The sequence below is a fragment of the Metasolibacillus sp. genome (genome assembly GCF_025291715.1).
Classification (GTDB): Bacteria; Bacillota; Bacilli; order Bacillales_A; family Planococcaceae; genus Metasolibacillus; species Metasolibacillus louembei.
In genome coordinates, this window is record NZ_JAMBIZ010000007.1 from 57,672 (window position 1) to 115,342 (window position 57,671).

General features: G+C 38.6%; 55 protein-coding genes, 2 pseudogenes and 1 riboswitch (2 of these 58 cut by a window edge). Of the genes and pseudogenes, 8 read left to right on the top strand and 49 right to left on the bottom strand.

The features are described from left to right. Positions 1-861 carry the 5' portion of a sporulation protein YhbH gene (gene yhbH, locus M3Z76_RS06870; protein WP_483310148.1) on the bottom strand. 303 nt of this gene lie to the left of the window's left edge, so 861 of the gene's 1,164 nt are visible here — the first part of the coding sequence; its start codon is at positions 859-861; its stop codon lies beyond the left edge, outside the window. Between the two features lie 111 nt (positions 862-972). Here yhbH and M3Z76_RS06875 point away from each other — a divergent pair, with 111 nt between their 5' ends. Then, positions 973-1,809, top strand: a complete 837-nt coding sequence (locus M3Z76_RS06875) for an alpha/beta fold hydrolase (protein ID WP_293923783.1) — start codon at positions 973-975, stop codon at positions 1,807-1,809. 66 nt (positions 1,810-1,875) lie between these two features. On the opposite strand, the gene M3Z76_RS06880 is transcribed toward M3Z76_RS06875, so the two are convergent. The 4 genes from M3Z76_RS06880 to M3Z76_RS06895 form a co-directional block, all read right to left on the bottom strand. Beyond that, complete coding sequence (locus tag M3Z76_RS06880) at positions 1,876-2,130, bottom strand: hypothetical protein (protein ID WP_293923785.1); 255 nt, start codon at positions 2,128-2,130, stop codon at positions 1,876-1,878. Positions 2,131-2,237: 107 nt separating this feature from the next. Beyond that, the gene (locus M3Z76_RS06885; RefSeq protein ID WP_293923944.1) at positions 2,238-4,133 is read right to left on the bottom strand and encodes a PrkA family serine protein kinase; all 1,896 of its coding nucleotides are present in this window, start codon (positions 4,131-4,133) and stop codon (positions 2,238-2,240) included. Positions 4,134-4,201: 68 nt separating this feature from the next. Beyond that, the gene (locus M3Z76_RS06890) at positions 4,202-5,302 is read right to left on the bottom strand and encodes a GGDEF domain-containing protein (protein ID WP_295655770.1); all 1,101 of its coding nucleotides are present in this window, start codon (positions 5,300-5,302) and stop codon (positions 4,202-4,204) included. 12 nt (positions 5,303-5,314) lie between these two features. After that, positions 5,315-5,914 (bottom strand): restriction endonuclease subunit S domain-containing protein, encoded by a 600-nt coding sequence (locus M3Z76_RS06895; protein WP_293923789.1) that lies wholly within the window; start codon positions 5,912-5,914, stop codon positions 5,315-5,317. A gap of 185 nt (positions 5,915-6,099) precedes the next feature. On the opposite strand from M3Z76_RS06895, the gene M3Z76_RS06900 reads away from it, so the two are divergent. After that, complete coding sequence (locus tag M3Z76_RS06900; RefSeq protein WP_293923790.1) at positions 6,100-6,483, top strand: helix-turn-helix domain-containing protein; 384 nt, start codon at positions 6,100-6,102, stop codon at positions 6,481-6,483. A gap of 19 nt (positions 6,484-6,502) precedes the next feature. Here M3Z76_RS06900 and M3Z76_RS06905 read toward each other — a convergent pair whose 3' ends face one another. From M3Z76_RS06905 to M3Z76_RS06935, 7 genes are all read right to left on the bottom strand, one after another. Next, positions 6,503-7,000 (bottom strand): YehS family protein, encoded by a 498-nt coding sequence (locus M3Z76_RS06905; protein ID WP_293923793.1) that lies wholly within the window; start codon positions 6,998-7,000, stop codon positions 6,503-6,505. Between the two features lie 97 nt (positions 7,001-7,097). Then, positions 7,098-7,961 carry a sensor histidine kinase gene (locus M3Z76_RS06910; protein ID WP_293923796.1) on the bottom strand — a complete coding sequence of 288 codons (864 nt, stop codon included), beginning with the start codon at positions 7,959-7,961 and terminating at the stop codon, positions 7,098-7,100. A 70-nt stretch (positions 7,962-8,031) separates the two neighbouring features. Then, positions 8,032-8,775, bottom strand: coding sequence for an ABC transporter permease (locus M3Z76_RS06915; protein ID WP_293923798.1), 744 nt, complete (start codon positions 8,773-8,775; stop codon positions 8,032-8,034). Then, the gene (locus M3Z76_RS06920) at positions 8,768-9,688 is read right to left on the bottom strand and encodes an ABC transporter ATP-binding protein (RefSeq protein WP_293923800.1); all 921 of its coding nucleotides are present in this window, start codon (positions 9,686-9,688) and stop codon (positions 8,768-8,770) included. Before M3Z76_RS06920 ends, M3Z76_RS06915 begins: the two co-directional genes overlap by 8 nt. A gap of 95 nt (positions 9,689-9,783) precedes the next feature. After that, positions 9,784-10,473 (bottom strand): response regulator transcription factor, encoded by a 690-nt coding sequence (locus tag M3Z76_RS06925; protein ID WP_293923801.1) that lies wholly within the window; start codon positions 10,471-10,473, stop codon positions 9,784-9,786. Between the two features lie 196 nt (positions 10,474-10,669). After that, the gene (locus M3Z76_RS06930; protein WP_293923803.1) at positions 10,670-11,785 is read right to left on the bottom strand and encodes a serine hydrolase; all 1,116 of its coding nucleotides are present in this window, start codon (positions 11,783-11,785) and stop codon (positions 10,670-10,672) included. A 150-nt stretch (positions 11,786-11,935) separates the two neighbouring features. Further along, positions 11,936-12,640 carry a metal-binding protein ZinT gene (locus M3Z76_RS06935; RefSeq protein ID WP_293923805.1) on the bottom strand — a complete coding sequence of 235 codons (705 nt, stop codon included), beginning with the start codon at positions 12,638-12,640 and terminating at the stop codon, positions 11,936-11,938. A gap of 181 nt (positions 12,641-12,821) precedes the next feature. On the opposite strand from M3Z76_RS06935, the pseudogene M3Z76_RS06940 reads away from it, so the two are divergent. After that, a pseudogene (locus tag M3Z76_RS06940) lies at positions 12,822-13,159 on the top strand (CobW family GTP-binding protein); the annotation flags it as partial. Positions 13,160-13,654: 495 nt separating this feature from the next. Here the strand turns inward: M3Z76_RS06940 and M3Z76_RS06945 are convergent. The 11 genes and pseudogenes from M3Z76_RS06945 to rlmD all read right to left on the bottom strand — a co-directional run bounded on the left by M3Z76_RS06945 (position 13,655) and on the right by rlmD (position 24,266). After that, a complete protein-coding gene (locus M3Z76_RS06945; protein ID WP_293923808.1) occupies positions 13,655-14,659 on the bottom strand; it encodes an ABC transporter substrate-binding protein in 1,005 nt (334 codons plus the stop codon). Then, positions 14,659-15,399 carry an ABC transporter permease gene (locus M3Z76_RS06950; protein WP_293923810.1) on the bottom strand — a complete coding sequence of 247 codons (741 nt, stop codon included), beginning with the start codon at positions 15,397-15,399 and terminating at the stop codon, positions 14,659-14,661. The genes M3Z76_RS06945 and M3Z76_RS06950 overlap by 1 nt, the downstream gene beginning before the upstream one ends. Beyond that, positions 15,399-16,160, bottom strand: coding sequence for an ABC transporter ATP-binding protein (locus M3Z76_RS06955; RefSeq protein WP_293923813.1), 762 nt, complete (start codon positions 16,158-16,160; stop codon positions 15,399-15,401). The genes M3Z76_RS06950 and M3Z76_RS06955 overlap by 1 nt, the downstream gene beginning before the upstream one ends. Before the next feature lie 52 nt (positions 16,161-16,212). After that, complete coding sequence (locus M3Z76_RS06960; protein ID WP_293923816.1) at positions 16,213-17,496, bottom strand: acetylornithine deacetylase; 1,284 nt, start codon at positions 17,494-17,496, stop codon at positions 16,213-16,215. Between the two features lie 160 nt (positions 17,497-17,656). Then, positions 17,657-18,343, bottom strand: coding sequence for a thiaminase II (gene tenA / locus M3Z76_RS06965; protein WP_293923820.1), 687 nt, complete (start codon positions 18,341-18,343; stop codon positions 17,657-17,659). A gap of 92 nt (positions 18,344-18,435) precedes the next feature. Next, positions 18,436-18,536, bottom strand: a riboswitch (TPP riboswitch). A 130-nt stretch (positions 18,537-18,666) separates the two neighbouring features. Beyond that, a pseudogene (locus M3Z76_RS06970) lies at positions 18,667-19,386 on the bottom strand (IS4 family transposase); the annotation flags it as partial. Positions 19,387-19,410: 24 nt separating this feature from the next. After that, on the bottom strand, positions 19,411-19,794 hold the full coding sequence (locus M3Z76_RS06975; RefSeq protein WP_293923823.1) for a transposase: 384 nt from the start codon (positions 19,792-19,794) through the stop codon (positions 19,411-19,413). Between the two features lie 118 nt (positions 19,795-19,912). Next, positions 19,913-20,455 carry a DoxX family protein gene (locus M3Z76_RS06980; protein ID WP_293923826.1) on the bottom strand — a complete coding sequence of 181 codons (543 nt, stop codon included), beginning with the start codon at positions 20,453-20,455 and terminating at the stop codon, positions 19,913-19,915. 700 nt (positions 20,456-21,155) lie between these two features. Beyond that, positions 21,156-22,109 (bottom strand): hypothetical protein, encoded by a 954-nt coding sequence (locus M3Z76_RS06985; protein ID WP_293923829.1) that lies wholly within the window; start codon positions 22,107-22,109, stop codon positions 21,156-21,158. Positions 22,110-22,147: 38 nt separating this feature from the next. Beyond that, the gene (locus M3Z76_RS06990) at positions 22,148-22,711 is read right to left on the bottom strand and encodes a hypothetical protein (protein WP_293923832.1); all 564 of its coding nucleotides are present in this window, start codon (positions 22,709-22,711) and stop codon (positions 22,148-22,150) included. A 178-nt stretch (positions 22,712-22,889) separates the two neighbouring features. After that, a complete protein-coding gene (gene rlmD, locus M3Z76_RS06995; RefSeq protein WP_293923835.1) occupies positions 22,890-24,266 on the bottom strand; it encodes a 23S rRNA (uracil(1939)-C(5))-methyltransferase RlmD in 1,377 nt (458 codons plus the stop codon). 155 nt (positions 24,267-24,421) lie between these two features. Here rlmD and M3Z76_RS07000 point away from each other — a divergent pair, with 155 nt between their 5' ends. From M3Z76_RS07000 to M3Z76_RS07015, 4 genes are read left to right on the top strand one after another with little or no spacing between them, the layout of a single operon-like run. Then, positions 24,422-25,543 carry a SpoIIE family protein phosphatase gene (locus M3Z76_RS07000; RefSeq protein WP_293923838.1) on the top strand — a complete coding sequence of 374 codons (1,122 nt, stop codon included), beginning with the start codon at positions 24,422-24,424 and terminating at the stop codon, positions 25,541-25,543. A 14-nt stretch (positions 25,544-25,557) separates the two neighbouring features. After that, entirely contained in the window at positions 25,558-25,971 is a 414-nt protein-coding gene (locus tag M3Z76_RS07005; protein ID WP_293923840.1) for an ATP-binding protein, read from the top strand. 14 nt (positions 25,972-25,985) lie between these two features. After that, positions 25,986-27,680, top strand: a complete 1,695-nt coding sequence (locus M3Z76_RS07010) for a methyl-accepting chemotaxis protein (RefSeq protein ID WP_293923843.1) — start codon at positions 25,986-25,988, stop codon at positions 27,678-27,680. A gap of 14 nt (positions 27,681-27,694) precedes the next feature. After that, positions 27,695-28,081 (top strand): STAS domain-containing protein, encoded by a 387-nt coding sequence (locus M3Z76_RS07015; protein WP_293923846.1) that lies wholly within the window; start codon positions 27,695-27,697, stop codon positions 28,079-28,081. A 50-nt stretch (positions 28,082-28,131) separates the two neighbouring features. On the opposite strand, the gene M3Z76_RS07020 is transcribed toward M3Z76_RS07015, so the two are convergent. From M3Z76_RS07020 to M3Z76_RS07100, 17 genes are all read right to left on the bottom strand, one after another. Continuing rightward, positions 28,132-28,896: a TPM domain-containing protein gene (locus M3Z76_RS07020; protein ID WP_293923849.1), complete on the bottom strand. Its 765-nt coding sequence runs from the start codon at positions 28,894-28,896 to the stop codon at positions 28,132-28,134. Further along, positions 28,893-29,921 (bottom strand): TFIIB-type zinc ribbon-containing protein, encoded by a 1,029-nt coding sequence (locus M3Z76_RS07025; protein ID WP_293923852.1) that lies wholly within the window; start codon positions 29,919-29,921, stop codon positions 28,893-28,895. The genes M3Z76_RS07020 and M3Z76_RS07025 overlap by 4 nt, the downstream gene beginning before the upstream one ends. A gap of 125 nt (positions 29,922-30,046) precedes the next feature. Continuing rightward, positions 30,047-30,961 carry a diacylglycerol kinase gene (locus M3Z76_RS07030; RefSeq protein WP_293923855.1) on the bottom strand — a complete coding sequence of 305 codons (915 nt, stop codon included), beginning with the start codon at positions 30,959-30,961 and terminating at the stop codon, positions 30,047-30,049. 71 nt (positions 30,962-31,032) lie between these two features. Then, on the bottom strand, positions 31,033-31,587 hold the full coding sequence (locus M3Z76_RS07035) for a thioredoxin family protein (protein ID WP_293923858.1): 555 nt from the start codon (positions 31,585-31,587) through the stop codon (positions 31,033-31,035). Between the two features lie 128 nt (positions 31,588-31,715). Then, the gene (gene gatB, locus M3Z76_RS07040; RefSeq protein ID WP_293923861.1) at positions 31,716-33,143 is read right to left on the bottom strand and encodes an Asp-tRNA(Asn)/Glu-tRNA(Gln) amidotransferase subunit GatB; all 1,428 of its coding nucleotides are present in this window, start codon (positions 33,141-33,143) and stop codon (positions 31,716-31,718) included. A gap of 1 nt (position 33,144) precedes the next feature. After that, entirely contained in the window at positions 33,145-34,608 is a 1,464-nt protein-coding gene (gene gatA / locus M3Z76_RS07045; RefSeq protein ID WP_293923864.1) for an Asp-tRNA(Asn)/Glu-tRNA(Gln) amidotransferase subunit GatA, read from the bottom strand. Between the two features lie 39 nt (positions 34,609-34,647). Continuing rightward, a complete protein-coding gene (gene gatC / locus M3Z76_RS07050; RefSeq protein WP_293923867.1) occupies positions 34,648-34,938 on the bottom strand; it encodes an Asp-tRNA(Asn)/Glu-tRNA(Gln) amidotransferase subunit GatC in 291 nt (96 codons plus the stop codon). Positions 34,939-35,164: 226 nt separating this feature from the next. After that, positions 35,165-36,337 carry a CamS family sex pheromone protein gene (locus M3Z76_RS07055; protein ID WP_293923870.1) on the bottom strand — a complete coding sequence of 391 codons (1,173 nt, stop codon included), beginning with the start codon at positions 36,335-36,337 and terminating at the stop codon, positions 35,165-35,167. 16 nt (positions 36,338-36,353) lie between these two features. Continuing rightward, entirely contained in the window at positions 36,354-38,351 is a 1,998-nt protein-coding gene (ligA, locus tag M3Z76_RS07060; protein WP_293923872.1) for an NAD-dependent DNA ligase LigA, read from the bottom strand. Between the two features lie 11 nt (positions 38,352-38,362). Next, the gene (pcrA, locus tag M3Z76_RS07065) at positions 38,363-40,609 is read right to left on the bottom strand and encodes a DNA helicase PcrA (RefSeq protein ID WP_293923874.1); all 2,247 of its coding nucleotides are present in this window, start codon (positions 40,607-40,609) and stop codon (positions 38,363-38,365) included. A gap of 31 nt (positions 40,610-40,640) precedes the next feature. Continuing rightward, a complete protein-coding gene (gene pcrB, locus M3Z76_RS07070) occupies positions 40,641-41,333 on the bottom strand; it encodes a heptaprenylglyceryl phosphate synthase (protein WP_293923876.1) in 693 nt (230 codons plus the stop codon). 146 nt (positions 41,334-41,479) lie between these two features. After that, complete coding sequence (locus M3Z76_RS07075; protein WP_293923879.1) at positions 41,480-42,628, bottom strand: MGDG synthase family glycosyltransferase; 1,149 nt, start codon at positions 42,626-42,628, stop codon at positions 41,480-41,482. Positions 42,629-42,641: 13 nt separating this feature from the next. Continuing rightward, positions 42,642-43,226, bottom strand: coding sequence for a DedA family protein (locus M3Z76_RS07080; RefSeq protein ID WP_293923881.1), 585 nt, complete (start codon positions 43,224-43,226; stop codon positions 42,642-42,644). Positions 43,227-43,234: 8 nt separating this feature from the next. Then, positions 43,235-43,918, bottom strand: coding sequence for a polysaccharide deacetylase family protein (locus M3Z76_RS07085; protein ID WP_293923883.1), 684 nt, complete (start codon positions 43,916-43,918; stop codon positions 43,235-43,237). Positions 43,919-44,195: 277 nt separating this feature from the next. After that, positions 44,196-44,510 carry a YerC/YecD family TrpR-related protein gene (locus M3Z76_RS07090; protein WP_293923885.1) on the bottom strand — a complete coding sequence of 105 codons (315 nt, stop codon included), beginning with the start codon at positions 44,508-44,510 and terminating at the stop codon, positions 44,196-44,198. A gap of 18 nt (positions 44,511-44,528) precedes the next feature. Then, positions 44,529-45,587 carry a DUF3048 domain-containing protein gene (locus M3Z76_RS07095; protein ID WP_293923888.1) on the bottom strand — a complete coding sequence of 353 codons (1,059 nt, stop codon included), beginning with the start codon at positions 45,585-45,587 and terminating at the stop codon, positions 44,529-44,531. Positions 45,588-45,598: 11 nt separating this feature from the next. Next, the gene (locus tag M3Z76_RS07100) at positions 45,599-47,314 is read right to left on the bottom strand and encodes an adenine deaminase C-terminal domain-containing protein (RefSeq protein WP_293923891.1); all 1,716 of its coding nucleotides are present in this window, start codon (positions 47,312-47,314) and stop codon (positions 45,599-45,601) included. Between the two features lie 145 nt (positions 47,315-47,459). Here M3Z76_RS07100 and M3Z76_RS07105 point away from each other — a divergent pair, with 145 nt between their 5' ends. Continuing rightward, positions 47,460-47,813, top strand: coding sequence for a YgaP family membrane protein (locus M3Z76_RS07105; protein WP_293923894.1), 354 nt, complete (start codon positions 47,460-47,462; stop codon positions 47,811-47,813). A gap of 60 nt (positions 47,814-47,873) precedes the next feature. Here M3Z76_RS07105 and purD read toward each other — a convergent pair whose 3' ends face one another. From purD to purC, 9 genes are all read right to left on the bottom strand, one after another. Then, a complete protein-coding gene (purD, locus tag M3Z76_RS07110) occupies positions 47,874-49,130 on the bottom strand; it encodes a phosphoribosylamine--glycine ligase (protein WP_293923896.1) in 1,257 nt (418 codons plus the stop codon). Positions 49,131-49,471: 341 nt separating this feature from the next. Continuing rightward, positions 49,472-50,998: a bifunctional phosphoribosylaminoimidazolecarboxamide formyltransferase/IMP cyclohydrolase gene (gene purH / locus M3Z76_RS07115; protein ID WP_293923898.1), complete on the bottom strand. Its 1,527-nt coding sequence runs from the start codon at positions 50,996-50,998 to the stop codon at positions 49,472-49,474. A gap of 144 nt (positions 50,999-51,142) precedes the next feature. Further along, positions 51,143-51,700 carry a phosphoribosylglycinamide formyltransferase gene (gene purN, locus M3Z76_RS07120; RefSeq protein ID WP_293923900.1) on the bottom strand — a complete coding sequence of 186 codons (558 nt, stop codon included), beginning with the start codon at positions 51,698-51,700 and terminating at the stop codon, positions 51,143-51,145. After that, complete coding sequence (purM, locus tag M3Z76_RS07125; protein WP_293923903.1) at positions 51,700-52,755, bottom strand: phosphoribosylformylglycinamidine cyclo-ligase; 1,056 nt, start codon at positions 52,753-52,755, stop codon at positions 51,700-51,702. Before purM ends, purN begins: the two co-directional genes overlap by 1 nt. 171 nt (positions 52,756-52,926) lie before the next feature. After that, positions 52,927-54,351 (bottom strand): amidophosphoribosyltransferase, encoded by a 1,425-nt coding sequence (gene purF / locus M3Z76_RS07130; protein ID WP_293923904.1) that lies wholly within the window; start codon positions 54,349-54,351, stop codon positions 52,927-52,929. After that, positions 54,327-56,561 (bottom strand): phosphoribosylformylglycinamidine synthase subunit PurL, encoded by a 2,235-nt coding sequence (gene purL / locus M3Z76_RS07135; protein WP_293923907.1) that lies wholly within the window; start codon positions 56,559-56,561, stop codon positions 54,327-54,329. The genes purF and purL overlap by 25 nt, the downstream gene beginning before the upstream one ends. Continuing rightward, the gene (gene purQ / locus M3Z76_RS07140; protein WP_293923909.1) at positions 56,548-57,231 is read right to left on the bottom strand and encodes a phosphoribosylformylglycinamidine synthase subunit PurQ; all 684 of its coding nucleotides are present in this window, start codon (positions 57,229-57,231) and stop codon (positions 56,548-56,550) included. Before purQ ends, purL begins: the two co-directional genes overlap by 14 nt. Before the next feature lie 3 nt (positions 57,232-57,234). Further along, positions 57,235-57,480, bottom strand: a complete 246-nt coding sequence (gene purS, locus M3Z76_RS07145; protein ID WP_293923911.1) for a phosphoribosylformylglycinamidine synthase subunit PurS — start codon at positions 57,478-57,480, stop codon at positions 57,235-57,237. Positions 57,481-57,482: 2 nt separating this feature from the next. Continuing rightward, on the bottom strand, positions 57,483-57,671 hold the end of the coding sequence (purC, locus tag M3Z76_RS07150) for a phosphoribosylaminoimidazolesuccinocarboxamide synthase (protein ID WP_293923913.1). 522 nt of this gene lie beyond the right edge of the window; only the last 189 of its 711 coding nucleotides appear in the window; its start codon lies off the right edge, out of view; its stop codon occupies positions 57,483-57,485.

The following is a 57,671-nucleotide window of genomic DNA, read 5'->3' on the forward strand; positions in this document are numbered from 1 at the left end:
TGCGTAAGCAGAGGAACAAATCGTCCCACCGCTCTCACCCTTTGTAAAAAACGCCTCCTCTGTTACAACCTTTGCTTCTGTATGATGTGCGATAAATTCAATATCAACAGCGCTATATTTCGTGCGTAAAAAACGTGCCATCCAAAAGAAAAAGTTACGTGCACAGGTCTTTTCGAAAATGCCCATTGAGCCACTCGTATCCATCATTGCAAGTACAACTGCACGCGATTCAGGCTTTACAACCTCATCCCATGTTTTAAAGCGCAAATCGTCCTGATGAATTGGATTAATCGTTGCCTCACCCTTGATGGCATTGCGCTTAATTGCTGTTAAAATTGTACGCTTTTTATCGATATTACCCATTAAACCTTTTTTGCGAATATCGTTAAATTCAATTTTATTTGTTGCAATATTGGCCACTTCTTTTTGCTGTAAGTTTGGCAATGCAAGCTGTTGGAACAAGATTTCTTCCACATCCTCCAGCCGTACTTCTGCCTCATAATAATCCTTCCCTGCTTCCTTACCAGCTTCTCTTCCTTGCCCTTGCTGCGGCTTGCCATCTCGTGCAACGACATCACCTACTTGGCTATCGCCCTGCCCTTGCCCGACATGCTTTGACTTATCTGTGTTGTAACGAATTTTATATTCATCTAAAGAACGAATCGGGATTTTAATAACCTCTCGACCATTTGATAAAATAATGCTTTCCTCACTAATTAACTCTGGTAAATTATTTTTAATCGCCTCATCAATTTTTTGACGATGGCGCTCTTGGTCCTGATATCCTTTACGATGGAGGGACCAATTTTCCTTTGAGATAATGAACTGTTGCTGTTTGTCACTCACTTTATCCACACCCATCTGCAAATTCGCTTTTTTTATCTTATGCACATCTAGCAAAATCTTGAACTTCACTCGCTAAATAATTTCGGTATAATGAAAATAAACAATATTCAGAAAGAGGGTTTAAAGATGTGGGAGCAACATTTAGTTGAAACAGCACGCGGGATTTTTGAAGTATTTAAAAAAGGAAATGGTCAGCCTGTCTGTATTACACATTTATATAGCGAATTTAATGAGAATGGCAATTTATTTGCAAATACATTTACAGCACATGCAACTGTATATTTAGTAAATTTGCGAGGCTGTGGCAATTCAACAGATGACCTTTCTACATTCAATTACAGTATGGCGCATACGGTCGCTGATTTAGAGGCAATTCGCCAAGTGCTTGGTTTTGAAAAATGGATATTTGCAGGGCATTCAACAGGCGGTATGCTGGCACTAAAATACGCTATTATGCATCCACATAGCCTTATACATATCGTTGCTGGAGGGTTGTGCGCTTCCTCAGAGTATATGCATCACCCAGATAGCATTTATTGCATAGATAACCCAAATAATCGGCGCATTCAAGAAATTTTAACAATGCTAGGTAATCCTCAATCATCTCTCGAAGAAAGACGTGCTGGTAGCAAAGAATGGTCGCTGATGTCCTTATATCATGAATCATCTTATGACAAGATGATTAGTCGCCCTAATAGTGGAAAAACAATATCAAAACGCCTTGATTATTTTTCCTATGAGGAGCTACCTACATATGATTTGCGCCCTGAATTGCCTCATGTCACAACAACTGCTTATATATACTGCGGCCTTCATGATGCACAATGCCCACATATATTTTCTGCTGAAGCAGCTGAGCTTATGTCAAACGCCACATTGAAAACTTTTGATGAGAGCAATCATTTCCCTAACATTGAGGAAGAAGAGGCTTTTTATCAATTTATAGCTGATACATTTAGTTAAAAAAAGCGGTGTGCAGAAATTCGCTTCCAAACACCGCTCTTCACAAAGTTTATTCTACGTTCTCCGTTAAATCAGCTGCTTCACAAACCAATCAATCATTCGTCCATATACAAACCATAGGAAAAAGTGGACAAGAAAGCCTGGAAATAAAAGTTGGTATTGATCACTATCATAGCCAATATCACCCATCATTCGTAAACTGCGTTGTAGCAAAGGGTCTGTCAATAAAATATCTTTGATTGGATTGACAGTTAATTCAAAAACATAGTTAAGACAAGCTAATAATGGTAGCCAAAAAGCAAAGCGTTTCAACTGCGACAACTTGTCCACCTCCAATAGGATACTATTTCCATCATAACATGCAAAATATAAAAAGCAGGAAAAGGCCATGTAAAAAGATATTATCTTTTTACATAGCCTCCTTTTGATTATCGATTCAGTAAACTACCTACATAGCGCAACAGCTCGTTTGCTGATGTTGTGTTGTAGCCATGTTCATCGACTAACGTTGCAACAACCTCGTTGATTTTTTTCAGTTGTGCCTCGTCCGGTGTTTGCGAAGATGTTGTAATTTTTACGACATCCTTCAAATCAGCAAATAGCTTTTTCTGAATAGCTTCACGCAGGCGGTCATGCGAATGGTAATCGAAGCGTTTACCCTTTCTTGCAAAGGCGGACAAACGAATTAAAATTTCCTCACGAAATGCCTTTTTTGCATTTTCAGATACACCAATTTGCTCTTCGATTGAGCGCATTAGCTTTTCATCCGGACTCATTTCCTCGCCAGTGAGCGGGTCGCGTAGCTTATTTTTATTGCAAAATGCCTCAACATTATCAAGATAGTTATTCAATAATGTTTTCGCTGATTCCTCGTAGGAGTATACAAATGCCTTCTGTACTTCCTTCTTAGCAATTTCATCATATTCGCGGCGAGCAACCGCAATATAGTTCATAAATTTTTTGCGGTCTTCCTCTGAAATCGAGGCATGCTGGTCTAAACCATCCTTTAAGGCACGCAGTACATCTAAGGCATTAATCGACGGCACTTCCTTGCGAATAATGGCTGATGAAATGCGATTGATGACGTAACGTGGGTCAATGCCCTGCATCCCTTCATTTGGATATTCCTTTTTCAGCTCTTCAATATCAACCTCATTGTAGCCTTCTATGCTTTCGCCATTGTACAGGCGCATTTTTTTAACAACGTCAACCCCTTGCTTTTTCGGGATTTCTAGTCTTGTTAAAACCGAGAAAATCGCAGCCACTTTGAGCGCATGTGGTGCGATATGTACATGTGCCATATCGCTGTCATGAATCATTTTTTCATAAATGCGCTCCTCTTGGCTCACCTTTAAATTATACGGAATTGGCATGACGATAATACGCGAATGCAATGCCTCATTCTTTTTATTGGCAATAAATGTGCGATATTCTGTTTCATTGGTATGTGCAACAATCAATTCATCTGCACTAATTAAGGCAAAACGCCCTGCTTTAAAATTGCCCTCCTGTGTTAATGACAGCAAATGCCATAAAAACTTTTCATCAAGCTTCAGCATTTCTTGAAACTCCATCATGCCACGATTCGCCTTATTTAGCTCGCCATCGAAGCGGTATGCGCGCGGGTCAGATTCCGAGCCGTACTGCGCAATTGTTGAAAAGTCGATGCTCCCTGTTAAATCCGCAATATCCTGTGATTTTGGATCAGAAGGAGTAAATGTCCCAATACCTACTCGGCGGTCCTCCGAGAAGAAAATACGCTCAATTCGCACATCCTCAATACGCCCATCATACTCCTGCTCAAGGCGCATCGTATTTAAAGGGGACAGGCTTCCTTCGATGCGAATGCCATACTCCTCATAAAAGGTGTCGCGCAAATGATGTGGAATTAAATGCAATGGGTCCTCATGCATTGGGCAGCCCTTAATGGCATACACCGCTCCGCTATCTGTACGCGAATAGCGCTCTAAGCCACGCTTTAGCAACGTTACAATTGTTGACTTCCCACCACTGACAGGTCCCATTAACAATAAAATTCGCTTGCGCACATCAAGCCTTTTTGCTGCTGGATGGAAATATTCCTCAACTAATCGTTCAAGCGCTGTTTCTAAGCCGAAAATTTCCTCTCCAAAAAAGTGATACATTTTCTGTCCATCTCGCTCTTCAACACCTGCACTTTTCAGCATGTTATAGACGCGCGAATGGGCTGTTTGTGCAACTTCTGGCCGCTCTTTTACGATTTCTAAATAATCGGCAAAGCTACCTTCCCACTTTAGGCGATTTTCTTCTTCTCTGTAATTTTTAATTTTATTTAAAATACTAATCGTGATTCCTCCATTCAAACCTTTATTGTACATCGTATGAATGGAGCCTGATGTTGATACCAATTATTTTATATCGTTAGCTCTGCACGATTACGCCCAGCCCGTTTAGCACTGTATAATGCTGCATCTGCATTTTGAAATAATTGTTGTAAATTCTGTATAGTGCAGCAAGGGTCTGTTGCGACCCCAATGCTAACTGTCACGTATGGTAAAAAAGGAGAAGCTTGATGTGGAATGCGTCGTTGCTCAACAGCTTTGCATATATTATTTGCAAAATGCAATGCCTCACTATGCTCCATATCAAAAATTAGGTAAATAAATTCTTCCCCACCAAAGCGCCCTACAAAACAACGATTACTCGCTAGTGCCCTCAAAATAACTGCAATTTCTTTCAGCACTTTATCTCCCTCTAAATGACCATAGTAATCATTAAATTGTTTAAAGGCATCAATATCTAAAATCATTGCTGTTACATGGCGTGGGATATCTCTCATATTCGCCTGCACATAATCATATAAACCTCGGCGATTTGGCATTTCTGTTAATTCATCATAAGTAGCTAGCAACTGTAAATCTCCGTTCATCTGCACTAATTGGCTATTTAGCTGCTCCTGTGCTAGCATCTTATACTGACCGTAATAAAGGAAACGCGAGCCGATTGCGCTAATTACAATAAATAGCACTATATTAACCAAATGTGTTAAAGCCCTTTCGCTATCTTGCTGCATAAGCATTAAACCACTCATTAAATAAACAGTTGGAAAGCTTTGAAGCAAAATGAATTTTCGTAAACGTACATGATATAGCATAGTAACTGCTAATAAACTAATTAAATAGGCTGTCACTTGTCCATATGAGCGTTGATCTAATAATGCAATAGATACGCCCCACATTAAAACAAACCAATAATAGCCCCATACGGCTGTTTTAATATAGCGATATTTAAAAAACCTTTTCTCTATAACGCTCACTAAAATTAAAAATAATATCGAAAGTACAAGGAGCATTATATAAAGTAAAAAATAACCATCCCCAATTGTCTTCGTTCGAGCAATATGCACTATTGCCAATAACACTTCAAGTATAATAATTGTTGCTGCACAATATTTAGCACGCTGCAAATTGTGCATTGTAAATTTCACATCAATTTGTTGCGCATCCAATTCCACTATCCACTCCTTTTATTTGAGGTGCTTGATATTATGTAATAATATCTTGTGTAGACTATTCATCCACTCCATTTTTTCTATTAACTCATCTTGAATTTTTAACAAATCCGTATTTTCTGTCTGTAAATACGCTTCTAATTGTAGTAATGCTATTAATATATTTTGCACTTGATCTGACACAGCATGTACTTGTGCCATATGGGCAATTAGTTGCTGCTGTATGGAAATTCTAGGCAGATAGATTTTTTGCTCTATAGCCTTTTCAATTTTCAATGACTGTGCTTGTAAATAATAAAATAAATATTTACTTAAAATAATGGACTGACATGGAATCATCGCCATAATATTTTCTCCAATGTAATACTCTTGCTGACAAACATAATATGCGTTTTTACTTGGGTAGATTAAAACTGCTCCTGTTGGAACTTTTGTTAAATCACTTTCATGCTGTAGCGAGGATGGTATTTTAGGTAATAGCTGCAGATTATTTTTCAATAAATCCCAATAATCACAACTAACAAACGGTATACCTTCACTTACAAAATAATGTGTAGGCTGTCTAGCAACACCTTTTACAATTGTTACAATATCCCCCAATTTATATTGTCTCATCAAAGTATTCCCCCCTACTTTATCAGCTTATATTTTTAAGCCGATAATTTCTCCTTGCTATGAAATAAAACATATATACTATATCGTTTGTACCATTATAATATAACTTTTGTAAAATGTACTATTTTAAAGGTATCTCCATTTAAAAAGTTTTTCACTAGCCTCTATCTTAGAGGTGAAATGCTATGTCAGATTTTTTAAAGCTAGTAGGAGAACAGCTTCGAACAATTCGTGTTGCAAAGGGATTAAGTCAGGAGGAAGTTGCAGAAAAAACGGGGAAAATGGGCTATAGTAAAGGGCGCATTTCCAATATTGAAAATGGTCAATCCAATATTACGTTAAAAACGCTTGAAAGCTTAATGCAGGCATTGGACATTGCACCTGAAGAGCTTTTTAATTTCCAAAACCTCTCAAGCGTTACAGATATCGAGGAAAAAAATTTAATGCTGAGCATTCATCACTCACTATTAAAAGAACGCAACTTAGATGAAGTGAAATACGTCGTTCGTATCACCAAGGATTTTTTAAAGACAATGGATTCTCAAGCCAAAAAGAACAGCCCTGATTAAACGAATCAGAGCTGTTTTTTTATACGCGATATTTATTTGTAAGGCCTCGTAAAAAATAACGAGCAAAGCTATCGCCACATTCTTTATAGTTTTTATGGCTTGGGTTGCGTAAAATCGCGCCCATTTCGCCCTTTGATACTTTAATGCCACCGCCATCATCAATGAAATCAATAACATCTTCAGTCGTCAAAGCCAGAGCAATTTTCACTTTTTTAAATAGCATATTATTTGGACTTTCTTGACCCGTTGCCTTCGGTGGTGCTACAGGCTCTCCTGTTGCGGATAGCTGTGGGCCACGCTTAAAGGTAATAAAGCCGTTGAGAAAAGCCTCCAGCATTTTATTATTGCATTTTTTATAATTTGCCGGCTCCTCCTCATCTTCCTTTACTTTCATAAGCATATTCATTACATCGTCTTTCGTCACATCTATGCCACCAAGCTTAAAAATTTCTACCATATCTATATTTTTAATATCGAACGCGTAGCGCAAACGAATCAATATATCATTATTTGTCATGAGCTAACTCCTTTCTTTGATATAGTGCCAGGCACACACACAATTTACACACAATTCTTATTGTACATCTTACTAAAAAAATTGGCTAATGTGTTTATTATTTTTTGTTGACTATGCCAAGCACTTGTGAATACGAATTATCCCAGCGCCATTCACAGATAATAGTTAATCTATTATTTTGTAACTCAGCAGAAAGCTGTCCGTTCATTTTCTGCATTAAGCTTTTGGCAATTGCTAGCCCTAAACCTGTGCCATTTTCTGCCCTTGTTTTATCCCCCTTATAAAAGCGTTGGAATAGATGATTCACATCCTTCTCTGATAAATTAGTGACCTCGTTACTAATCATAAGCCTCACTATATGCCCTTCCTGCTCTAAGCGAATAAGAACATTGCTATGTGCATGCTTAATCGTGTTCAACACTAAGTTTTCGATGACACGCTTTACAGCTGAGGAGTCTGCAATCATTGTCAGCTCCTGTGTTGGCATATCTATAGTCGGCTGCAAATTCGCTTGATGAAACTGATCATAAAAGCCTACTAGCACCTCTGATAAAAGCTGGTTCATTTTAATGTGCTCAGGCTTTAACAAATAATCAGTTGATTCAATTAGCGATAATTCAAAGAAGTCCTCTAGCAAATCCTTTAAGCGCAAAGCGCCTCGTTTAATAATGGCAGTATATTGACTACGGTTGTCCTGCTCTAAAAATTGAATATAGCCTAATATCGAGGTCAGTGGTGTGCGAATATCATGAGAAATGTTAGCAATCGCCTGCTTCAATTCATTTTCCTGCTGGCGTTTTTCTGCTGTTGCCTGCTTTGTTAAATCAATTTGTGCATTAATGGTCTCTGCCAGCTTTTGCAAGTCTTTATCCCAAAATTGTAAATCTAGCTTTTTCTCGGTTTCTTTACGATTTACAGCGTTTAGCTGACGATATGCTCTTTTGACCTCACGTTTCAACAAATAAAAGCGCAGTGCAAAAAATAGAGCAATCGCTATACATATGAAAATAATATCCGCTCACCACCTTCTATTATTTAATTTCTTTTTGCTTAAATATGATGCTACCAATAACCGCAAATAAAGCAAATGTCATAAGCGGCACAATGAGCATTGAGAATGTGTAACTTTCCTTCGATATATCTAGAAATAATTTAAACACCGAATGATTAAATAGCCATTCAAACAGTGTGAACTCTTGGCTTAGCATATACAAAATGCTATCAATTAAAATGAAAAAGATAATGGAAAAACCAATTGTTTTACCGCTATCTGTAAAAATAATCGCCACTACAGCCATCATGGAGGCGAATGCAGCAGCATACAAAATTGTTAGACCTAGCGTTTTAGCCACATAAATGAAAGTTGGCATGCCATAAAAGCCTGACAGCAAGCTACTTGAAAATAGGAGCGCTAATGGAAACGCCAATGCAATAATTATTGCACCAAGCGAAAATACAAGCAATTTGACAAGATAAAGATGCACTCTACTATTGCCTGAAGCACAAATACTTTTCATTGTCCCAATCGAATACTCACTTGAAATAAAAAATCCTGCAAATATACAAGGAATCAAACGGATAATATAGTTATTGCCAGCTAAAGCCGAAAACGTATACAGCTCCTTGACTGCGACTGCCTGTGCATTAAATGTCGCCTCATCGAAAAACACAAGGAATGGATAAGTGATACCTGCTGCCGCTAAGATCACAACTAACACTAAAAATACACGGTCCTTTTTCAGCTTAAATAATTCAGCCATCATTAAATTACTCATGTGACACACCTCCAATCAAATTCTTGAAATATGTTTCCAAATCCTCTCCCATTGGCATAAACTCTTCAATGACTAAACCTGCTTGCACCAATGTTGTTGAAACATAGCCCGCTGAATCTGTATAAGCAAAAAGCTTCATTGTGCCATTTGGTAACACTTCAAAATGCTTCGTATTTAACTGCATTTCAAAAACTGTCGCCGCTTTATCTGGATTATCCACTTTAATATGAATGTATTGCTGACATTTTTGCGTTAATTCCTCTGTTGTCAGCTGCTCAATAAGCTTACCTTGATGAATAATGCCGTAATGGGTTGCTAGGAGATGTAGCTCACTTAAAATATGGCTAGAAATTAAAATGGTAATAGCGTATTCTTGATTTAATTTTTTGAGCAGCTCTCGTATTTCAACTACGCCCATTGGATCAAGCCCATTAATTGGCTCATCTAAAATTAAAAACTCCGGATCACCTAATAGAGCAATCCCCAAGCCGAGGCGTTGCTTCATACCGAGGGAAAAATTTTTCGCCTTCTTTTTCCCAGTGTTCTCAAGCCCAACAAGCTTCAATGTTTTTTCAATACACGCTTTCCCTGGAATTCCTTTTAGTAATCGATGCGCCTCCAAGTTTTCAGCCGCTGTCATATGCGGATACAACGCAGGAGCCTCAATAATTGCCCCAATGCGTTTGCGTGCTTGAATCAGCTCCTGCTCCGTGCTATAGCCAAAGAGCGCTAATGACCCACTGCTTGCCTTCGCAAGCCCTGTTACAATCTTAATTAATGTTGATTTCCCAGCGCCATTTTGCCCAATAAACCCATAAATCGAGCCTTTTTCAATTGACAAATTTACTTTATCAAGCGCTAGTTGCTTCTTATATTGTTTCGTTAACTGATTTGTTTGCAATACATATGTCATACGAAATCCCTCCTTCTTATGATACTTTCTAGTGTAAAAAGCAAAACATAAGAAAGGCATAAGTCAATTCTTAAGAAAACATTAAGTTTCTCGAATCAAGCTAAGCGGTAGCCCATCCCCCAAATCGTTTCGATATATTCCTCATTCGGATTAGCATGTGCTAGCTTTGAGCGAATATTGCTCATATGCACATTAATTGTATTATCATCCCCATGAAACTCCTCATGCCAAACACTTTCAAATACATTTGCCTTCGTAAAGACCTTTTTCGGTGAGGACATTAATAATGCTAAAATGGCATACTCGCGTGCAGTGAAAGCAATTTCCATCTCTCCAACCTTCACTTGCTTCGCTTCCGTATCAAGCGCTAAATCTTTATGCACAAGCACTTTCGCTATGCTCGGCTGGTTTAACACTCGCATTCTGCGCAAATGTGAATCAATGCGTGCCGACACTTCCTCAATATCAAAAGGCTTTGTAATGTAATCATCTGCTCCTGCTCGTAGCACATCCACCTTCGTCTGCTGCTCTAGCTTTGCTGAAATAATAATAATTGGCACATGCTGCTGTTCTCTTATTTTTGCTAACACTTCCTCACCTGTTAACCCTGGCAACATTAAATCAAGCAACACCATATCCCATCGCTGCTGCTGCAAATAAAGCATTGCCTCCGTGCCTGAATAAGCAGGCTGTGCCCGATAACCACTACTCCGCACAACATCACAAAGCAATGCATTAATATCATTATCATCTTCAACAATTAAAATATTGATTTGTGCATTCATTGAATTCCTCCTTTTTGTTTGGGTGCCAGGCACACAAACAATTCACACACAATTATGTCTTATAGCATAATTGTGTGTAATAAAAACTGCAACAGCAATATTACTTTTAAAAGGTCGAATCGTGCTTCATTGAGAAATTCGGGCCAAAAAATAACAGGCTAGCCCTTTAGATTTGGGGCTAGCCTGTTATTTAAATTTAATTTCCACCTAATTCACGTTCCACCTTTTCACGAAACGCTTCTTCTGTTAAAAATTTCAATTGAAAGCTATTCAAATTTCTTTCCAGCTTTGCCTGCTCTAATACAGATAAATTGTTTGCGAAAAAGGCTAGCTCTGTCCTATTTTGTTTTTGATCCATTGCATACATAGCAATTGTAAGAACAAATGCTGTCGACCCGCCTTTTTGTCCTGCATGTTTAAATAATTCACGATTAGCAGGGCTTTCCATTAATTGCTCCATAACGGGATCTAAATATTGATAAACCTCCTCACTAAAATAGGATTTATTATTAAGCTTCTCCATAATGGCAACATAGTCCTTTGTCGTGGAGGCAGGTAAACGATCCGACCATACTTTTTGTATATCCATGGATAACGTTTTAAGCAATTGCTCCTTTTCTTCCTTAGACAATGGAGCTGTTTGCCATTGGTGATAAATCGCTATCGCTCTATTGCGGTACTCCTCCATATCCATCGCTTGCATCGCTTCTACCAGCTCTTTACTAGACAGGTTTTGCTCCTGCATCAATTGACTAGGAATATATAAAACGCTGGTTAATGGATAAATTACATCATGCTTTGATAACTCTAACTGCTGCAAAGTATTATTAATATTTTCCATACCTAGCACATCCATTAAATAATCGGTATTTGCATTGGAGCTGTATGCAATCATACCTTTTACCACTTCCTCTAGTGGTACCATATCTTCTTTTGGCAACTGCGCTAGCCATGCCTCATGTGCACCACCGTCTGTTTTAGGTAAATAAAATTTATTTAAATCCGCTACGCTTACAAGTTGCTTTGGATTGATTTTTCCCTCTGCTGCTTGCTGCGCATATGTAATCGCTAAAATAATTTTTACTGTACTGGCTAAAGGCAGGCGTTCATTTTCATTTACATTCACCCAGTTTTCATCATTGTATTGAATAGACATCGCAACATCGCCATTCGCAGCATGCTCTTTTACAAACTCCATAATATACTCAGGATTAGATGTTTTAAATTCTTTATAAAGCATGTATCCCTTTATTCCTACAACGAAAACGAGGATTGCCACAATTCCAGCAATAATCCATAGCGCTATTTTCAAGTAAAATCTACCTCCTCTTCTAATCACTACCTTTACGTTTTGTATTTATAAAAAGTTTCATTTCTCCATTTAACTGCTTTATATACAAATAAAAGCTATCGGAAATGTCTTCCCGATAGCTCCTCTATATTCCATTAAAACAGGGACCTATTAATGCAAATGTGCATCCATTTCATCAGCAATTTCTTCACCAGACATCGCTTTTGGATAATATGTAGGCCAGTTATCCATTTCCTCTAACAACTTTGCGCGATCATCGCCAAAGTAAATATGGAAATGACCTGATGCTTGATCTGAAATAATATGGTCGCTAAATTGAACATATTTTGGTGCTTGTGAACTGTCGTCTACTTGCTTGAATATATAGCGAACACCACGATTGCCCTTTTCGTATGTTAAAATTTCATAGCCATCATACTCATATGTTCCTATAACAGCTTCTCCATCCTTATAAAATGTCATTGTCTTGTCCGCAATATCAATTTGTGTAACATCTGTTGCATAGCCAATTTTATAATATTCCTTATACTCCTCAGCTGTTTTATCACCATGGTAAGCTTTATGCTCTAGCACGCCATCCAGTGTGCCATCTAGCAAGTATGGGTAAACAGATTGCCATTCACCTTGCCAATTTGTTAATGGGCGATCTGTAATATCACTATCTTCAAAATAGCCTTGAGAAATTTGTTTATCTTTTTCGGATAGTTCTGCATGATCATGGTCGTGGTCATGGTGCTCATGATTATGTTCCTCGACTTCAGTAACCTCTTCCTTTTCTTTTGTTTCTTCCTGACATGCCACTAAAGCAAAAGTAAGTGTAGCAGCTGCAAATGGCATAAACCATTTTTTATTCATTGTAACTCCTCCTTAAACGTAATACTTACGATTTAAAACTATATAGTAATCATTACTATTTGTAAACCCCTTTTTTCACATTTACAAATAATAATGATTACTATTTATTTTGACAAACGCTTCAGGCTTGCTATATCATAAATCGTAATCATTACTTTTAAAAGTGCTATAAAATGAAAAAATCCCTGTTACCATACTTAATTACTATTTAGAAGCTGGTAAGACAACTTTATTAAATTATATTTGGGCGAATCGTCAAGGTTGCAATTATTATCAATGATATGACTGAAGTTAATATCGATACTCAACTTGTGGAGGATGATGGCTTTTCACGTACAGGGAGCAGCTTTGTAGAGTTAACAAATAGCTGTACATTGGGTGAGGATTTACTTATTGAAGTAAATCCCTTGCTACAACAAAACAAAATTAGATGGTATTGTTATTGAATCGACAGGTATTTCAGGGCCATTACCTGTTGCACAAACTTTAACGATAGTTGATGAGGAAATGCAACAGGATTGGCACCAGTTTATTGATCTATTACCTGTTTTTGTTGCTACATAGTAAATAAAGGGGCGCCAAAAAAATATCACTTTTCCAGATATGCCCCTGTTTTGAAATTTGGTTGAGCAGACTTGCTTGTCTTGCGTGTGAATCATTACGGTTGAATTAGTTTAAAACACTTGCTTTTTCTTTATTCAAGAGTGATTTCGACTTTCGGACTCCTCTACCTATGAGGAAGTTTCTATTTTTTAATAAGCTTTCCTCTCTTCATTTTCATATCATCTAGCTAAACACTCCAGCTGCTCAAAATACGTTGTCGTAACATGAAAATACATTTGTTCACCATTGTTTACATCAACTTTGTGAAGCGCTTCATTAATGATGCTTTCCACTACTTTCCTAGTGCAAACACCGTATTAAAAGCTCGTGCTCGCATTATTTGATTTGAGCCAAATATAGCACTTGGTAAGCCATCTATTGAGATTGACTCACTGAAATATGCATAGCTATTTAAGGTAAAATATTAACAATTAATTCATCAATATTTGGCACTTCTTCAATCAATCCATTGTCTTTTAGCCAGTTAGCTGTTTCTTCCCAAGACGATTTCTCCTGTGTCGCAAACCCTAATTCACTTTTCATTTTAGGAAGTAAAATATTAATGCTTTCCGTCTCAACTTCTTTATTTAAAGGGAAGTTTGCTTCATCTTGTTGATTGAGAAGAATTTGTAATGCTTCTTCACTATTCTTTTCCATAAAATCGAACCCTTTTCTAGCCGCACGCCAAAATGCTTCAATTTCTTTTTGTTCTTTCTCCCATGTTTTCTCACTCGTAACAGCGACTAATTCATAATAGCTTGGCACACCATAATCTACTGGATTTATATAACCTACATCATGACCTTCGCTTTTTAACTGTGGTACTTCATGGTTTACATATGCACCAACGACCGCATCAACTTTTTTTGAAACTAAAGATGACCCTAGTTCAAATTCAACATTAACCATGTCTACTTTTTCATAGCTTCCTCCACTGTTTTCTACAATCGTTTTGATAATCGTTTCATTTAATGGGATTCCTGGATAACCAATTTTCTTCCCTTCTAATTCTAGTGGATGTCCAATCGGTTGATCTGCACGGAATACGATATGATTTAACGGTGAGCGAACAACTGCTGCTACCGCTTTTACTGGTATTCCTTCATTTGCCACTGCTTGAATGACATCTGGTTGATAATACATGCCCATCGTTACTTTGCCGGCTGCTGCAAGAGATAATGGATCTGTTGGATTTGCCGGAAATTGAAATTCAACATCTAACCCCTCTTCCTCAAAATACCCTTTTTCTTTCGCAACGTATAAATAACTATGTACCGCATTTGGATACCAATCTAACATTAGTGTGATTTTATGGTATTTACTTTGCTCTTTATCATTACTCATTTCACTTTGGCAAGCTACAAGCATAAATATAAACACCATACTTATAGCAATGCTTAAACTCTTTTTTAACATTACTTTTTTCTCCATTTCAAAAAATATTTTTCTATAATTAATATAACTGTAAATAATGCAATACCGACGAACGATAATATGACAATTGGCGCAAAAACACCTGCTCCATCAAATTGGGTCATCATTCTTCTACTAAAATAACCTAATCCTGATTGTGCACCTAGCCACTCGCCAATTGCCGCACCAATGACACTCATCGGAACAGCAACTTTTAGCCCTGAAAAAAATGACGGTAAAGCTGAAGGAACTTCTAATTTTAAAAAAATTTGACTTCTTGTTAAATCAAATGTTTGAAGCAATTCTTTTAATTCTTTATCGGTGGAGCGTAAACCATCAAACATGCCAATCGTAATCGGGAAAAAGGTTATCAAAATCGTCACAGCAACCTTACTCCAAATTGTATAACCAAACCATAGAACAAAAATAGGTGCTAACGCGATAATTGGAATCGTTTGAGAAGTAATCAATAAAGGATATAACGCTTGCTCTAAAACCTTTGAATAATGCATTGCTATAGCAATTGCAATTCCTAGCACAAGAGAGATCGCTAAGCCTATACTAATGACTACAAATGTGGCAGGAAGATGGTGCTGCAATAACACATCTTTTAATTCCCAAAGTTTAGTAGAAACTTGCGTCGGTGATGGAAGAATAAATGACACATCAATAAACCTTGCAATGACCTCCCAAGCAATAAGCACCATGGAAAGTAACAGAACAGAATTCATATATTTTTTCATTATGTCACCTTCATTTTAAAACGATTGATTAGTTCATTTTTCAAATTGATTAATGAAGGCTCATCTAATTGTTGTCTGTTTCTTGGTCTCTTTAGTGGTACTTCAATTTCCTCAATCATTTGAATTGGCGTGTCACTAATGATGAAAATTTTATCGGATAAAAACAATGCCTCCGATATATCATGTGTAATAAAAACAATTGATGATTTAGTTTCATTCCATTGTTCTAACAGCCACTCTTGCATATATAACTTGGTCATCGCATCGAGTGATGAAAATGGTTCATCTAATAAAAGTAAATTTGAACCAGTTAACGTAGCACGTAAAAATGACACACGTTGCCTCATACCGCCTGATAGTTCATGTGGATATTTATTAGCAACATCTTCTAAACCAAAATCTTTTAATCTGTTTACAACAAATTGTTTATCATAGTCTCTGTTCTTTCCTTCAAGTGGTAACGCAACATTTTCAGCTACTCTTCGCCAAGGAATGAGTAAATCGTTTTGTGGCATATAGCCTACTTTACCTAGACGATTTGTTTCTTTATCACCATTTAGAAAAATGAATCCCTCCGTTGGTTGTTCCAGCCCTACAACTAGCCTAAATATCGTTGATTTACCTGTACCACTTGCCCCAACAATAGTGACAAATTCGCCTTTATTTATGTGAAAGCTTAGTTTATCTAAAATAGATTGCGGTTGATTATAATAAAATGATACATCTTTAAACTGTAGTGCATAATCATGCTTTTCATCCATACTCATAACCTTCTTATTCAATATTTTCCTAGATTCACCACTTCTGTTGATGCTAGTTCATCCTTTTTTTCGTGTTTGTCCACTCATAAATAAAATGAATCATTGTTTTGGTGAAAGCAATAAGTTGATTAATGGAACAAGATTCATTAACCGCATGAGCATTTTGAAAATCACCTGGCCCATAAATAACTGCTGCAATCCCTGCATCGCCAAACCATCCTCCATCGGTAACTGAAGGAGACACATCAATCGTCACTGCTTTTCCATGATTAATTTGATGAGAAGTGGATAATAACTGAACCGCTGGATGGTTCGGGTCAACTTCTAATGAAGGAAAGATTTCGCCTTTCTCTTCAATCATTGAACAGCCTCCCCATTCGAAGGTGGGTGGGTAATGCTTGAGCCACGGGTCAGACTGTGCAACGGAAAGTAAATGTTCTTCAATCTCTCGAGATACTTCCTCGTACGTTTCATTCGGGTAATAATGCACAGTAATCCATAGTTTACATTCATCGGCAATAAAAGCTGGATGTCTACCGCCTTCAATAACAGCTGGATTGATTGTATTTGTGCCAGGTGGGAATCCTTCGTATTGCTTCGTCACAGCCCAATGACGTTCTAATTCTTGCAACCCTGCTATTATTTTCATCATTTTTTCAATCGCACTCGCTTGCAAAAGACCTCCACCTGCATGAATCATATTTCGTCTCGTTGCATCATGAAACGTTTTAGGGCTCTTCACCGTAATCCACCCTGTAATTACCCCTCCTTGCCCTTGTATGCGAAGATCGCTCGTATCAACGACAAGCGCAAAATCAGCCTTATATCCACGCTCACAACATTGAAGTGTGCCAGCCTCTCCTACTTCTTCTCCGATGACAGATTGAAAAATAAGATCCCCATTCATATCAATATTTGCCTCATGTAAAAGCTTTAGCGCAAACAATGCTCCTGCAATTCCGCCCTTCATATCCGCTGCGCCTCTACCTATAATCGCCTCTTCAGTCACGATTGGATCGAAGGGATTCGTTAACCATTCTTCGTCCTCTCGAATTTCAGCTACATCAACATGTCCGTTAATAATTAAACTACTATATAATTCAGATGCCTTTCCCTTTTTCACACCTACGACATTCGAATCTCCTGGATATACATCCCAGATATCCGTTTTAAAATGAAGATTTTCTAAATAAGTTGCGATAAATTGTTGAATACCTTTCGTATTTCTTGCTGGTGGTGCGGGTGTTTCAAATTTTATAAGTGTAGTAACCAAATCGATTAATTCTTGTTTACGATTTTCTACTTGAAGCATCAATTCTTCAATATTCTGTATCACAACATCTCCGCCTTTTTACAATAGAAAGCTACTTGCGAAAAGAGACAGCCCTTCACCTTTCACGTACGGTTTCTTTCCACTAGATTGTCAATATCAATAAAATAACTTGTGAAATTCTATTTAATTATTATTCTCTTATCCATTCGATTATTGGATTGCATTAAGTTCTTGCTAATTCTTTCACTGGCCATCTTGAAATGTTTTCAGCCATATCCCAAAACATGTATTCAAAGTAACTTGTTTTTACAAATATTTCTTCAAGCTTTTTCAGCTCATCTTCTGTTTTACCCTGTGCAATATCATTAATTAAACCGATGCAGTCCTCAGCGATTGTAGTAAATTCATCGGAAGAGTATGTTTTAACCCAATCTCCATAAAGCTCCTGTTCTAGCGCACCTGGCCATTCAGCTAACTTCTTGCCAATCCAATTGTAGCTCCATGCACATGCCAAGACAGCTGCAATCGTATTCTCTACACCACCTAGCTGTGCCTGACTTAGCATATAGCTTGTATATGCGGTCATTGTAGCTGATGGTTCTGTATTTTCTAAGTCTTCGTTCGAAATACCAAATCTTGCTGCATACGTACGATGTAAATCCATTTCAAAATTCATTGTTCCATGCAATAAATTTGCAAAAATAGTCATTGTTTTTAAATCATTCGCCTTCGCACTTCCAATTGCAAAAATTCTAGCGTACTCAATTAAATAAACATAATCCTGCTTCATATAATGGATGAATTTTTCCTTACCAAGGGACCCTTCTCCAATTCCTTTTACAAAAGGATGCTCTAAATAACTGTTCCATACTGGCTCCACTTTTTTAAATAAACGATCAGAAAATATCATTGCATCTATTCTCCTCTATAATTTTTAAAATATACAAAAAAACCATTCCACTAAAATAGGGAATGGCTGAATAAATATACAAGTTATATATGTATAGTTGACCATTACTTCCCTACGCTAGTATGACCTAGATCAGGTTCAAAGGGTCAAGACAAGTCTCTCTCAGCAAAATTATGCTCCCCTAGTAATTTGTATATTCAATTGTCTTTAGCTAATCATAGATATTTTTGTTTGTCAAGTGCTCCTGTGAAGACCTATTCATATTTTTTATGTCAGCCATGCCGTTTGTATTGTATTCAATCACACGTGTTGATTAGCCAAAATCATCCAGCATTTATTTGATAAAATTCCCGCTGAAATGCGAGGATTTCTTTGAGACCGATGCGCCATTCGATTGGCAGAGTAGCACAAAGAAACTGGCGTTTAAAACCAGTGAAAGATAGGCATTTACAGTTGTTTTTCTTGTGTCCTTCCGTGTGTAAAAATTTTAATAATACGTAAGCAATCAAGGCTGAAAATAGCTGACTGAATACCGCATTTTTGGTCGTGCCAAATAACACTGGCACATTCAAGTTTTGTTTAATCCAGCGAAAAAAGGATTCAATTGCCCAGCGTTCCTTGTACATGCCGGCTATTTTTTCGGCTGTTACATCCTGAAGATTGGTGACAACACGAACAATGGCACCTTCATAATCGGTAAACTCCACGACACGGTGGCGTTTCTTCGTTTGTTTTTGAGACGTACCAAGTGTACATTTGAAATCAGCGATGATATTAGATCCTTCAACAGTCGTTCTTTTTAATGATTTTTTACGGTTTAACTGAATATTTTCTTTTAGACGGATGACAAAATCTTGTCCCGTTGTCGCATAGCGATCTACCTTATCAATCGAAAAATAGGCACGATCAGCGACAAGGATAAAACGCTTATCTTCAAGCTCAACGCCAATTGGACCATCGTTTTTCAAACCTGTTGTTTCAACGACCTTGAGAGGCATCCCGGTATGATTTGTATAGCTGACATGCAGTTTAATGCCCGAACGTTCACCGTGATAGAGCGCCCACGGTCAACGATTTTTACCGACAGTAATCGTTGTCGAATCAATGGCCAAGAGTTCTTTTTTCATTTTAAGCGTACGTCTTGCCGCTCGGTTTAATCGGCTGACAATCCATTCGAAAATACGTTTGATGATCAGATAATTGAGTTCACCCAAACGTTTAGAAAGCGTGGAATAATCAACTGATTTCAAGCCTTTCTCTGTGGCCACATCGGAAGCGTCACGCAAGCTTTTCCATTCAAATGTAGCAGCGCCAACTAAGTACTGTCGAAGTGTTGCAACATCACATTTACGAGCTGTATCTTCAAAACCAAATTCAGCGAGAATTCCATCGATTTCTTCCTGTGAAATAAAGTTTTGAAGTAGTGTGAAAATCGTGGTATTCTTAGCCATGAGAGATTCCTCCTCGTAAATGTTGGTGTGGTAACTTACATTTTACATGGAATCTCTCTTTTTTATTAGGTTTTTATGGTGAATATTGGCTAATCAACAGACATGATTTAAAAGTAATTTAACCTAGCTTTTTACTCCAAGGTGTACCAAGCTTTGGTAAAGCCCAACGATCCAAGCCATACCAGCCGGCAACTTTCCATGCAAGCACTAACCATGTTGCAAGGATGAATAGCAACGGATTGATACTTAATGTTCCTGCAAATAAAAAGCTCACATTCATCAATGCACCGCAAAAAGCTGCAATGCCCGTTAATAAACCGACAATTAAACCTAGACCAACTAAAAACTCACCATATGCAACAACGAACGAAAATAGCTTTGCATGTGGAAGCACACTATTTTCTAGAAAGCTTGCATACCATCCAGCTACATCTGCTGTTTCTTGTGATTTAGCAAGTGCACCCTTTACAAATCCTTCAACTGCTTTCCCGCCATTTTCACCAACCCATGCATCGTTCTGGATTTTACCCCAGCCTGCAGTTAGCCATGTGTACCCAACATAAAGACGAATAATTAACCAAATGATTGCGGAACGAGTATCACTAAACAAAAATCTTGAAACAGGGTTTTCAGGGATATAAATAGTACTTTTGTCTCTCATACATTTCTCATCTCCTTATATGTTCATTATATATATTAATAGTATAATTTTCCACAGGGTTCTGAAAATAAACCATTAAGCCTTGACGTATTTGTGTCCATTTTTTTCGAGTGCTCAAAAGTAATATATGCATTCATCTTGCTGGCTGTGAAGATGGGTGTTTTCTGTATCTTATACTCTGATTTTGGCACAAAAAAGAGGATGGGGGCTTATCCCATCCTCTTTTTACAAAGTTGTTCATTTAAAATAAACTCACCACATCTTTACCCTACGCAAACCCGCATTCCACCGTTGGCGTTTAAAATAAAGTCACGCTATCTTTCCCTCATTTTCACACATTTTCGATCACGTTTTGACCGTTTTTCTACCCTTTTTTCACGCTTTTTGTTCACGTTTTTTTCGATTTAAAAAATAGTTCTGTAAGTTAAGGATTGAAGAATTTCAGTAGTGACAAGGGTTCCAGGGATTTTTGATACAGGACTTTATTTTAAACACGAAATAAAAGATGTTGCGACTTTTTTATAAAGTACAGGACTTTATTTTGGGGTTACATAGAAGTCTAAAGGTTCATGGGTTCAGGGATACCTAATATCAACTATTGGAATTTAATTTTTATTCAACTATCCTGCATCAAGGTTATTCCAATTCAGAATAAAACTTCTTTCATTTATCCAGAAGAATATACGACGATGATATTTAATTATCTTTCATTAAGTCTTTCACGATAAGCTATATCTAAGTATGGTTTCAATTGTTGAAAACTATCAACCAAATCCATATAAATCTGTGCTTCACTTTTTGTATTATTCATCTTCTTATTCCCTTGGAATACTCTATCTAATTCCATTTGAATCTCTGAAGCAAGTTCATAAGATGAAAAATGTAAAATATATGCACCTTTTTTATATGTAGATGATGTAAAGAATTTGTTTGTGAATTTTCCATTTCTTTTTTTAATTTTATATCCAAAACAATCAGTTATTTTTTCGTTAAAATAGACATAATCAAGGTTAGTTAAATAATTGTCAATTTCTTTTATTATAGATAAAACTTTTGGTTTATTCGCAAAGTATGTATAAATATATCCTTTGGATTTTATAGAGGAAAACCCCATATTTTCACAATAGACAATATACTGATCTAATAACAATTCTGTTACACTATCATTCTCAATAAAACTTCTGTCCAATTTCAAAAAGAACTCATAAATATCTTCCCATGAAATTTCCTTATATGGTTGAATAATTACGCCATCATCAAACATTTTTTCGTGATCCTTTATCTGTTGCATATCAATCTTATTGCCGTCAACTTTAGACTCAATTAACAAAGTTATATTGTTTAATTTGATTAAAGCATCTGGAACAGTGTCCTTTTCCACATTAGAATTCTTATTATCATTCTTAATCCTATCGGAAATACCTATAACGTAACCATACCCTGAACGTTCATTCAATTTATTTCCAACTTGTAGGGCATATCTCCTCTCAATAGGTTCCTCTAACAAGATTTCAGAAATTCCCAGACAATGTTTTATAAACTGGAAGGTTAGTTGAACATCTGAAAATCTCAGAAGATCAATAAGTGCCTTCGTAACATTATTTTCTTTCTGTGTATACGTATCGTAAAGTGTTAATCCTTTTAATTTTTCCATTATAAACCCCCTTGTACCATTTTATCCTTGCTTAAGTCCTAATCAAATATTAAACCCTTTGGTTGTTTGGTTCTAATCAATTTTTCTTTATCTTTGGTGGTTAAGTATTCATCTTGGTGTTTCTCAGAGTCCTTAATCCAATCAGCTTTATTCATAGCCCAAATAAATTCATCTGTAGTTTCATCAAATTCAGCCATGACATATTTTTTCACTATTTGCGAGTAAAAGTAGTGTATTGATTTTTGAAGTAATTCCTCTGTACGTTGATACTCCCGATCATGTCGTTCCCTTATAATTTCTCTTTGTTCTTCCTCTTGTCTTTTTTTCTCTTCAGCAATTTTATGGGCCATTCTTTCTTCATCTATTATTTGTGGAAGCGAAAAAATATAGAGGAATACTTTCTTTAATAATGCGTCAAATGTGTCTGTTTTGGTTTGTTTGATAAGTTTTTCATGCTTACTCCACTTTCGCCATTCAAGATAATATCCTACTTCAACATTCATGTATCCAGTGGAAACATATTTATAAGTTTTATAGGATGAGTATTCTTTATCGTTTGGAGACAACATCACTTTCTTTGATGGTAATTTAAAGTTCAGCATAAAAACATAACCCTTATATAATATCTTTGTTTCATCATGCGTAATGTTTATTCTCGCTCCTGCCTTTTCAAGAGCCTTAAATAAGCTATCTATAAAGGGTTCCAGGGATTTTTGATACAGGACTTTATTTTAAACACGAAATAAAAGATGTTGCGACTTTTTTATAAAGTACAGGACTTTATTTTGGGGTTACAAAAGTTAATTCCAACAGTGCAACTGCTTCACAATGTGTACTATGCGGAAACATATCAACAGGCTGAATTTCCTGTGTTTGATAGCCGCCATCCTCCAAGATGCGTAAATCGCGTGCTAATGTGGCAGGATTGCAGGAAACATAGACAACGCGCTTTGGCTTTTGCTCGATAATTGTGTTTAATAATGCCTCATCACAGCCTTTACGTGGTGGGTCAACGACTAACACATCCGCTTCCTTGCCTTCCTTATACCAACGTGGGATAATTTCCTCTGCTGGGCCTGCTTCGAAATAGGTGTTTGTGAAGCCATTTAGCTCAGCATTGCGCTTAGCGTCTTCAATGGCTTGTGGTACGATTTCTACGCCCATTACGTGCTTTGCCTTTTTAGCTAAAAATAATGAGATTGTACCAATGCCACAGTACGCATCAATGACACGTTCATTGCCTGTTAACTGTGCATAATCTAGCGCCTGCTTATAAAGCACCTCTGTTTGGATTGGATTCACTTGATAAAATGAGCGTGCGGAAATTTCGAAGCGCACATCGCCAATTGTGTCTTCAATGACATCCTTGCCCCATAGTGTCACTGTTTCATCACCAAAAATCACATTGGTTTTGTTTGGGTTGATATTTTGGACAATGGATGTGACATTCGGTACAAGCTCACGAATTTTTGCCACTGTGGCTTGTACTTGTGGGAATTTACGTGCTGTTGTCACGACTACAACCATCACTTCATTTGTTGTGCGTCCTTTACGAATTACGACATGACGCAGCATACCTTTATGTGCCCCCTCATTGTAAGGACGAATGCCTAATGCTGTTAATTCGCGCTTAAAGTCAGCCATTATAACATCTGCTTCTGCTGTTTGAATTAAGCAACGTTCCATATCAACGATTGTATGTGATTTTGTTTTGTAAAAGCCTGCGATTGGTGCTATTTCGCCTTGTGCAAATGGAATTTGTGATTTGTTGCGGTAATGCCACGGCTCGTCCATTCCTTTGACAGGTAATACAGGTGCATCGATTTTACCAAGACGCTTCATCACATTTTCAACCATGCGCTGCTTCCATTTTAATTGCCCCTCATAAGACAAATGCTGTAGCTGGCAGCCACCACATTGCACAAAGTAATCGCACGGTGCTGTTACTCGGTCAGCGGAAGGCTCAAGTATTTCCAACACTTTTGCAAAGCCATAATTTTTTAACACTTTTAGTACATGCACTTGTACAAGCTCCTGTGGCAGTGCTCCTGCGATAAATAATGGGTAACCATCAACCTTTGCAACACCATTACCATCATGTGTTAAATCCTCTATTGTTACCGTCAAGCGGTCATTTTTCATTACTGGTGCAGTCATTGTAAATCCTCCATTTCAATGTTTTTATTGTAGCACGCAACCTTTTTGCATGCTAGAGACGCAAAATATTCTAATTTGTTTTGTCTGTCTGACATGGATATATAGTATAATAGAAATAGAACCTTTAGATTACATTTCCGAGGAGTATAGAGCAAATGGCTGTATTAATTATCGGCTCAGTTAGTAATGATATCCTTAGACTTCAGAAATTTTTCAATCGTATTGAACTAATGAATATCCATTGCTTTACAACAGCGGAGTCTGCAATTCAATTTGATTATCTATTTTTAAAAGAAGATATCCAATTGATTGTTTATGATGCGAAATTGCATTTAAATAACTGCGAAGAACATTGTCAGAAAATTGAGGCTTTAACGAAATGGTGTGATGCACCTATTATTCTCTCCACCTCCTATGAAAAGCCTATTATTCTCGACCGACTGTTTGAAGTAGGTATCTTTGATTTTATCTTGAAGCCATTCGATTTCACTCATTTTAAAACGCGTGTGCAAGTTGCGTTAAAATATGATGCGGAAACAAAGCTTCGCAAACAGCATCAATATAAATTAGCGCAGGATTTAGCCATTGCCAAAAATGTTCAAAAAAATTCATTATCGCCTGCGTTATCATTACCGCATATTGAGCTAGATGGGCTTTATATTACATCGCAAACACTTGGTGGCGATATGTACTGCTGGTTTTCGCTAGATGAGGATTTAACAGCGGTTATGTTGTTTGATGTGATGGGGCATGGCATTGCTGCATCGTTAATTACAATGTCTATTCGCTCCTTATTAAAAGGGATTATCACAACGCTAATAGATCCAGTATCTGTCATAACAGAGCTTAACAAGCAAATTTATGAATTGTTTTCGACAGATGATTTAGATAGCTTTTTAGTAACAGCGGTTTATATGCTCATCGATAAAAAAAATCGCACATTGCAATATGTCAATGCCTCACATCCAGCAGGTGTCCTGTTTGGCAAATACGGAGAAACTGTTGCTTTATCAGCTAACTCTCCTATTCTTGGACTGTTTCCAGCTATTCAAGTGAAGGCAAAGCGCGTGCGACTAACTGGCTGGCATCGCATCATTTTATATACGGATGGCTTGCTAACCTTACAGGATGACGAGGAAATAGATTTACATTTCTTTCATTCCTATGCATCACAAAGCAACAGCTACGCATTGCAAAAATTTTCCCAAAAATACGAGCTAGCAGACCAGCAATTTGAGGATGATATAACCATTGTTTCAATTACAATTACATTATAGTGTGGTGATTATTGATGGAAATGATGCTGCATGTAGCCCCTTGTCAGCAGTCCATATTTTTTATTGATCAAGTAATGGTAAACTATACCGAGCTTTATAGCATTCCAAATGCTCAAGAAATTTGCTTTGTCACCCATGAGCTTATCATTAATGCTGTTGAAGCAATGAACAAGGCAAATAGGCAAGAAGATATTCAATTGCACATTCTATGGCATGATGCGCAAATTCAAATTACAGTAACTGATTTTGCTGAGGGCATCCCGCCTGAAGAGTGGCAATCTATTATTGAGCCAAATTTAGAGGAAATGAGCTTTTCCGACCGCGGACGAGGCTTCTTCTTTATCGCTCATATGGTAGATCAGCTATGGTTTGAGCAATTAGCTACTTCGCAATTTTTAGTTGGCATTAAGAAAAGTTTATTCGATTAGGAGGCTTCTACATAATGAAGTGGTCAATTCGTAAAAAGGTCAATATCGTTATTTTTACTTGTATTTTATTATTAGCGTGTATTTTAGGTGGCGTCAATTATTATGTGACAAAGAAAAACTTACTAGAAAGTGCTAATGAGAAATTAATGTCAGATGTGCAATTAAGCTATTATGCACTTGATTCTAGTATTCCTGGAGATTGGGATATTATTGACGGTAATCTTTATAAAGGCTCTGTCAACATGGTAGAAAACTATGAGGTTGCCGATCAAATTAGCGATTTAACAAATGGAAACGTAATGTCTATATTTCAAAATGACACACGTATTTCAACAACGATTATCGAAAATGAAGAACGTGCATTAGGGACAAAGGTTTCTGATGCTGTGGCAGAGGTTGTACTAAATAACAAAGAGCGCTTTCTTGGTACAGCAACTGTTCTAGGAGACCCATTCCAGGCTGCATATGATCCTATTTTAAATAAAAATGGCGAAGTAATAGGTATTTGGGCTGTTGCGGTTCCAACAGCACCTTACACAAAAATTGCAACAGCATCTGCCATTGAAAATATTGTCATTTCTTTAGTTATTGCGATTGTCATTACCATTATTATTGGCTATATTATGCAGCGCCTTATTGTAACACCAATTAATGTTTTGCGTAACAATGCTAATGAGCTCGCAAATTTAAATTTGAAGGTCGACTTATTAAAAGCAAGAGGTAATGATGAAATTGCAGATTTAGCTGTTGCCTTCCACAATATGAAGGAGCGTTTAACAGAAACAGTAACAAATGTCGCTCAAAACGCTAATGAAATCGCTAGCTCTTCTCTTGCCTTAGCGGAATCATCACAGCAAACAAATGAGGCTTCAAGCCAAATTGCTACAACGATGAATGATGTAGCTGCTGGTATTACAACACAGGCAGAAAAAGCTGAGCATATTGTGAATATGATGCGTAATACAATTAGCCAAGTCGATAGCAGCTTACTCAATGCTGAGGAAAGCTTTAACAATGCTAAAGAGTCTACACATATTGCGCTTGAAGGTGAGGCGGCAATTAGTAAAGCGATTCAACATTTAGGTACTGTGACAGAGACGGTTAGCTATGCAACGGACTCTATTCAAAAGCTAGGTATGCGCTCAGAGGAAATTGGTGGCATTATTACAGTCATTACAGATATTTCTGATCAAACGAATTTATTAGCTCTTAATGCAGCAATTGAAGCTGCAAGAGCTGGAGAGCATGGCAAAGGCTTTGCTGTCGTGGCATCGGAGGTGCGCGTTTTGGCTGAACAATCGAAAGAAGCAGCACAGCAAATTACAGAGCTGATTAAAGATATTCAAGCAGAAACAGCTGTAACTGTTCGTACAATGGAAAGTAATTTATCAGCGGTTGAGGAGCAAGTTGTTATTATTAATCAGGGTGGAGAAGCATTGAAGGAGATTGTTGAGAAAACAAGTATAACGGAGACAGGTGTGGCACAAATGAAAGATGCCTTCACAACTGTCAATACGAACTCTCATAATGTTCAAGATGCCATTTACGATATTTCAAGCATTATTGAACTATCAGCTGCTGCCTCAGAGGAAATTGCAGCGGCTTCTGAAGAACAATACGCTACTGTTGCAGAAATGGCTGAAAGCACAGCACATTTAGCGTCAATTGCTGATCGTTTGCGTGAAGAAGTAAATAAATTTCAGCTTTAAATAGGAGGTATACAATGGAACAAAAAATAGCTACCATGCAAATAACAGATAAATCTACCTATGTTTCTATTGCCTTTACAGGAAACCTAGAATACGGATTAATTGAAGAAATAAAAAAACAACTGCAAGCACAAAGCTTACAAGCGGAGCTCGGCTTTATTTTAGATATGAGTCGTGTAAAAAATATTGATAGTACAGGGTTTGGTATGATTGTCAATTTTGCCAAAAAAGTCTCGATACAAAATAAAAAAATCGTCATTATTGTTGTAGATAATTTCGTACGTAAGCTTTTCGCTATTTCACAATGCGATAAAATCTTCCCGATTGTTGAAAATGAGAAAGAAGCATTACAAGTTATTCAAGGTAATAGTCATACAGAGCTATCAATAAATGACTACTAAAACTAAAGAGCGTTGTGAAATGCTATACATTGCATCTCACAACGCCCTTTTTAAAACTTCCCGCCGCTACCGCTATAGGAGTGTCCACCACTTGTTGTCCCGCCGCCACTGCTACCGCCCGAATTGCTTGAAGCCTTTTTCGTTTTTGTGACAGTTGTGCGTAAATAGCGATCATGCTTTTTTGTAATACCCGAACCATTAGAATCAAAATAATCACGCTCTGTTGTTGTCATCTTACCACCTGAGCTATAAGCCATCAGCCCAACAACAAGCGCTGCCAATAAAAGCGCTACCCCCGATTGAAACCACCATTGGAATATAATACCGTCTGGTCCATAGCTCATATAGTCATGTGACTCAATAATAAATTGGCTGAATGCCTCATAATAATCACCAGCCGATAAGCTTGGTGTTATTTGCTCACGAATATACGCTAAACGCCCATCATCTAAATAAGCTTTTCCCTTTTTAAAGCCCGATAAAAAGACATCACGCTCCTGCATATCGATGGACATCATCACTGTATTGCCATGTGGCTTATTATAGCCTGGTGCTTCATTATCATAAAAATCGCCCATATATTGCTCGATTCCCTTACCATCAGTTCCATTAACAGTTAATATGATAAAGGCTGTTTTATAATCTGCACTAAGCTCCTTCGCCAAAGCCTCTACTTCTTTTTTCTCCTCTGTTGTTAAAAGGTTGGCATAATCAAAAATATATTGTGTTTGATTAGTAGATTCAGCCAATACAGAAGGCTGCCATAAAGCCACTAGTAAAATAAAAAATGCGAAACATTTTTTCAGCATACTCATAAATAGCCCTCCCCTATCAATGTTGCAATAGCTTTCAGTATAATAAACGTGCCTGCTGCAATTCCACCAAACCAAGCAGCCGCCTTTCCTTTACTAATTGGTGGCTTCCCTACTACCTTGCCTGTATGACCATTCATTGCAAAAATATATTCTGAATTGTTGTAGTCATGGTAAATCATCCATACAGGCAGCAGCACATAAGCGCTATTTTTTTGTTTGATATTAACATTCTTCTGCTTATAGCTAACTGTGCTATAATTGCTCAACTCACTAGCAATATACTTATCTGCGTACTCCTGTACTCGCTTTTCAATGCGAGGTAGCATTTCTTTATCTGTGTAATTATATTTCTCTGCAATATAGCCTGCTAAATAAGGTGTTTTGAAATCCTTCAGTTCATGAAAAGGGAACGGTTCGATTTTATCCATTAGCTCATCATTCATTTTCTCAGAGGCATCTGCTGGAATTTTTGAATAGTTTAAGTTGATTTCACGCATTACATCGAAATAGCTTGTTTCGGTATAATTATAATCACCTTTTGAATATGTGCGCACAACCGTGCCAACTGCCTTTACCTTTGCTTGACTGTTAATATCATAAAGCCAAAATGGCACATACATTCCTGTAATTGTTTTAACGCGCTCAGACATCATAAAATCCTTCGGCATTAGCCAGCCTCGACGACACCATTTTTTAAAGGCCTTTACTGCTTCCTTTTCGCTTATTGTAAAGGGAATCACTTTTGATGGTGCTAAGCTCCCAGATAAACGATCTGCAATAACGACTGCTGATTGACAAAAGCTACAGTTTGTCGCCGTTGTTTCTGCAAGCGTAATAAGCACTGCTCCACAGTTATTACAATGATATTCGTTCGTCTCACTGTCTTCAAAGGTCGTCTTAATCAATTCCTCTGGATAGTTTTCAATCGTATCCTGCCTACCACAGCTTTGACATGTTAGCTTTCCTGTATCTGCATCAAAATTCATATCTCCAGCGCAGCTAGGGCATGTATAATGTAAAATCATTACCGTTCCCCCTCAAAATAGTATGTATTGTAGTCATTATAATCTATATAGTCTAGAAAAAAATAGAGGGCTACATGAAAAAGTGTTGGGACATGCAGACTTTAGCCTACTTCCCCAACACCTTACTAAGCTCGATCTTCCTCACGAATTTCTTCGATTGGAACGAAAATCTCAATATGTCGCTTTAAATTTTGGAATGTTGCTGGCGCATCGCCACCGTATTCCCCATCTAAATTTAAATGCACCTCGTCATCCGATGTGACTTTTACTTTCTTTGCTTTGCGATAAATGACACGCTCATCATTCAAATGTTCCCCACGCAACGCTAAAGAAGCAATTTTAATAAAATCGGTAATTGAGCATTCTTTCAGTACCATCACTGTAAATAGCCCATCGTTGATTGAAGCATCTGGCGCAATTTTTTCGAAGCCACCTACCGAGTTCGTTAAGCCGCATAAAAACATCATTGCGTTACCATCAAACACTTCCTCATCGATTTCAATTCTCATATGTGTCGCCTTAATCGAAGGAATCATTTCGATACCTTTTAAATAATAGGCAAGCTGACCAAGCACCGTTTTCATTTTGCTCGGTACCTCATATGTCAGCTCCGTAATTCGCCCGCCTGCCGCAATATTGATGAAATAGCGCTCATTATTTAATATGCCGACATCCACAGGCAATGTATCGCCTTTGACGATAATTTCTACTGCCTCATCAATTTTACGTGGGATATGGATAGCGCGTGCGAAATCATTCGTTGTGCCCATCGGAATTAAGCCGAGTTTCGGGCGCTTGTCAAAGCCGCTAATACCTGCTACTACTTCGTTTAGTGTACCATCGCCACCAACGGCAATCACCACATCAAATTGTCGCTCCACAGCCGCCTTAGCTGCTGCCGTTGCATCGCCTTCACATGTCGTTGCATGACATGATGTTTCATAGCCTGCTATTTCTAGTTTTTCTAATACCTCTGGTAAATGCTTTTTAAATGCTTCACGACCAGAAGTGGGATTATAAATGATTCGTGCTCGTTTCATTCCGTTAACCATCCTACAAATTCAAATTTTCTTATCTATCATTGTAACGTTTTTACAATCGTAAACGTTCCCTATAGGATTGCTGAAACAGCTTTCTTGAAATCCTCATAAACATATGTCCAATATTTACTATCCTCAATGTATTGTTGACGCATATTCGTATACATTGCTTTTTGTGCCTCTTCAAATGCTGGGTCCTCTTTGTCAGGTAACCCCGCACGTGCATCCATAACAAATTGCTGTAGCTCTGGCGCACGTGGACCCCATTTCCCTACAACTTCGCCTGCTGCGTTTAATAGTAAATAAATTGGAATTGCACGACCACCATTTGTTAAATATTGATCAATTAAATCTGTATCTGCATCGCGCAATGTTGCACGCATGTCTAAGCCTGCTGCCTCTGCCACTTTACGCACGATTGGATTGTTGAGCATGGCATCGCCACACCAGTCTTCCGTAATCGCTAAAATGTGCACATCGCTATTTTTTAATTGCTCAATAAATGCATCATTTGGCACAGTGAATTGATTGTAAATAGCAAAGCTTTCTTCTTTTAATGTTGACATCTCGTTCATATATTGTGCAATCGAAATCGCTTCATCAAAATATTGTTGTTCTGGTTTCATTGTTAGATTCCTCCCTAATGCTTTTATTTTCTATTTTGCATCTTTTCCTAAAATTTCACAACTAATTGATTCCATTTAAAATAGCTGCCGGGAAAGTATTAACTTTCTCGACAGCTCAGCAATGTTAATTAGCGTTTCGCAAGCTCTTCTAATAAAATTTGATTTGTTAGCTGAGGGTTTGCTTGTCCTTTAGATGCTTTCATAATTTGACCTAGCATCGCTTTAATTGCGCGGTCCTTCCCTGCTTTAAAGTCTTCTACAGATTTTGTGTCATTATCTAACACTTCTGTAACAAAGCCTAAAATAACAGCAGGATCAGAAATTTGTACTAAGCCCTTCTCTTTCACGATTTTCGCTGCATCGCCACCATTTGCAACAAGCTCCGTAAATACCTTTTTCGCGATTTTTGATGAAATCGTCCCATCGGAAATCAGCTTCACCATACCTGCTAAGTTTTCAGGTGTTAACGTTGTATCTTTTAATTCCTTACCTTCTGCATTTAAGTATGCAGATACATCGCCCATTAACCAGTTTGCTGCTAGCTTTGCATCAGCACCTGCTGCCACTGTCGCATCAAAGAAATCGGAAATATCCTTATTGATAACAAGCACTGCCGCATCATAAGCTGTTAAACCTAGCTCAGATTCGTAGCGAGCTTTACGTGCATCTGGCAGCTCTGGAATAGACGCTTTTACGCGCTCTAACCATTCGTTATCAATTGATAAGCGCACTAAATCTGGCTCTGGGAAGTAGCGGTAATCATCCGCACCTTCTTTTACACGCATTAAAAGGGTCTTACCTGTTTTCTCATCAAAGCGGCGTGTTTCTTGCTCAATCTCGCCACCAGCACGCAATACTTCAGCTTGACGTACTTCCTCATGCTCTAAACCTTTGCGCACGAAGTTGAAGGAGTTTAAGTTTTTCAATTCTGTTTTTGTACCGAATTTTTCTTGACCATATGGACGTAATGAAATGTTAGCATCACAGCGCAGTGAGCCTTCCTCCATACGTACATCCGATACGCCTGTATATTGAATAATAGATTTTAATTTTTCTAAGTAAGCATATGCTTCATTTGGTGTGCGAATATCTGGCTCAGAAACGATTTCCACTAATGGCGTACCTTGACGGTTAAAGTCAACTAAAGAGTAGCCATCTGCATGTGTTAATTTACCAGCATCCTCCTCCATATGAAGGCGCGTAATACCGATGCGCTTTTTGTAGCCATCTACTTCAATTTCAATCCAGCCATTTTTACCGATTGGCTTATCAAATTGTGAAATTTGGTAAGCTTTCGGATTGTCTGGGTAAAAATAATTTTTACGATCAAATTTTGTTTCTTGCTCGATTTCCATGTTGAGTGCAAGTGCTGCACGCATCGCGAAGTCCACAACATTTTTATTCAATACAGGTAATACGCCTGGATAGCCTAAGTCGATAACCGACGTATTTGTATTTGGCTCAGCACCAAAATGGTTTGGTGAGCTTGAGAAAATTTTTGATTCTGTTTTTAACTCAACGTGCACTTCTAAACCGATAATTGTTTCAAAGTTCATTTTATTTTACCTCCCAAATTTGAGGTGTTTTGCTATGGAAGTCTGTCGCTTGCTCATATGCATAAGCTGTGCGATAAATTGTTTCCTCATCAAAATGCTTACCAATGATTTGTAAGCCTAATGGCAGACCATTTTCAAAGCCACATGGAATTGAAATTGCTGGTACACCTGCTAAGTTAATTGGAATTGTTAAAATATCATTTGCATACATCGTCATTGGGTCATCAATGTTTTCACCAATTTTAAATGCTGGGGTTGGCGATGTAGGACCGATAATCACATCAAAGTCTGCAAATACTTTATCATAGTCTTCTTTAATCAATGTACGCACTTGTTGTGCCTTTTTATAATAAGCATCATACGTGCCTGCTGATAATGAATATGTGCCAAGCATAATACGGCGTTTTACTTCATCACCAAAGCCTTGTGCACGTGTTTCTTTATATAGCTCCATTAAATTTTTCACGCCTTCAGCGCGGAAGCCATAACGAATACCATCGAAGCGAGAAAGGTTTGATGATGCTTCTGATGACGATAAAATGTAGTAAGCTGCTAATGCATATTTAGAATGCGGTAACGATACCTCTTCCACTGTTGCACCTAAGCCTTTTAATACTTCTAGTGCATCTAATACAGATTGACGTGCAGCCTCGCCTACACCTTCACCTAAAAACTCTTTCGGTACAGCGATACGTAAGCCTTTAATATCGCCATTTAATGCAGCTGCATAGTTTGGCACCGGCACGTTCGCAGATGTTGAGTCATTTGCATCCACACCCGAAATAGCTTCTAATAATAATGCATTATCACGTACGTTGCGCGTGATCGGACCGATTTGATCAAGTGAAGATGCGAATGCTACTAAACCAAAGCGTGATACACGACCATATGTTGGCTTCATTCCAACAACGCCACAATAAGCGGCTGGCTGACGAATCGAACCACCTGTATCAGAGCCTAATGAGAAAGGTACTTCTCCTGCAGCAACAGATGCTGCTGATGCACCTGAAGAGCCGCCTGGTACGTGTGCAAGGTTCCAAGGGTTTTTTGTCGTTTTATAATAAGAGTTTTCATTCGAAGAGCCCATTGCGAACTCATCCATGTTTAGCTTCCCAACTGTAACCATGCCTGCTTCACGCAGCTTTTTCACAACTGTTGCATCATAAATTGGCATGAAGCCTTCCAAAATTTTAGAGGCGCATGTTGTTTCTAAGCCTTCTGTGACGATATTATCCTTTACACCGATTGGTAAACCAAATAATGGTCCACGCTCCGCGAAAGGCACTTTATCTAATTCTGCCGCTTGTGCAGTTGCTTGCTCTTTATTTAATGCTAAAAATGATTGTACATCCCCATCTAATGCTTCAATGCGTGCGAATGCTTCATTTGTTAAATCAGCGATTGTTAGATCGCCTTTATGTAAGCTTTCTTGCAGCTCATGTGCTGAACGCTCAAATAACGTCATCTGTAAAGTCCTCCTACATTTTCATTTAAATGATGTCTTTTAGTCTAAAATTGACGGTACTTTTACTTGTCCTGCTTCTTGTTCCTTGACATTTAGCATCATTTTTTCACGCGCTAAGCCTTCACCTGCAACATCTTCACGCAATACATTGACCAATGGTAAAACATGTGATGTTGGCTCAACATTTGTTGTATCTAATTCATTTAGCTGCTCTGCAAAATCAGTAATTTTCCCCAATTGCTCTGCAAACTTTTCTGCTTCCTCTTCCGTAATCGCAAGTCGTGCTAAATGAGCAACATGCTTTACTTCCTCTTTTGTTAGTTTAGCCATTATTTACACCTCCGAATAAAGTTAACCATACGTGTTATCATAACATTTTTCATAATGAAAATCATAAGTTTGAGCAAAAATAACAGATACTCCTCGTAAAATGAGCAGGGCTGTCCAAAAGCCTATGTCTGCTTAGAACATCGTTATTTAACAGAGAAAATAATAAACTGTTGCATGAGAAGTGATACATTGTAAAATCACATTCTCATACAACTGCTATTTGCTACTATTCATAAATATGGACAAAAGGCTTATCGCTATTGCGTTCCTTTTTGATTAATACTTCTGGTCCATTAACCGATGTCACACTCACTGTAATTGTTACATCGCTAGGCAATTGCTTAAGCATAACATCTGTTAAATACTGTGTGAAACCAATAATTTCTGTTGTACCATAAAACTGTATCGGAATTTCCACCTCTAAATTTTGAAGCTTGTTATTTTGATAAAAGCCTGTACCGATAACACTTGTAAAATTAGAGAAATATTTATCAATGTCTTGCTTAAAGTTTTGGAACTTATCATTATCTTCACGATATATCTCCACAGGTGAGCTCATTGGGAACGTCACATATGCCTCGTTAATTTTTTGCCACTCACCTAGACCGCTTTTCCCGCTATCTACCACACTATAGGCGAAATAAGTGCCTGGTACAATGGAATTTCGAGGCTGCTGCTTAAATAGCCCTATAACGATTGGTACATCTGCAAGCTCTGAGCGTGTGCGTAGGCGAGCTACAACTTCCTCTGCTATTTCCTTCGCTGCTGCCTCTAGCTTTTCATTAGGAATTGGTTCCTCAAAATATTCCCCATACTTTTCCTTTTGATAATAGTAAATCGAATTGAGCGCAAGCCCAATTGACATACCACCAAGCTTCACTTTATTATCATCTGTCATCGTTAAATAATTTTGCTCAACAATATGTGCTAAATAAACAGGTGCCTCTACAGCTTTAACAGTTGGCGCAAGCTCCTTGCCATTCGCATCTAAACTAGACGGGTTTAAGCCTTGTAAATCTTCACCTTTGTCCGTTGTTTGATTTTCACGTGCAAGCCAGTAGCTTACCGTATTTGCGGATAAGTACTGTCCTTCCTGGAAAAAGTATTTATCTGTTTCAAAAACATTTTGTGAAATACGCATCAAGCCATTTTCTACTTCTTTTACGTCATATTTCGTATAAATATTAGAGACAATTAAGCCTCTGCTCGCACTTTCTTTATAAGGTGTTAATGTCCTATAATAATTTTCACTTAATTGTCTGCTTGTAATATGTGTTGTTTCTGCTTCTTCTGCATCGTCTGTCTGCTGTACAACCTCCGTGCTTTGCTTGAAGGAAGGTGTACAGCCAGCTAATATAGCTGCTGCTACGAGCACCGATACCCAGCGAAATCGAGTCATCAGTCAAGCCCCTTTACTATTGAAATTGTTCGATTAGGCGCTCTTCATCCCATATCTCAATCCCTAGGCTTTGCGCTTTCTCAAGCTTTGAGCCTGCGTCTTCCCCAACGATTACAAGATCTGTTTTTTTACTAACACTTCCTGAGACGATGCCACCTAACTCTTCTATTTTCGCCTTTGCTTCGTTTCGTGTCAATTGTGATAATTTTCCCGTTAACACAATTGTTTTTCCTGCAAATGGATTTTCGCCGACTTCAACTTGCACTTTTTTCCCTTTATAGCTCATATTAACGCCTACATCTTTTAAGCGTGCAATAAGAAGCTGGACATCTTCATTGGAAAAATAGCTAACGACTGAATCTGCCATTTTGTCGCCAATTTCGTGAATCGCTGTTAATTCCTCCGCCGTTGCTGCCATTAAAGCTTCCATCGTTTCATATTGCTCCGCTAAAATTTTTGCCGCTTTTTCACCGACATGGCGAATACCTAAACCGAATAATAAACGCTCTAAAGAGTTTTCTTTTGAACGCTCTAACGCTTCGACTAAATTGCTAGCAGATTTTTGTCCCATGCGCTCTAGCTCAACTAGCTGCTCTACTTGCAGTAAATAAAGGTCTGCTACATTTCGAATATAACCTTCTCTTAATAGCTGCTCTACGACTTTTTCTCCTAAGCCATCCACATTCATTGCGTTGCGAGAAACAAAATGCTTAATGCCTTCTGCAATTTGTGCTGGACATGTTGGATTAACGCAACGTAGCGCCACTTCACCTTCAATACGAATCAATTCGCTATCACAGGCAATACAATTTGTTGGCATTGCATACGGCACAGCATCCTCTGGACGTTGCTCTAATAGCACGCCGACTACTTCTGGAATAATATCTCCAGCTTTACGAATAATGACCGTATCGCCAATACGAATGTCTCTTTCACGAATTAAATCTTCATTATGCAAGGATGCTCTTGCCACTGTGGTACCTGCTACTTGAACTGGAGCTAAAATGGCTGTCGGTGTAATTACACCTGTTCGTCCTACTGTTAAGTCAATATCAAGCAATGTCGTGACAACTTCTTCTGCAGGGAATTTATAAGCAATTGCCCAGCGAGGACTTTTTGCCGTAAAGCCAAGCTCATCTTGATGAGCATAGCGATTTACTTTTATCACAATGCCGTCTATTTCATAAGCTAAATCATTGCGCTTTTCTGTCCATAATTGTATAAACGTTAAAACTTCCTCAATTGTTGCACATGCTTGACGCTCACGATTGGAGGGGAAGCCTAATTGCTGAAGATAATCCAGCATTTCACCATGACTATCTAAGCCATAAACTTCACCATCTCCCCCAACCGAATAAATAAATGTAGACAATTGACGGCTTGCTGCAATTTTTGGATCTAGCTGGCGTAAAGAACCTGCTGCTGCATTGCGTGGATTTGCAAATAATTCCTCGCCTTTTTCGGCACGTGCTTTATTTAAAGCTTCAAATGATTTTTTCGGCATGTATGCTTCACCGCGTACTTCAATCGTTACAGGCTCCTTTAAACGAAGAGGAATCGCTCGGATTGTTTTTAAATTTGCTGTAATATCCTCACCAACTGTACCATCTCCACGCGTTGCTCCTTGTACAAATACCCCGTTTTCATAACGTAGCGCAATTGCTAAGCCATCAATTTTCAATTCGCAAATATAAGAGAAATGATCGCCAATTGCTTGTCGTACTTTACGGTCAAAATCGCGTAAGCCTTCTTCATTAAATGCATTTGAAAGACTTAGCATCGGATAGTTATGCGTCACCTTTTGAAAGCCTTCCAGCACCGCTCCCCCAACTCGCTGTGTAGGGGAATCTGGGTAAATAAAAGAAGGATTTGCTTCCTCTAACGCAATCAGCTCATGTAACAGCTGATCATACACTGCATCTGGCACAGCTGGTTTGTCCAATACATGATAGGCATAATTATAGTCATGTAATAATGTATTTAACTCAGCAATTCGTTTTTCAATATCCGTCATGTGGTTTCCTCCTACGCCTTTGTAATAGGGGCAAACTTCGCAAGCAACCGTTTAATCCCTATTTGTGGGAAGGCAATATCAAGCTCTGTATTTTCTCCCGCACCTTTTACACTTACAACCGTGCCTGTACCCCATTTCCCATGAACTGCTTTATCTCCCGCTTTCCAGCCATGCTGATCTCCACCTGTTGCCTGCTGATGTGTTATGCGCGAAGTCGATTTTTGTGCAGCTCGATATTGAGGTGCTCGGTCGTAGCGGTTCGTTCTAAATGGCAAATCCTCTGTATGTGTATAGCCACCTGCCTTACTTGTATGCTCCACTATACCGTCAGAAATTTCATCAATAAAACGAGAAACCGAATTATAACTTGAGCGGCCAAAGATCGTTCGTGAGCTTGCACTTGTTAAGTAAAGGCGCTGTTCTGCCCTTGTGATGCCAACATACGCGAGGCGCCGCTCTTCCTCCATCTCCTCCTCATTTTCCATTGCGCGTGAATGTGGAAAAATATTTTCCTCCATCCCAATGATGAAAACGACAGGAAACTCTAAACCTTTTGCTGCGTGCATTGTCATTAAAATAATCGTACCTTTCGCCTTCTCTTCCTCATCCAATGAATCAATATCCGCAACAAGCGCTAAATCTGTTAAGAATGCCACAAGCGATTTGTCCTCACTGCGCTCTTCAAACGCTTTCGTAACAGTTAAAAACTCTTCAACGTTTTCTAAACGACTTTGTGCTTCAATCGTTTTTTCACTTTGTAGCATTTGGCGATAGCCTGAACGCTCAATCACTTCCTCTACAAGCTCTGTTACTGTAAGTATGTCCTGTTTATTTGATAAATCTTTAATCAGCTCATAAAATTTTTCCGCTGATGCTGCCGCTTTTCCTGTTAAGCCTATAAAAACAAGCTCCTGCATCGCATCAAAAATCGATCGATCCTGCTGCAATGCATAAAGCGCCATTTTTTCAAAAGATGTAGCACCAATACTGCGCTTCGGTTCGTTAATAATGCGCGCTAATGAAATATCATCGTCGTTGTTGGCAATTAATCGTAAATACGCTAGCAAATCTTTAATTTCCTTGCGATCATAATATTTTGTACCACCAACAATTTGATAGTTCATATTCGATTTTTTCAGCACATCCTCCATCGCACGTGACTGTGCATTCGTACGATATAAAATAGCGAAATCATCCAGCCTACGACCTTCCTTACGAATTAGCTGTTGAATCGTTTGTACAACGTATTGTGCTTCATCTGTTTCATTGTATGCCTTATAGACAACAATTTTATCGCCTTCATCATTATCTGTACGTAGCGTTTTTTTATAGCGGCTTTCGTTGTTTTCAATTACTTCATTCGCCGCCTGTAAAATACGCTTTGTTGAACGATAATTTTGCTCTAACATAATCACCTTTGCGTCAGGATAATCCTTTTCGAATGATAAAATATTTGTAATATCTGCACCACGCCAACGATAAATAGATTGATCGGAATCACCAACTACACAAATATTGCGGAATTTTTTTGCTAATAGCTGAACGAGCGTATATTGGGAATTGTTGGTATCTTGATATTCATCCACATGTATATACTGGAATTTATTTTGATAAAACTCCAGCACTTCTGGTACTTTTTCAAACAGTTTAATTGTTGTCATAATTAAATCATCGAAATCTAGTGACTGATTAATGCGCAGTCTTCTTTCATAGCCTTCGTACACTTGGCTGACTACCTTCTCAAATGGATTATGAGGATTCATGTTTGCTTGAAATTGACTTGCTGTAATACAAGCATTTTTTGCTGAGCTAATCGTACTTAACACCGCACGAGGATCATATTGCTTTGGATCAATATTTAACTCTTTCAATACATTTTTCACTACTGTTAATTGATCTGAGCTATCTAAAATTGAAAAGCTTTTCGAAAAGCCTAGTTTATCAATATCTCGGCGCAAAATTCTTACACACATGGAGTGGAATGTTGATACCCACATACGCTCACCAGTGCCATTGCCAAGCAAATGATCAATACGCTCACGCATTTCACGCGCTGCCTTATTCGTAAAAGTAATAGCTAAAATTTTAGAAGGATAAACCTCTTTTTCTACTACTAAGTAAGCAATTCGATGTGTTAATACACGTGTTTTTCCAGAACCTGCCCCTGCCATTATCAACAAAGGGCCTTCTGTTGCTTTTACTGCCTCCTGCTGCTGCGGATTCATCCCAGCAAGTAGATTTTTCGTAATTTGCTCCATTTCGCACCACCTTACAGAACATTCGTTCTTATTATATCATAACACTTTTTACAGCATCAACCGTTTTCAAAGCTGCTTGCAAATCATCATAAATAATATTACCAACAACAACTGTATTAGCAATCTTCGCCATTTCAGCAGCTTGCTCTTCTGTCGTAATGCCTCCTCCATAAAAGAGAGAAGTATTCGCTAATACATCCTTCACCGCCTGTACGACTTCCACATCACCATACGCTCCGCTGTATTCCACATAAAAAATTGGCAGCTTAAAGTAGTTTTCTGCCATACGCGCATATGCTACTACATCATCAATGGATAAATCTGTCTTAGCCTTTGTTGCATGTGCTACTTTGCAGTCTGGGTTTAATATACAATACCCCTCTGCCACAAGCTCCTCCCACACCATAATATCTCCATATTCTTTAATCGCTTCATGGTGTAAATCCTTTATCCACTTCGTATCGGTACTATTTAAAACAGACGGGATAAAATAATAATCGAAGCCTGGTGTAACTGATTCTACATTGGAAATTTCAAGTGCGACTGGCACCGTGTATCTGCGTACGCGCACTAATATATCAAGCACATTGTCTAATGTGACATTATCTGTACCACCTACTAAAATTACGTCAGTACCTGATTCGCATACTTTTTCTAAATCTTCATCTGAAATCTCTTTAGCTGGATCGACTTTAAATACATGTCGCCAATTTTTCAATTCCACACTATGTCACCCTTTTCTCAAAAGTTTATCGTTACAAGTATAACGTAATTATGGACAAAACAAAAAAGACATATCTGAAATAATTTATTCAGACATGTCTTTCGAAAAAATATATAGCAGAGGGGCTCACATTCTCCACTTTCCAACTAAACACTTGTCAGGCTGTGTGTAAAGTGCTCTGAGCATAAATAATCTTTTTTACCTAGCATTGTCTGCATAAAATCAACCCATTCATCTGCTGTTTTTAACTGTAAATTATTTAAATAAGCAACGACTTGCTGTCTGTAGTGTGTCATCTTTTCATCATTTAATAGTACTTGTTCAAGCTGCTGATGTAACGCTTTATTTTTATCAAGCGTATAGGCAAGTCCTCGCTCTGTTAAATATTTTAAATTATGCTCCTCTTGTCCTGGTAAAACAGAGTGGACAAAAATTGGGAGCCTTTTGTGCAATACCTCGCTAACTGTCACTCCTCCAGGCTTTGTCACAATCGCATCCATCTGGTCATATAAGCGATTCATTTCTAAGCGTGAGTCAATGTAAGGTACGGGTGTGACGTTAGGTAATCGCCATGCTAGTACTTGCTCATATAGCTTCGCATTTCTACCGCATAAAATATAGTAATGAAATAGCTTATTTTGCTTTAATTGCTCATACAAACCAGGACAGTTCATCAGCCCTAAATTACCACCTGCTATTAAAATATTGCGTGCAAAATTATGTAAGGCTGTTGTACGAAGCATTTCTTCATGTACAGGTATTCCAGTCACAAATATATTGGACTCTACTACACCTTGCTGACAAAGTAGCTCCTTCATCTCCTGCATTGGCACAAAATGATAATCAATTTCTTTAATTCCCCATAGCTGATTCATAAAAAAATCGGTATAAACATTTACTACTGGAATATTACATTGCCCACCCTGTTTTAGCTTGTTTAGTAAATAAGAAGGGCCGCTTTGCGTACAAAAAATAATATCTGGCTGCTCCTCTTCTAACAAGCGAACTAAATATTTCAAAAGTAGATTATAAAATTTAAAGTCGGACTTTACTTCCTTACGATTATCAAACTTGCGACTATAAAACTTGGCATATGTTGTCGGTGCATATTGAATCCATGATAAATAGCTGCGTGAAATGACTTTTTCTACAAATGGGTTTGCATAGCTTAGTAAATCAACCTTTTTCACTTCGATATCGTCATTATGCTGCTCAATAAATGCCATCAAAGCATCAGCTACTTGATGATGCCCTGTTTGCATCGTCAAAAACGGTAAAAACAGCGCTTTTTTCATGTTGGTTCCTCCTCTATTTCAAACGTAGCTTTTTGCGTCTTTTCCATAGTATATAAACAATACATATCACGCCGATACCTATTCCCATATATGGTGCAACCTCTGGTCCGATATGAAAAACGGAGCCTAAAATGCGCCCTGCTATTAAAAAAGGTATCACCCATACAATTGTAGCGATAAGGGCGTATACAGTATAACGCTTAAAAGGTAATCTACTCACACCCGCAACATATGGACTAAGCTGTCTAACACCGGGAATAAATATGCCAAAAACAACAGTTCTTAAAGCATTTCGTTGAAAGCCTGTGCTGACCATTTCCAAATTGCGCTCCGTCAATCCAATAAATTTCCCAAAGCGCTTCATAAAAGGATAGCCTAGCCAGCGCCCCACAGCATATGCCGTTAACAGGCCAATATAAACGCTACTTAAGGAACAAATAATAGATAAAGCTAAATTCAAGCGTCCATAACCAACAAATAAGCCAACTAAAAAAATTAAAGATTCCTCAGGTGCTGGAATGCCAACAATTCCAAAAAATAAGGAGAATATAATAAGTACATAACTATACGTCTCAAGCAATCTTACAACTTCATCCATCCTAGCACCTACCTTAACACGACGAACTTCGTTGTATCAGCATGCTGCTGTAAATATTGCTCTAAATGCGCAAGCATGTAATGCGGTGCTTCCTCATCGGCACCTAATGTTTGCCCATTATCATGTAATAAAAAAATGCTACCTTCCTTCGTTGCATTCGTCAATTCATCCTTTAATGTATGCTCGATTTGTGCTATTCGCCAATCTTTAAAATGCCTTGTCCACAACACTGTACGATAACCATTTGCTACTAATGGTGTAAAAGCATTTAAATGTCCCCATGGTGGACGATAGAATATCGGCTGTTCCCCTGTAATTTGCTCAATTACTTTTGCACATCGTTCAATCTCTTGTTTTGCCTGATGTGGTGCAAGCAGCCAATTCGATGTATGTCGGTAGTGGTGGATACCTATAGCATGTCCTTCCTTGTGCATTCTTGCAATAATTTCTGGATAAGCCTCAGCATGTTTACCAACTACAAAAAATGTCGCCTTAATTTGAAATGTCTTCAATAAATCTAACAGCTTTGGTGTATAAATAGGATGTGGTCCATCATCAAAAGTTAATGCAATCCCTTCCGAACAGCTTCTTTCTACAACATCTGTCTTTTTATAAATCGCCGTCGCTACTATCGAATAAGACAACAGTGCCCCAGTAGCATATAGCGTACGTTTGATCCATTTCTTTTCCAAGCTGTTCTTCCTCCTCTAAATTACACCTCATTTTTAAGTGCATTTGAACATTCGTCAAAGGTTAAGCTTCCATTGCTGAATTAAATTAGCTATTAATTAGAAACTTGTGGCCATTTTCCTCTTTCTATTTTTATACGAATATACTCAATAAAAAGTTGCACATAGCTTTATTATAAAAAATAAAGTTAATTTTTTACTATATGAAATTATGAAGGATTTCTTAATATTTTAAAAGGCTACAAAGAAAATAAATATTTTCCTTGCAGCCTTCTTGTTTTTATTTATGTGTAAATGGTTTCTCATCAGGATAAAGACGTCCTAGCATTTCATCATACATATCATTTCCATAGTCAAAGCAACGGCGCACACGTGAAATCGTAGCAGTGGAAGCACCTGTTTCTTTTTTGATTGTTTCATATGTTTTTTTCAATCGTAGTAAATGTGCTACTTCAAAGCGCTGTGCTAACGATTGAACTTCACTGATTGTGCATAAGTCATCGAAAAATTTATAGCATTCTTCAATATCGTTTAGCTCTAATACCGCCTTGAATAATTGTTCTGTTTGATGTCCACGAATTTTTTCGATTTGCATCTCATTATCCCCCTTTCCTCATTCCGAATACGTTACAGCAGATGCGAGTCCCGGTGTTGTTGGAACAAAGTGGATCCATGATCTCCCTTGCACTAATTTAACTTCACTACCATCTTCCTCGATTGGTACTAATAAGCCATCAACATTTTTCCATTGAATCTCTCTCATCATACCTTGCTGGAAAATATACGCTTTTCCTCCTGCTGATATATCGATATCACGCCGACCAACATTATCGATGATACGATGTGGCATTTCAAAAAAGAGTATGTTCGATAGTTGAATTTCTTCACCTGTTGAATAATCTGTCGTAACGGTATTACCCGAAAATCTTTTATAATGCTCTGTTCCCTCATCGTACGTATATGTGCTATTGAAAGAGCTATTTTGGCTATAGTGAATCGTCGCTTCATTTGCTCTAGTACCTATTTTAGCACTTTCTTCATCACGATAAAAAGTATAAAACACTTTTTTGCTGTAGTCCATTGAAGCGCCAACTTTTTCTGCTCCCGCTAAGACATTTTCTCCTGAAATATAGGAATTATGAGGTGCTATACGATCAGACGAACGCTTAAAATATGTACCATCATAGTGCATGCCATTAATGTTAGAAACGACACCATTTGCTAGCATTGATTTCGCCTCTGGACTATAACCATGTGCAATGTAAAATGCATCTAAGCCTTTTGCGATATCAATAAAATAGGAGCGTGCGCTACGAATCGGTCCGATTTGCTCTGGTATTGCAGATTGATACAAAGCTAAAAAACGCGTCACATCACCTTCTGCTAGCATTTCATAGACAACATCTGCTGCCGCTAAACCTGATTGTGGTCTCGCAGCAGGATGATTATTAATTGTTGCTAAAATAGGACGTTGCGTAATTTCCTCCGCAATCCCCTCACCTGTAAATGGTGTTGTAAAAGGTAGTTCAACTACCTCTTCCTCTGGCTCCTCTTCTTCCACGATGTCCTCAATTACTTCTCCCTCTTGTGGCTTTTCCTCTGCCTTGTTGCCACAGCCTGCAATGATGAACATTGCACTGAGGCTAGCTAATAATTTAAATTTAATATCCATTATTTTCTCCTTTAACGCATAACTGCTGATAGTAGCACTCGATTTTTCAACACATCAAATAGCCCTTTACGGGTAATACGAATATATGGCAAATGTGTCGATTGTAAAAAGAGCAATGTATAAATTGCATCTGTATGGCTGTAGCCGCGCTCATGCAATGCAGCCTTTAACGCTAATTCTTTGTCAATTAATGTTTCAACATCGCCATCATACAAACTACCTGCAATTGGTAAATCAATTGACGCAACAATTTGTTTATTTTCCGTTAGCAAGATTCCACCATTCATCTCTTTCAGCTTGGCAAAGGCAAATTTCATTTCCTCAATGCTTTTTCCAATTAAAATAATATCGCCTGTCGTTGAATAAGAAGAGGCAAAACCTTGTACACTAGAAGCAAAGCCTTTAATCATCGTATTAATTCGCCATTTCCCTTGTCGATCCACTAGTATTAAATAACATTCATCTGCTGCACTATGATTTAAATGCGGAATACTGTACGGCTTTGTAATAACATCATTGACCATTTCAATTCCGACTGGCATTGAGAATTGAAAATCTTCATCACATAAATCGAAATCCATATGAAGCTCACCAAATGCCGACCAATCAATTGTTGGTAATGATGCAACTTTGCTATTATCCCGCTTTAACCATATACCTTTTGACAATACGCCCTCTGGTGTTGGCGAAAATTCATCTTGCAAAATATTAAGCGATGCATAGCGACCTGTTGCCACTAATCCATGTAATCCTGTCATATTGTAATAGCGCGCAATATTGTATGTCGCCATATTATAAGCATCAATTGGCGCTACACCTGCATCAAGTGCCGCTTGGATACATTTGTCCATAATACCATCCTGATAAAAGCTTGGTGTAGAGCCATCTGTTGTCATCATTAAATGGTCAAACACATTCAATTGTTTTGCAACAGCATCCTTTAATAATTGCGGTAAATCAGGTCGAATGGATGAATAACGTAGCGTCACTGCATAGCCATGTAATAAACGACTTTCCACTTCCTCAATCGTCATCGCCTCATGATCACCATCTGCGCCTAATAGCTTCATGCGAGCTAGCGTTCTTTCAGAGGCGCCAGGGAAATGACCTTCAATTTTCTTCCCTTTTAGTTTTGCAACTTGAATCCAATGGAGCATTTGGTCATCTCCACGTAATAGTTTTGGCCAAGCTGTTAGCTCACCGCCAAGCAATACAGAATCCTGCTCTAACCATTCTAAAACAGAGGCGGTTGAATAAATTTCCTCCTCTAGCTCTGTTTCTGTTTGTGAATCAAAGCGTGCCCACCAATAAAAGGAGAAGGGCAATTGTCGAAGCTGTTCTAATATTATAAACGCTTTCTCGTTATCCATTAAAGCTGCAAATGTCATATTGTCGGATATAAATGCTGTCGTTCCCGTTTGTGCTGCAAAATCGGCAAAGGATTGCGGATTATATAATTGAAATGGATGTACATGTGGTTCAATATAGCTTGGTACAATTATTTTTCCTGCTACATCAACAATTTCAGTGCCTTCTACAAATGCTGGCATGCGTTCTCCAACATATACAATGCGGTCATTCAAAATCCAAATATTACCTTCAATCCATTTTTTTAATATGCTATGCAAGTAACGTGCATTTTTTAATACAATCGTCGGCGCAACTTTGCCATCAATCACAGCAACTTGCTCTCGAATATCTTTAATCTTCCAATTGATTTCTGGCATGGCAAAAATGCCTCCTTTTTCACCTATACATTTTCTACAGAAAACGATGCATACTATTTGTGCAATACATCGCCTTTATCGTATCACAGCACTTTCATAAAGCAAAGCGATGTAAATAACATTTTTTATAAGGAGCTGACTATTTTTGTTAGAAGAAAATATTTCAGAGCGTAGCGCTTTTATGCGACTTATTTGCGGTATTTCAATGACTGGCTGTGGCATCGGTCGCATTGCTCATCGTCCAAATTGTTGGACAGGTCATTTAATGATTGCAGCAGGCGCAATGAAAATTGCGGAAGGTGTTTTTCAATATTGCCCACTGAAAGCAATGATGGGTACTAGCATGCAAAACGAGCAAGCTACGTCAAACACCTTTGACAGTCAAGATTTTATGTCTAAAGAACAGGTTAGCCAGTTTATGAAGGAATTTTCAGATGCTATTTCTGGTAAAAACACCGATGCTACGACATCAAATAATTCCAGTCAAAACCCTTCTTAGTCATAAAAAACTATCAGGAAAGCCTAAACTTTCCTGATAGTTTCTTTTATAAAATGCTATTTATTGAAATGTACGCCAGCCAATATCTTTACGGAAGAAAAACTTCTCCCAGCTCTCCGTATTGATTGCTGCATATACTTTTTCTTGCGCTTCTTGTAATGTATCTGCCTTTGCTGCTACGAGCAACACACGACCACCATTACCTACATATGTGCCATCTACAAGCTTTGTGCCTGCATGGTACACCGCATAATTTTCGCTAATTGCTTGTAGGTTAGGCAATGCATTGCCTTTTTCTACATCACCTGGATAGCCTTCTGCTGCAATGACTACACCTAACACCGCTTCATTTGACCATTGTAAATCGAAGTATTTTTCAGCCATTAATGCTTGCATAAATAAGCCAAAATCAGATGTCATACGCGGTAAGACAACCTGTGTTTCTGGATCGCCAAAGCGAGCGTTAAACTCGATTACTTTCGGACCTTTTGCTGTTAAAATGAGTCCTGCATAAAGAATACCTGTGAAGGATACACCTTCTTCCTCCATCGCTTTGACAGTTGGCTCCACAATTTCAATATAGGCTTTTGAAATGAGCTCCTGTGGGATTTGCGGTACTGGCGAATAGGCACCCATCCCTCCTGTATTCGGTCCTTTGTCGCCGTCATATGCTCGCTTATGATCCTGTGCAATAACCATTGGGTAAATTTGTCCTTTATGTACAAATGACATAAATGAAAACTCTTCGCCATCTAAAAACTCCTCAATGACAACACGTGAAGAAGAATCACCAAAGCGTTGGTTACCAATCATATCATTGACTGCATCAATCGCCTCTTGCTCTGTCATTGCGACGATAACTCCTTTACCAGCCGCTAAACCATCTGCCTTCACGACAATTGGTGCGCCCTGCTCTTGAATATAGGCAATGGCTGGCGCCGCCTCTGTAAATGTTGCATATGCTGCTGTTGGAATATTATATTTTTGCATCAGCTCTTTCGCATACGATTTAGAGCCCTCAATTTGTGCTGCTGCCTTTGTTGGCCCAAAAATGGTTAATCCTTCTCGTTGAAAATAATCTACAATTCCAGCTGCCAATGGCTGCTCTGGGCCTACAAATGTTAAATCAATTTTGTGCTCTTTGACAAATGTGACAAGTGCTGCAAAATCCATTGCATCAATTGCTACTAGCTCTGCATCTGCACACATTCCATCATTCCCTGGTGCAACAAATACTTTTTCTACTGATGGCGCAATGCTAAACTGCTTCGCAATCGCATGCTCGCGACCACCACTTCCAATTACAAGAACCTTCATCTTTTGCAACCTCCTATTTTATCTGCGAATTTTTATCATATATCTGCGTTTTTCAGTCGGTTATCTGCGAAATTTCATCACTTATCTGCGAACAAAAAAACGCCCGCTATTATAGCGAGCGTTTTTTATCACTATTTGAACAGCGTGCGTATCCGACCAAAATAGGCTGCTGTTTAAAATAGATAGGGTGCGATTGATATCCCCCGGCCAAAGTGGATCATCAAATCGCTCTTGCTTTCTTAGAAAGCATTTTCGATAACGCTTCTATTACTCCCCGACCAAAAGTAGCAATGAAACATTATTTTATTATACCCGCTCCCTTATACTTATGCTATTATTTTTTAATGTTTGAAGTGGCGTACGCCTGTAAAGACCATTGCAATGCCATATTCATTTGCTTTATCAATCGAATCTTGATCTTTAATTGAACCACCTGGTTGAATAATAGCCGTAATACCTGCCGCATGTGCTGCTTCCACTGTGTCGCTCATCGGGAAAAATGCATCGGATGCTAATGCTGCACCCTGTGCTTTTTCACCTGCCTGTTCGAAGGCAATTTTTGCTGCGCCTACACGATTCATTTGTCCTGCACCAACACCTAAAGTCATTTGACTATCTGCCACAACGATAGCATTTGATTTAACGTGCTTGACAACCGCCCAGCCTAATTTTAAGGCACTCCATTCCTCTTCTGTAGGCTCACGGTCTGTTACAACGTTAATTGTCGCATCGCTAAAGCCGTAACGGTCTGGCTCCTGTACAAGTAAGCCACCCTCTACTGACACGACATTAAACTGATCTTGCTTTGCTTGCGAGAAGTCAATTGTCATTAAGCGGATGTTTTTCTTCGCCGTTAAAATTTCTAACGCCTCCGCTGTAAATGAAGGTGCGATAATAATTTCTAAGAAAATACCGCTTAATTTTTCAGCCGTTGCTTGATCTACTTCTTTGTTTAATGCGATAATACCACCGAAAATAGATGTTGCATCAGCTTCATATGCCTTGTTAAACGCCTCTTCAATCGTCGCACCTGTACCAACACCGCATGGGTTCATATGCTTGACTGCTACCGCAGCAGGCATCTCAAATTCCTTAACAATTTGCAGTGCTGCATTGGCATCTTGAATATTATTGTAAGAAAGCTCTTTGCCGTGTAATTGCTCTGCAAAGGCGATAGAGAAATCCGAGCCTAAACGCTTTTGATAAAATGCCGCTTTTTGGTGTGGGTTTTCCCCATAACGTAGGCTTTGCTTTAATTCATATGTTAACGTTAAGTTTTCTGGGAAGTCTTCTTCTGTTAAGTAATTTGAAATGTATGAATCGTACGTTGCTGTATGGCGGAATACTTTTGCAGCTAGCTTGCGACGTGTGGCAAGTGTCGTTGCACCATTCGCCTTTAATTCCTCTAGCACTTGTGCATAGTCAGCTGCATCTACAATTACTGTTACATATTGATGATTTTTCGCGGCTGAACGTAGCATCGTTGGACCACCAATATCAATGTTTTCGATTGCATCATCGAATGTTACATTAGGCTTTGAAATTGTCTCAACAAACGGATATAAGTTGACGCAAACAATTTCAATTGGCTCAATGCCATGCTCATTCATTTGTGCTTGATGTGAGGCATCATCAAATTTCCCTAAAAGTCCACCATGAATCATTGGATTTAACGTTTTCACACGACCATCTAAAATTTCTGGAAACTTCGTTACTTCATCGACTGCTGTTACAGGTACGTTATTGTCTTGTAACATGCTTTTCGTACCACCAGTTGACAAAATTTCATAACCTAATGTGACTAATTCTTTTGCAAATTGTAAAATACCTTCTTTATTCGAAACACTAATCAGTGCACGTTTACTCACGATAAAATCCTCCAATGTATGTTGAAAATATTCGGACTGTCAGAGAAAGACCAACAGCCTCTAAATTTAGCCCGCATTAACGGTAGCTATAGCTGTCCACGAAAGCTAACAATCAGTGGGAATGACGAACATCCCCACTTCACTTTATTGAAATAATTGCTTCAATGTTGCTGTATATAGCTTGTGCTCTGCTTGATGGATACGCGTCTCTGTCTCTTCACGAGAGCCCGCTACGTCAACTGCAACTTGTGCAATAATTGGCCCTGTATCCATGCCTGCATCGACAAAATGAACTGTAACACCTGTCACTTTCACACCATGTTCAATCGCTTGACCAATCGCATCTTTACCTGGGAAAGATGGCAGTAAAGAAGGGTGAATATTGACAATGCGATTTGGGAATGCCGTTAACAATGTTTCGCCAATTAAGCGCATATAGCCTGCTAATACGACCCATTCAATACTTTTCTCTTGTAAAGCGTCAACAATTGCCTGCTCATAATGTGCTTTTGATGCAAATGTTTTTGGTGCTAGCTTTAGCACTGGTATATTGAATTGCTTAGCGCGTGTTACAACAAATGCTCCTGGCTTATCTGTCACAACAAGCTCAATACGGGCATTCAGCTCTCCACGTTCAATGCTTTCAGCGATAGCTTGAAAATTGCTACCACTGCCTGAAGCAAATACTGCTATTTTTTTCATTACACTAAACTCCCGTCATGCTCACCGTTGAAAACAACGCCCTCACCTTTAACAACACGACCAATAACATATGCTTTTTCACCATTTGCTTCAACCGCTTCAAGCACTTTATCTGCATCTGTTGATGGTACAGCGATAACAAAGCCAATGCCCATGTTGAATACATTGTATAAATCTTTATCAGCAAGCTGTCCCTTGTCTTTTAAAAATTCAAAGATTGGCAATACTGGCCAAGAGCCTAAATCAATTTCCGTTGCAAGACCTTCTGGCATCATACGTGGTAAGTTTTCATAGAAGCCACCACCTGTAACATGGGCACAGCCATGTACATCAGCCGCTTTAATCGCTGCCAATACTGGCTTCGCATAAAGCTTCGTTGGCACTAATAATGCCTCACCGATCGGACCTAACGCCTCATAGCCTTCCACTACTTGATCAACTGCGTAACCATTATCCGCAAAAACAATTTTACGCACTAATGAATAACCATTTGAGTGAACGCCACTTGAAGCAATCCCTACAAGCACGTCACCTTCTGTAATTTTTTCACCTGTAATGATGGCACTCTTTTCGCATGCACCTACTGCAAAGCCTGCTAAATCGTATTCATCTTCCTCATAAAGCCCTGGCATCTCAGCTGTTTCCCCACCGATTAATGCCGCGCCTGATTGCACACAGCCATCTGCCACACCTTTAACGATTTGCTCAATTTTAGCTGGCTCCGCTTTGCCAACAGCTACATAGTCTAGGAAATATAATGGCTCTGCGCCTTGTGCCACGATATCATTCACACACATCGCCACACAGTCGATACCGATTGTGTCATGCTTATCAACCATGAATGCTAGCTTTAATTTCGTACCAACACCATCTGTACCTGAAATTAACACAGGCTCTTTTAAATTCAATGTAGATAAATCAAACATGCCACCAAAGCCACCGAATGTACCCATTACACCTAAACGGTTTGTACGTTCAACGTGTGATTTCATTCGCTTTACAGCTTCATAGCCGGCCTCAATATTTACGCCTGCTTGTTCATATGCTTTCGACATGCGAAAAGCGCCCCCTTTATTGGTTAACTATCATGGGAGTGTCCAAAAAGTGACATAACACACCACTTCTCAGACACTTTTTCCTATTTTGTTGAAACGGTATCTTACTTAATAAAAGTACTTATCTTTTAAAAATTTGAAATATTGAGTTTAGCAATCTTTCTCTCAATTTTAGCCTAATAACTCTTTTTCATGTGGTAATAGCGTGTCTGGGAAAATTTCAGTTGGATATTTTCCTGTAAAGCAGGCTAAGCATAAACCACGATTAGCGTCCTCGAATGGACGTGCAATTGACTCAATCATGCCCTCTGCTGATAAAAATGTTAATGAATCTGCCTCAATCGCTTGTCGAATTTCTTCAACATTATGGCTTGCTGCAATTAGTTCTTCGTGTGTTGATGTATCAATACCATAGAAGCAAGGGTCTGTCATCGGCGGTGATGAAATGACAACATGTACCTCTGCCGCACCTGCCTCTTTCAGCATTCGAACAATACGACGTGACGTTGTACCGCGCACAATTGAATCATCTACCATAATAACGCGCTTATCTTTTACAACTTGCACAACTGGAGACAATTTCATTTTCACACCGCGCTCACGCAGTTCCTGTGTTGGTTGAATAAATGTACGGCCAACATAGCGATTTTTAATTAAACCAAGCTCATACGCAATGCCGCTTTCTTCTGCAAAACCAATTGCCGCAGAAATACTTGAATCCGGTACCCCTGTTACAACATCGCCTTCAATATGCGCACATTCACGTGCTAATTGTTTCCCCATGCGCTTACGTGCCATATGGACATTGATGCCATCAATATCGGAATCTGGTCGTGCTAAATAAACGTATTCCATCGCACACATTGCACGTCCCTGCATATCAACAAAGCGGTCAGATGTTACACCTTTATCATTAATAATTAATAGCTCACCAGGCTCAACTGAACGGACAAATTCCGCACCAATTAAATCGAATGCACATGTTTCAGAGGCAACAACCCAGCCATCGCCAAGTTTCCCTAAAGATAACGGGCGTAAGCCGTGCGGATCGCGTGCTACAAGCATCTCTTCCTTCGTCATGACAAGTAAAGAATATGCGCCCTTTAATAAATTCAGCGCCTCTTTCACTTTTGCACGGAATGGTGATAGCTTACTTTTCTTGATTAAATGCGCTACTACCTCCGTATCAGAGCTTGAATGGAAAATGCTTCCTTGACGCTCTAAATATTGCTTTAAATGATTAGCGTTTACGAGATTTCCGTTATGAGCAATCGCTAAGCTGCCCGTTGACGAATGGAATAATAACGGCTGAACATTTTCCATACCGCTACCGCCTGCAGTTGCATAACGTACATGGGCAATTGCTGCTTTTCCGTTTACTTTTCTTAATTTATCTTCATTAAATACTTCGCTTACTAAGCCTTCACCTTTTACTGCACGTAACCCTTCACCATCTGTTACAACGATACCAGCACCCTCTTGTCCGCGGTGTTGCAGGGCATGTAAGCCATAATAACTAAGGTGTGCAGGACTTGAGTTACCCCAAATCCCAAATACACCACATTCCTCGTTTAAGCCTCTGATTTCAGCAAGCATGGAATTGCTCCTTTCCAAGCAGAACGGAATTCTTCCACTGTTCCTTCTACAAGAGTAGATGTTTCCCCATTAATTGTAATTGTTGAATCGTCTGTTACTGTACCAATTTTCTTTGCATCTGCTACTACTGCTTCAAAGCTTGCTGCATTTTCTGCTTTCACCGTTACGATAAAGCGTGATTGTGATTCAGCAAATAATGCTGTTGTTGCAGAGCCTTCAAGTGTTACATTGACACCAAGACCTTTCGCTGCAAATGTTTTTTCAGCTAAAGCAACGGCTACGCCACCTTCTGCAACATCGTGTGCTGATTGTACAAGTCCGTCGCGAATTGCTGCTAATAATGCCGCTTGACGTGCTGCTTCTACTTCTAAATCAATTGTTGGTGCTTGTCCTGAAATTGCACCCTCTAATAGTTTTTGAAGCTCTGAGCCACCAAATTCTGTCGTCGTTTCACCGATTAAGTAAATAACGTCACCTGCTGCCTTCACTTCTTGTGTTGTCACATGTGCCAAGTCTTTGACTAAGCCAACCATACCGATTGTTGGCGTCGGATAAACTGCTTCGCCTGAGCGCTCATTATACATTGATACGTTACCACCAATTACTGGTGCATTTAATGCTAAACATGCTGCTGAAATACCATCAGCGGATTTTTGAATTTGCCAGAAGATTTCTGGTTTTTCAGGATTACCAAAGTTTAAGCAGTCTGTAATTGCTAAGGGCTCACCACCAGAACATACGATGTTACGTGCTGCCTCTGCTACCGCAATTTTACCGCCTGTTTCCGGGTCTAGGTAAATATAACGAGAGTTACAGTCTGTAGTCATCGCTAAACCTTTATTTGTGCCACGCACGCGCAATACTGCTGCATCCGAACCTGGTGCTACCACCGTATTTGTACGTACTTGGTAATCATATTGGTCATAAACCCACTCTTTTGAAGCAATTGTTGGTGCTTGTAAAAGAGCTGTTAACGTTTCTTTATAGTTTGTTACAGCAGGCTCTGCATTTTCCATCGCTTGGAATTCAGCGAAGTATGCTGGCTCTGCATCTGGCATATTGTAAACAGGTGCGTCCTCTGCAAGTGCATCTGCTAATACTTCCGCTACTACTTCACCTTTATGCAATAAGCGAAGCATTTTATCATCTGTTACACGCCCTACTGCTACCGCATCTAAATCGTATTTTTCAAAGATTGCTTTAATTTCTTCTTCGCGACCTGCTTTAACAACGATTAACATACGTTCTTGTGACTCTGATAGCATCATTTCATAAGCTGTCATATTTGTTTCACGTTGTGGTACTAAATCTAAGTTCATCTCTACACCAGTACCAGCTTTTGAAGCCATCTCTGCTGAAGATGAAGTTAAACCAGCTGCACCCATATCTTGAATTCCAACTAACGCATCTGATTTGACAACTTCTAAACAAGCTTCAAGAAGTAGCTTTTCCATGAATGGGTCACCAACTTGTACTGCTGAACGCTTCTCGTCTGCTTCTTCTGATAACTCTTCAGAAGAGAATGTGGCACCATGAATGCCATCGCGCCCTGTTTTTGCACCTACATACATCACTGTGTTGCCGACACCAGCCGCTACACCTTTTTGAATATCTTTATGATCGATTAAGCCAACACACATGGCATTGACAAGTGGGTTACCTTCATAGCAAGGGTCGAATTGAATTTCACCACCAACTGTTGGAATACCGATACAGTTGCCATAGCCTGCAATACCAGCAACAACTTCCTCAAATAAATATTTCCCACGCGCTGATTTTAACTCACCAAAGCGTAAAGAGTTTAACATTGCAATTGGACGTGCACCCATTGAGAATACATCGCGGATAATTCCGCCAACGCCTGTTGCTGCACCTTGGTATGGCTCGATTGCTGATGGGTGGTTATGCGATTCCATTTTGAAAACAACCGCTTGCTCATCACCGATATCAACAATCCCTGCACCCTCACCAGGACCTTGTAATACTTGAGGGCCTTTTGTTGGGAATTTACGTAATACAGGCTTCGATTTTTTGTATGAGCAGTGCTCTGACCACATAACAGAGAATAATCCGATTTCCGTCCAGTTCGGCTTGCGGCCACCTAGTTTTTCAACAGCTAAATCATACTCTGCATCTGTCATCCCCATGTCTGCATAAAGACGTTGCTCTTTAATTTGCTCTGGTGTTGGCTCGAAATTATTTGTTGACATGTTGTTCCCCCCACTGCTTCACAATTGATTTGAATAATTTTAAACCGTCTGCGCCGCCTACGATTTCATTTGCCGCACGCTCAGGGTGTGGCATCATACCAAGTACATTGCCTTGTTCATTGACAATACCTGCAATATCAGCTAGAGAACCGTTTGGATTGTCATTTGAATATGTGAAAGCAATTTGATTATTTGCCTTTAATTTAGCTAAAGTTTCTTCATCACAGTAGTAGTTTCCTTCGCCATGTGCGATTGGAATATTGATTACTTCATTTGCTTCATATTCGTTTGTAAATAATGTGTTGTTATTTTCAACTTTTAACTGAACTGTACGACACATGAATTTTAAGTTTTTATTACGTAACAATGCGCCTGGTAACAGACCCGCTTCCGTTAAGATTTGGAATCCATTACATACGCCTAATACTGGCTTACCTTGTGCAGCAAACTCTTTTAAAGCAGTCATAATATTTGATTGGTTTGCCATCGCTCCACAGCGTAAGTAGTCACCGTATGAGAAGCCTCCTGGTACTAATGCCCCATCAAAGCCCTCTAAAGATGTTTCTGTATGCCAAACGTATTCTACTTCTTCACCTAGTTCATCCTTAATCGCGTGATACATATCGATATCACAGTTCGATCCTGGGAAAACGAGCACTGCAAATTTCATGGATTAAGCCTCCTCGACTTCATAGCGATAGTTTTCGATTACTGTGTTTGTTAACACCTTTTCACACATTTCTTTAACGATTGTATCGATATCACGCGTTGTCTCACCGATTGTTAACTCTAAATATTTCCCGATACGTAAGTCCGCTACTTCCTCATAGCCTATTTTCTTTAAAGAGCCTTGAACTGCTGAGCCTTGTGGATCTAAAATACTTTCTTTTAGTGTTACGTAAATTTTTACTTTTTTCATGATTAGTTGCCTCCAAGTTTAGTTAAAATAATTTCATATACTTCTGTTAAACTACCTAAATCACGGCGGAATACGTCTTTGTCTAGCTTACGTTTTGTTTCGGCATCCCATAAACGACACGTATCTGGTGAAATTTCATCCGCTAATAATACTTCGCCCTCTGCATCAATACCAAACTCTAGCTTAAAATC

Bases quoted from the DNA above. Each gene is read 5' to 3' on its own strand.
- M3Z76_RS07015 (WP_293923846.1), top strand. From the start codon at position 27,695: ATGGAACAAAAAATAGCTACCATGCAAATAACAGATAAATCTACCTAT.
- M3Z76_RS06900 (WP_293923790.1), top strand. From the start codon at position 6,100: ATGTCAGATTTTTTAAAGCTAGTAGGAGAACAGCTTCGAACAATTCGT.
- M3Z76_RS06950 (WP_293923810.1), bottom strand. From the start codon at position 15,399: ATGAAAAAATATATGAATTCTGTTCTGTTACTTTCCATGGTGCTTATT.
- M3Z76_RS06905 (WP_293923793.1), bottom strand. From the start codon at position 7,000: ATGACAAATAATGATATATTGATTCGTTTGCGCTACGCGTTCGATATT.
- M3Z76_RS06920 (WP_293923800.1), bottom strand. From the start codon at position 9,688: ATGACATATGTATTGCAAACAAATCAGTTAACGAAACAATATAAGAAG.
- M3Z76_RS06915 (WP_293923798.1), bottom strand. From the start codon at position 8,775: ATGAGTAATTTAATGATGGCTGAATTATTTAAGCTGAAAAAGGACCGT.
- purL (WP_293923907.1), bottom strand. From the start codon at position 56,561: ATGTCAACAAATAATTTCGAGCCAACACCAGAGCAAATTAAAGAGCAA.
- M3Z76_RS06980 (WP_293923826.1), bottom strand. From the start codon at position 20,455: ATGAGAGACAAAAGTACTATTTATATCCCTGAAAACCCTGTTTCAAGA.
- purN (WP_293923900.1), bottom strand. From the start codon at position 51,700: ATGAAAAAAATAGCAGTATTTGCTTCAGGCAGTGGTAGCAATTTTCAA.
- M3Z76_RS06985 (WP_293923829.1), bottom strand. From the start codon at position 22,109: ATGGAAAAATTAAAAGGATTAACACTTTACGATACGTATACACAGAAA.
- M3Z76_RS06955 (WP_293923813.1), bottom strand. From the start codon at position 16,160: ATGGATGAAAAGCATGATTATGCACTACAGTTTAAAGATGTATCATTT.
- purQ (WP_293923909.1), bottom strand. From the start codon at position 57,231: ATGAAATTTGCAGTGCTCGTTTTCCCAGGATCGAACTGTGATATCGAT.
- gatB (WP_293923861.1), bottom strand. From the start codon at position 33,143: ATGAACTTTGAAACAATTATCGGTTTAGAAGTGCACGTTGAGTTAAAA.
- M3Z76_RS07095 (WP_293923888.1), bottom strand. From the start codon at position 45,587: ATGGATATTAAATTTAAATTATTAGCTAGCCTCAGTGCAATGTTCATC.
- purM (WP_293923903.1), bottom strand. From the start codon at position 52,755: ATGTCGAAAGCATATGAACAAGCAGGCGTAAATATTGAGGCCGGCTAT.
- rlmD (WP_293923835.1), bottom strand. From the start codon at position 24,266: ATGACTGCACCAGTAATGAAAAATGACCGCTTGACGGTAACAATAGAG.
- M3Z76_RS07100 (WP_293923891.1), bottom strand. From the start codon at position 47,314: ATGCCAGAAATCAATTGGAAGATTAAAGATATTCGAGAGCAAGTTGCT.
- M3Z76_RS07005 (WP_293923840.1), top strand. From the start codon at position 25,558: ATGGAAATGATGCTGCATGTAGCCCCTTGTCAGCAGTCCATATTTTTT.
- M3Z76_RS07090 (WP_293923885.1), bottom strand. From the start codon at position 44,510: ATGCAAATCGAAAAAATTCGTGGACATCAAACAGAACAATTATTCAAG.
- M3Z76_RS06895 (WP_293923789.1), bottom strand. From the start codon at position 5,914: ATGAGACAATATAAATTGGGGGATATTGTAACAATTGTAAAAGGTGTT.
- purF (WP_293923904.1), bottom strand. From the start codon at position 54,351: ATGCTTGCTGAAATCAGAGGCTTAAACGAGGAATGTGGTGTATTTGGG.
- M3Z76_RS07010 (WP_293923843.1), top strand. From the start codon at position 25,986: ATGAAGTGGTCAATTCGTAAAAAGGTCAATATCGTTATTTTTACTTGT.
- ligA (WP_293923872.1), bottom strand. From the start codon at position 38,351: ATGACGGATATTGAAAAACGAATTGCTGAGTTAAATACATTATTACAT.
- M3Z76_RS07020 (WP_293923849.1), bottom strand. From the start codon at position 28,896: ATGAGTATGCTGAAAAAATGTTTCGCATTTTTTATTTTACTAGTGGCT.
- tenA (WP_293923820.1), bottom strand. From the start codon at position 18,343: ATGATATTTTCTGATCGTTTATTTAAAAAAGTGGAGCCAGTATGGAAC.
- M3Z76_RS06945 (WP_293923808.1), bottom strand. From the start codon at position 14,659: ATGTTAAAAAAGAGTTTAAGCATTGCTATAAGTATGGTGTTTATATTT.
- M3Z76_RS06975 (WP_293923823.1), bottom strand. From the start codon at position 19,794: ATGGCTAAGAATACCACGATTTTCACACTACTTCAAAACTTTATTTCA.
- M3Z76_RS06935 (WP_293923805.1), bottom strand. From the start codon at position 12,640: ATGAATAAAAAATGGTTTATGCCATTTGCAGCTGCTACACTTACTTTT.
- M3Z76_RS07035 (WP_293923858.1), bottom strand. From the start codon at position 31,587: ATGAAACCAGAACAACAATATTTTGATGAAGCGATTTCGATTGCACAA.
- pcrA (WP_293923874.1), bottom strand. From the start codon at position 40,609: ATGGAGCAAATTACGAAAAATCTACTTGCTGGGATGAATCCGCAGCAG.
- M3Z76_RS06875 (WP_293923783.1), top strand. From the start codon at position 973: ATGTGGGAGCAACATTTAGTTGAAACAGCACGCGGGATTTTTGAAGTA.
- gatC (WP_293923867.1), bottom strand. From the start codon at position 34,938: ATGGCTAAACTAACAAAAGAGGAAGTAAAGCATGTTGCTCATTTAGCA.
- M3Z76_RS06925 (WP_293923801.1), bottom strand. From the start codon at position 10,473: ATGAATGCACAAATCAATATTTTAATTGTTGAAGATGATAATGATATT.
- gatA (WP_293923864.1), bottom strand. From the start codon at position 34,608: ATGACGTTATTTGAGCGTTCAGCACATGAGCTGCAAGAAAGCTTACAT.
- M3Z76_RS07080 (WP_293923881.1), bottom strand. From the start codon at position 43,226: ATGGATGAAGTTGTAAGATTGCTTGAGACGTATAGTTATGTACTTATT.
- M3Z76_RS07075 (WP_293923879.1), bottom strand. From the start codon at position 42,628: ATGAAAAAAGCGCTGTTTTTACCGTTTTTGACGATGCAAACAGGGCAT.
- M3Z76_RS06990 (WP_293923832.1), bottom strand. From the start codon at position 22,711: ATGCTGAACTTTAAATTACCATCAAAGAAAGTGATGTTGTCTCCAAAC.
- M3Z76_RS07055 (WP_293923870.1), bottom strand. From the start codon at position 36,337: ATGACTCGATTTCGCTGGGTATCGGTGCTCGTAGCAGCAGCTATATTA.
- M3Z76_RS07030 (WP_293923855.1), bottom strand. From the start codon at position 30,961: ATGAAACGAGCACGAATCATTTATAATCCCACTTCTGGTCGTGAAGCA.
- purD (WP_293923896.1), bottom strand. From the start codon at position 49,130: ATGAAGGTTCTTGTAATTGGAAGTGGTGGTCGCGAGCATGCGATTGCG.
- purS (WP_293923911.1), bottom strand. From the start codon at position 57,480: ATGAAAAAAGTAAAAATTTACGTAACACTAAAAGAAAGTATTTTAGAT.
- M3Z76_RS07000 (WP_293923838.1), top strand. From the start codon at position 24,422: ATGGCTGTATTAATTATCGGCTCAGTTAGTAATGATATCCTTAGACTT.
- M3Z76_RS07025 (WP_293923852.1), bottom strand. From the start codon at position 29,921: ATGATTTTACATTATACATGCCCTAGCTGCGCTGGAGATATGAATTTT.